Annotated in this window: 58 protein-coding genes; 23 read left to right on the top strand and 35 right to left on the bottom strand. The window is 59.7% G+C overall.

The annotated features are described in order from the left end of the window. The first annotated feature begins 31 nt into the window (after positions 1–31). Positions 32–241 carry a hypothetical protein gene (locus tag A7D21_RS24440; protein WP_053254441.1) on the top strand — a complete coding sequence of 70 codons (210 nt, stop codon included), beginning with the start codon at positions 32–34 and terminating at the stop codon, positions 239–241. A gap of 67 nt (positions 242–308) precedes the next feature. Here the strand turns inward: A7D21_RS24440 and A7D21_RS24435 are convergent, their stop codons facing one another. Next, positions 309–893 (bottom strand): YajG family lipoprotein, encoded by a 585-nt coding sequence (locus A7D21_RS24435; RefSeq protein WP_053254440.1) that lies wholly within the window; start codon positions 891–893, stop codon positions 309–311. 182 nt (positions 894–1,075) lie between these two features. Between A7D21_RS24435 and A7D21_RS24430 the strand changes: the two genes are divergently transcribed. After that, positions 1,076–1,309, top strand: coding sequence for a hypothetical protein (locus A7D21_RS24430; RefSeq protein ID WP_069552871.1), 234 nt, complete (start codon positions 1,076–1,078; stop codon positions 1,307–1,309). 726 nt (positions 1,310–2,035) lie between these two features. Further along, positions 2,036–3,544: a malate dehydrogenase (quinone) gene (gene mqo, locus A7D21_RS24425; protein WP_069552870.1), complete on the top strand. Its 1,509-nt coding sequence runs from the start codon at positions 2,036–2,038 to the stop codon at positions 3,542–3,544. 69 nt (positions 3,545–3,613) lie between these two features. Here the strand turns inward: mqo and A7D21_RS24420 are convergent, their stop codons facing one another. The 4 genes from A7D21_RS24420 to A7D21_RS24405 all read right to left on the bottom strand — a co-directional run bounded on the left by A7D21_RS24420 (position 3,614) and on the right by A7D21_RS24405 (position 5,659). Continuing rightward, the gene (locus A7D21_RS24420; RefSeq protein ID WP_053254437.1) at positions 3,614–3,901 is read right to left on the bottom strand and encodes a PA4642 family protein; all 288 of its coding nucleotides are present in this window, start codon (positions 3,899–3,901) and stop codon (positions 3,614–3,616) included. Between the two features lie 208 nt (positions 3,902–4,109). Next, positions 4,110–4,595 (bottom strand): hypothetical protein, encoded by a 486-nt coding sequence (locus A7D21_RS24415; RefSeq protein WP_053254436.1) that lies wholly within the window; start codon positions 4,593–4,595, stop codon positions 4,110–4,112. A 35-nt stretch (positions 4,596–4,630) separates the two neighbouring features. Next, positions 4,631–5,098: a WbuC family cupin fold metalloprotein gene (locus tag A7D21_RS24410; RefSeq protein WP_053254435.1), complete on the bottom strand. Its 468-nt coding sequence runs from the start codon at positions 5,096–5,098 to the stop codon at positions 4,631–4,633. Between the two features lie 3 nt (positions 5,099–5,101). Then, the gene (locus A7D21_RS24405) at positions 5,102–5,659 is read right to left on the bottom strand and encodes a hypoxanthine-guanine phosphoribosyltransferase (RefSeq protein WP_053254434.1); all 558 of its coding nucleotides are present in this window, start codon (positions 5,657–5,659) and stop codon (positions 5,102–5,104) included. A gap of 164 nt (positions 5,660–5,823) precedes the next feature. On the opposite strand from A7D21_RS24405, the gene upp reads away from it, so the two are divergent. Both upp and A7D21_RS24395 read left to right on the top strand, forming a co-directional pair. After that, positions 5,824–6,462 carry a uracil phosphoribosyltransferase gene (gene upp, locus A7D21_RS24400; RefSeq protein ID WP_017138223.1) on the top strand — a complete coding sequence of 213 codons (639 nt, stop codon included), beginning with the start codon at positions 5,824–5,826 and terminating at the stop codon, positions 6,460–6,462. Positions 6,463–6,464: 2 nt separating this feature from the next. Continuing rightward, a complete protein-coding gene (locus tag A7D21_RS24395; RefSeq protein ID WP_053254433.1) occupies positions 6,465–7,739 on the top strand; it encodes a uracil-xanthine permease family protein in 1,275 nt (424 codons plus the stop codon). A gap of 125 nt (positions 7,740–7,864) precedes the next feature. Here A7D21_RS24395 and hisC read toward each other — a convergent pair whose 3' ends face one another. From hisC to A7D21_RS24345, 10 genes are all read right to left on the bottom strand, one after another. After that, positions 7,865–8,917 carry a histidinol-phosphate transaminase gene (gene hisC, locus A7D21_RS24390; RefSeq protein WP_069552869.1) on the bottom strand — a complete coding sequence of 351 codons (1,053 nt, stop codon included), beginning with the start codon at positions 8,915–8,917 and terminating at the stop codon, positions 7,865–7,867. A 3-nt stretch (positions 8,918–8,920) separates the two neighbouring features. Then, the gene (gene hisD, locus A7D21_RS24385) at positions 8,921–10,240 is read right to left on the bottom strand and encodes a histidinol dehydrogenase (RefSeq protein WP_069552868.1); all 1,320 of its coding nucleotides are present in this window, start codon (positions 10,238–10,240) and stop codon (positions 8,921–8,923) included. Between the two features lie 378 nt (positions 10,241–10,618). After that, entirely contained in the window at positions 10,619–11,254 is a 636-nt protein-coding gene (hisG, locus tag A7D21_RS24380; protein ID WP_003188599.1) for an ATP phosphoribosyltransferase, read from the bottom strand. Positions 11,255–11,422: 168 nt separating this feature from the next. Continuing rightward, positions 11,423–12,688 carry a UDP-N-acetylglucosamine 1-carboxyvinyltransferase gene (murA, locus tag A7D21_RS24375; protein ID WP_069552867.1) on the bottom strand — a complete coding sequence of 422 codons (1,266 nt, stop codon included), beginning with the start codon at positions 12,686–12,688 and terminating at the stop codon, positions 11,423–11,425. Positions 12,689–12,711: 23 nt separating this feature from the next. Then, positions 12,712–12,951 (bottom strand): BolA family protein, encoded by a 240-nt coding sequence (locus A7D21_RS24370; RefSeq protein WP_069552866.1) that lies wholly within the window; start codon positions 12,949–12,951, stop codon positions 12,712–12,714. A gap of 114 nt (positions 12,952–13,065) precedes the next feature. Continuing rightward, complete coding sequence (locus A7D21_RS24365; protein ID WP_053254429.1) at positions 13,066–13,371, bottom strand: lipid asymmetry maintenance protein MlaB; 306 nt, start codon at positions 13,369–13,371, stop codon at positions 13,066–13,068. Then, positions 13,368–14,018 (bottom strand): phospholipid-binding protein MlaC, encoded by a 651-nt coding sequence (locus tag A7D21_RS24360; protein ID WP_053254428.1) that lies wholly within the window; start codon positions 14,016–14,018, stop codon positions 13,368–13,370. The genes A7D21_RS24365 and A7D21_RS24360 overlap by 4 nt, the downstream gene beginning before the upstream one ends. 11 nt (positions 14,019–14,029) lie before the next feature. After that, positions 14,030–14,497, bottom strand: coding sequence for an outer membrane lipid asymmetry maintenance protein MlaD (mlaD, locus tag A7D21_RS24355; protein WP_005784855.1), 468 nt, complete (start codon positions 14,495–14,497; stop codon positions 14,030–14,032). After that, positions 14,497–15,294 carry a lipid asymmetry maintenance ABC transporter permease subunit MlaE gene (gene mlaE, locus A7D21_RS24350; protein WP_053254427.1) on the bottom strand — a complete coding sequence of 266 codons (798 nt, stop codon included), beginning with the start codon at positions 15,292–15,294 and terminating at the stop codon, positions 14,497–14,499. Before mlaE ends, mlaD begins: the two co-directional genes overlap by 1 nt. Beyond that, entirely contained in the window at positions 15,294–16,103 is an 810-nt protein-coding gene (locus tag A7D21_RS24345; RefSeq protein WP_053254426.1) for an ATP-binding cassette domain-containing protein, read from the bottom strand. Before A7D21_RS24345 ends, mlaE begins: the two co-directional genes overlap by 1 nt. Positions 16,104–16,402: 299 nt before the next feature. On the opposite strand from A7D21_RS24345, the gene A7D21_RS24340 reads away from it, so the two are divergent. The 10 genes from A7D21_RS24340 to A7D21_RS24295 all read left to right on the top strand — a co-directional run bounded on the left by A7D21_RS24340 (position 16,403) and on the right by A7D21_RS24295 (position 23,455). Continuing rightward, positions 16,403–17,377 carry a KpsF/GutQ family sugar-phosphate isomerase gene (locus A7D21_RS24340; RefSeq protein WP_053254425.1) on the top strand — a complete coding sequence of 325 codons (975 nt, stop codon included), beginning with the start codon at positions 16,403–16,405 and terminating at the stop codon, positions 17,375–17,377. Then, positions 17,378–17,902, top strand: a complete 525-nt coding sequence (locus A7D21_RS24335) for an HAD family hydrolase (RefSeq protein WP_069552865.1) — start codon at positions 17,378–17,380, stop codon at positions 17,900–17,902. It abuts the gene before it with no gap. Between the two features lie 8 nt (positions 17,903–17,910). Beyond that, positions 17,911–18,483, top strand: a complete 573-nt coding sequence (lptC, locus tag A7D21_RS24330) for an LPS export ABC transporter periplasmic protein LptC (RefSeq protein ID WP_069552864.1) — start codon at positions 17,911–17,913, stop codon at positions 18,481–18,483. Continuing rightward, on the top strand, positions 18,470–19,045 hold the full coding sequence (gene lptA / locus A7D21_RS24325; protein WP_053254422.1) for a lipopolysaccharide transport periplasmic protein LptA: 576 nt from the start codon (positions 18,470–18,472) through the stop codon (positions 19,043–19,045). Before lptC ends, lptA begins: the two co-directional genes overlap by 14 nt. Next, positions 19,045–19,770 (top strand): LPS export ABC transporter ATP-binding protein, encoded by a 726-nt coding sequence (gene lptB, locus A7D21_RS24320; protein ID WP_053254421.1) that lies wholly within the window; start codon positions 19,045–19,047, stop codon positions 19,768–19,770. The genes lptA and lptB overlap by 1 nt, the downstream gene beginning before the upstream one ends. A gap of 184 nt (positions 19,771–19,954) precedes the next feature. Beyond that, the gene (locus tag A7D21_RS24315) at positions 19,955–21,448 is read left to right on the top strand and encodes an RNA polymerase factor sigma-54 (protein WP_053254420.1); all 1,494 of its coding nucleotides are present in this window, start codon (positions 19,955–19,957) and stop codon (positions 21,446–21,448) included. A gap of 75 nt (positions 21,449–21,523) precedes the next feature. Beyond that, the gene (gene hpf / locus A7D21_RS24310) at positions 21,524–21,829 is read left to right on the top strand and encodes a ribosome hibernation-promoting factor, HPF/YfiA family (RefSeq protein ID WP_017138237.1); all 306 of its coding nucleotides are present in this window, start codon (positions 21,524–21,526) and stop codon (positions 21,827–21,829) included. A 12-nt stretch (positions 21,830–21,841) separates the two neighbouring features. Continuing rightward, complete coding sequence (gene ptsN, locus A7D21_RS24305) at positions 21,842–22,306, top strand: PTS IIA-like nitrogen regulatory protein PtsN (protein ID WP_053254419.1); 465 nt, start codon at positions 21,842–21,844, stop codon at positions 22,304–22,306. A gap of 2 nt (positions 22,307–22,308) precedes the next feature. Then, complete coding sequence (rapZ, locus tag A7D21_RS24300) at positions 22,309–23,166, top strand: RNase adapter RapZ (RefSeq protein ID WP_053254418.1); 858 nt, start codon at positions 22,309–22,311, stop codon at positions 23,164–23,166. Positions 23,167–23,182: 16 nt separating this feature from the next. Then, the gene (locus A7D21_RS24295; protein ID WP_049709983.1) at positions 23,183–23,455 is read left to right on the top strand and encodes an HPr family phosphocarrier protein; all 273 of its coding nucleotides are present in this window, start codon (positions 23,183–23,185) and stop codon (positions 23,453–23,455) included. Positions 23,456–23,492: 37 nt separating this feature from the next. On the opposite strand, the gene A7D21_RS24290 is transcribed toward A7D21_RS24295, so the two are convergent. The 6 genes from A7D21_RS24290 to pmbA form a co-directional block, all read right to left on the bottom strand. Beyond that, on the bottom strand, positions 23,493–24,386 hold the full coding sequence (locus tag A7D21_RS24290) for a ZIP family metal transporter (RefSeq protein ID WP_053254417.1): 894 nt from the start codon (positions 24,384–24,386) through the stop codon (positions 23,493–23,495). A 31-nt stretch (positions 24,387–24,417) separates the two neighbouring features. Further along, entirely contained in the window at positions 24,418–25,029 is a 612-nt protein-coding gene (locus tag A7D21_RS24285) for a superoxide dismutase (RefSeq protein ID WP_053254416.1), read from the bottom strand. A gap of 1 nt (position 25,030) precedes the next feature. Beyond that, the gene (locus tag A7D21_RS24280; protein ID WP_053254415.1) at positions 25,031–25,459 is read right to left on the bottom strand and encodes a hypothetical protein; all 429 of its coding nucleotides are present in this window, start codon (positions 25,457–25,459) and stop codon (positions 25,031–25,033) included. Between the two features lie 27 nt (positions 25,460–25,486). After that, complete coding sequence (locus A7D21_RS24275; RefSeq protein ID WP_053254414.1) at positions 25,487–26,863, bottom strand: aspartate ammonia-lyase; 1,377 nt, start codon at positions 26,861–26,863, stop codon at positions 25,487–25,489. Further along, entirely contained in the window at positions 26,856–27,251 is a 396-nt protein-coding gene (locus A7D21_RS24270) for a FagA protein (RefSeq protein ID WP_069552863.1), read from the bottom strand. The genes A7D21_RS24275 and A7D21_RS24270 overlap by 8 nt, the downstream gene beginning before the upstream one ends. A gap of 148 nt (positions 27,252–27,399) precedes the next feature. Continuing rightward, positions 27,400–28,746, bottom strand: coding sequence for a metalloprotease PmbA (pmbA, locus tag A7D21_RS24265; protein ID WP_069552862.1), 1,347 nt, complete (start codon positions 28,744–28,746; stop codon positions 27,400–27,402). Positions 28,747–28,854: 108 nt separating this feature from the next. On the opposite strand from pmbA, the gene yjgA reads away from it, so the two are divergent. Beyond that, the gene (yjgA, locus tag A7D21_RS24260; protein WP_053254411.1) at positions 28,855–29,376 is read left to right on the top strand and encodes a ribosome biogenesis factor YjgA; all 522 of its coding nucleotides are present in this window, start codon (positions 28,855–28,857) and stop codon (positions 29,374–29,376) included. A 45-nt stretch (positions 29,377–29,421) separates the two neighbouring features. On the opposite strand, the gene tldD is transcribed toward yjgA, so the two are convergent. The 8 genes from tldD to mreB all read right to left on the bottom strand — a co-directional run bounded on the left by tldD (position 29,422) and on the right by mreB (position 40,656). Beyond that, positions 29,422–30,864 carry a metalloprotease TldD gene (tldD, locus tag A7D21_RS24255; RefSeq protein WP_064450712.1) on the bottom strand — a complete coding sequence of 481 codons (1,443 nt, stop codon included), beginning with the start codon at positions 30,862–30,864 and terminating at the stop codon, positions 29,422–29,424. Positions 30,865–30,880: 16 nt separating this feature from the next. After that, positions 30,881–31,729: a carbon-nitrogen hydrolase family protein gene (locus A7D21_RS24250; protein ID WP_069552861.1), complete on the bottom strand. Its 849-nt coding sequence runs from the start codon at positions 31,727–31,729 to the stop codon at positions 30,881–30,883. 48 nt (positions 31,730–31,777) lie between these two features. Continuing rightward, the gene (locus tag A7D21_RS24245) at positions 31,778–35,593 is read right to left on the bottom strand and encodes a YhdP family protein (protein ID WP_069552860.1); all 3,816 of its coding nucleotides are present in this window, start codon (positions 35,591–35,593) and stop codon (positions 31,778–31,780) included. Between the two features lie 76 nt (positions 35,594–35,669). Beyond that, complete coding sequence (rng, locus tag A7D21_RS24240) at positions 35,670–37,127, bottom strand: ribonuclease G (RefSeq protein WP_053254407.1); 1,458 nt, start codon at positions 37,125–37,127, stop codon at positions 35,670–35,672. 70 nt (positions 37,128–37,197) lie between these two features. Next, the gene (locus A7D21_RS24235; RefSeq protein ID WP_053254406.1) at positions 37,198–37,794 is read right to left on the bottom strand and encodes a nucleoside triphosphate pyrophosphatase; all 597 of its coding nucleotides are present in this window, start codon (positions 37,792–37,794) and stop codon (positions 37,198–37,200) included. 51 nt (positions 37,795–37,845) lie between these two features. After that, on the bottom strand, positions 37,846–38,334 hold the full coding sequence (gene mreD, locus A7D21_RS24230) for a rod shape-determining protein MreD (protein ID WP_017138250.1): 489 nt from the start codon (positions 38,332–38,334) through the stop codon (positions 37,846–37,848). Next, positions 38,334–39,479: a rod shape-determining protein MreC gene (gene mreC, locus A7D21_RS24225; protein ID WP_078827746.1), complete on the bottom strand. Its 1,146-nt coding sequence runs from the start codon at positions 39,477–39,479 to the stop codon at positions 38,334–38,336. Before mreC ends, mreD begins: the two co-directional genes overlap by 1 nt. A 139-nt stretch (positions 39,480–39,618) precedes the next feature. Further along, positions 39,619–40,656: a rod shape-determining protein MreB gene (gene mreB, locus A7D21_RS24220; protein ID WP_002555108.1), complete on the bottom strand. Its 1,038-nt coding sequence runs from the start codon at positions 40,654–40,656 to the stop codon at positions 39,619–39,621. A gap of 210 nt (positions 40,657–40,866) precedes the next feature. On the opposite strand from mreB, the gene gatC reads away from it, so the two are divergent. From gatC to A7D21_RS24190, 6 genes are all read left to right on the top strand, one after another. Next, positions 40,867–41,154: an Asp-tRNA(Asn)/Glu-tRNA(Gln) amidotransferase subunit GatC gene (gene gatC / locus A7D21_RS24215; RefSeq protein ID WP_053254404.1), complete on the top strand. Its 288-nt coding sequence runs from the start codon at positions 40,867–40,869 to the stop codon at positions 41,152–41,154. A gap of 16 nt (positions 41,155–41,170) precedes the next feature. After that, complete coding sequence (gene gatA, locus A7D21_RS24210; RefSeq protein WP_053254403.1) at positions 41,171–42,622, top strand: Asp-tRNA(Asn)/Glu-tRNA(Gln) amidotransferase subunit GatA; 1,452 nt, start codon at positions 41,171–41,173, stop codon at positions 42,620–42,622. Positions 42,623–42,632: 10 nt separating this feature from the next. Then, complete coding sequence (gene gatB, locus A7D21_RS24205) at positions 42,633–44,078, top strand: Asp-tRNA(Asn)/Glu-tRNA(Gln) amidotransferase subunit GatB (protein ID WP_053254402.1); 1,446 nt, start codon at positions 42,633–42,635, stop codon at positions 44,076–44,078. Positions 44,079–44,175: 97 nt separating this feature from the next. Next, complete coding sequence (locus A7D21_RS24200) at positions 44,176–44,547, top strand: septal ring lytic transglycosylase RlpA family protein (RefSeq protein ID WP_053255340.1); 372 nt, start codon at positions 44,176–44,178, stop codon at positions 44,545–44,547. A 56-nt stretch (positions 44,548–44,603) separates the two neighbouring features. Then, complete coding sequence (locus A7D21_RS24195; protein ID WP_083272230.1) at positions 44,604–45,650, top strand: calcium/sodium antiporter; 1,047 nt, start codon at positions 44,604–44,606, stop codon at positions 45,648–45,650. After that, positions 45,647–46,030 (top strand): carboxymuconolactone decarboxylase family protein, encoded by a 384-nt coding sequence (locus A7D21_RS24190; RefSeq protein WP_053254400.1) that lies wholly within the window; start codon positions 45,647–45,649, stop codon positions 46,028–46,030. Before A7D21_RS24195 ends, A7D21_RS24190 begins: the two co-directional genes overlap by 4 nt. Before the next feature lie 119 nt (positions 46,031–46,149). On the opposite strand, the gene A7D21_RS24185 is transcribed toward A7D21_RS24190, so the two are convergent. The 5 genes from A7D21_RS24185 to kdgD all read right to left on the bottom strand — a co-directional run bounded on the left by A7D21_RS24185 (position 46,150) and on the right by kdgD (position 52,706). Then, complete coding sequence (locus tag A7D21_RS24185) at positions 46,150–47,091, bottom strand: AEC family transporter (RefSeq protein ID WP_053254399.1); 942 nt, start codon at positions 47,089–47,091, stop codon at positions 46,150–46,152. A gap of 175 nt (positions 47,092–47,266) precedes the next feature. Beyond that, on the bottom strand, positions 47,267–48,820 hold the full coding sequence (gene garD / locus A7D21_RS24180; protein ID WP_069552859.1) for a galactarate dehydratase: 1,554 nt from the start codon (positions 48,818–48,820) through the stop codon (positions 47,267–47,269). An 11-nt stretch (positions 48,821–48,831) separates the two neighbouring features. After that, positions 48,832–50,196, bottom strand: coding sequence for an MFS transporter (locus A7D21_RS24175; protein ID WP_053254397.1), 1,365 nt, complete (start codon positions 50,194–50,196; stop codon positions 48,832–48,834). 98 nt (positions 50,197–50,294) lie between these two features. Then, positions 50,295–51,740: an aldehyde dehydrogenase family protein gene (locus A7D21_RS24170; RefSeq protein WP_053254396.1), complete on the bottom strand. Its 1,446-nt coding sequence runs from the start codon at positions 51,738–51,740 to the stop codon at positions 50,295–50,297. A gap of 54 nt (positions 51,741–51,794) precedes the next feature. Next, positions 51,795–52,706, bottom strand: a complete 912-nt coding sequence (gene kdgD, locus A7D21_RS24165) for a 5-dehydro-4-deoxyglucarate dehydratase (protein WP_053254395.1) — start codon at positions 52,704–52,706, stop codon at positions 51,795–51,797. 235 nt (positions 52,707–52,941) lie between these two features. Here kdgD and A7D21_RS24160 point away from each other — a divergent pair, with 235 nt between their 5' ends. Next, a complete protein-coding gene (locus A7D21_RS24160) occupies positions 52,942–54,099 on the top strand; it encodes a phospholipase (protein ID WP_069552858.1) in 1,158 nt (385 codons plus the stop codon). 163 nt (positions 54,100–54,262) lie between these two features. Here the strand turns inward: A7D21_RS24160 and A7D21_RS24155 are convergent, their stop codons facing one another. Then, positions 54,263–55,012 carry a FadR/GntR family transcriptional regulator gene (locus A7D21_RS24155; protein WP_053254393.1) on the bottom strand — a complete coding sequence of 250 codons (750 nt, stop codon included), beginning with the start codon at positions 55,010–55,012 and terminating at the stop codon, positions 54,263–54,265. Between the last annotated feature and the right edge of the window lie 106 nt (positions 55,013–55,118).

The following is a 55,118-nucleotide window of genomic DNA, read 5'->3' as shown; positions in this document are numbered from 1 at the left end:
TCTGTTGCCCTTCGACGCTTAGGAGCTTGTCATGCTGCACGCGCAAAACCAGGATCGGCTGTACCTGATCGCCCCAAACGAAGAGCAAGAAGCCCTGGTCGGCGGGTTGGCATTCAATGTCCAGGATCGCCACTGGCTGGTGTATTGCGCCCTCGGGGGGCACCAGCACGCCGACCTGCCGGAACTGGATCTGCTGACTGGCGTCAGTGTGTTGGACTTTTATGTCGAAACGGCTGCATGAAAGCGACAGGCGTAAAAAAACCGGGCTCATCGCTGAGCCCGGTTTTTTGTGAGGCGCTTGTCGGCGGTTACTGCGAGCTGAGCAATTGGCCGATGCTTGGGTCTTTAAACAAACGCGTCAACGCGTCGCTCAACACGTCGCTGACCAGCTTGGTGTTGGTTTCCTGGTTCGGCGACATCCCGAAGCGCTGATTCAGGGAAGCACCGTAGCGGCCACTGTAGCGACGTGTACCGGCACTGACGTCAGATTTGAACGTCGCGCCGATGGAGGCTTCAGTGACATACAGGCCTTCTTTAGGCGACTGGTATTTCAGCTCCGCCAAGGTGATGGTCAACTGAGGCGCGCCCGGCGAGTTGGCCGGGGTAAAGCCCAGCAGGCGCACAGCGGCTTCCGCCTGGGCTTGCAGCTTGGGCAGCACGTCCTGGCCGGTGACCGAAATAAGCGCAGTCTCCGGGTACAGGCCGCCACGGGAGCCCAGGGTAGGCGACGGACGACCATCCACGACACGCACCGATACCGGCTGGCCATGGCCTACAGGAGCCAGCTGCGCAGTGACTTTAGGTTGCGGGCTGAGTTGTTGCGGGCTGTTGGCGCAGCCAACCAGGGTCAAACTGGTCACAGTGATCAAACCGAACAACAGGCGTTGCAACATACTCATTTCTCCAGGACTAGGTGCAAACAGGCGGCCAGTATAACGGTGCACGTAGGTCACTCACCAGCCATCCTGAACGGCAGCTGAAGGCTTGCCGAAATTACAATTTCACATAATTTCGTCACTCCACTGTCATGGCACACTGGCAACCTTCAAGCATGTAACGTAACAGGTACAAAGCCATGCGCCTTCTCAAATCATTGTTCATGACACACCGCCGTCATCGCCACTATGCCTTGCTCGATGCCCACGGGCATTGCCTGGCGTTCAAGCAGTGCAGCCTGCCGCCTGTCGGCGAAGGCTGGGTGGAAGTTTCGGAGACGCATCTGGGCTGGATGCACCGCCCACTGCCGACGAACGCGCGGGTCAGCCCGCCAGTTGTGCACGCACAATCCCATCACGCGTTGGCCTCCTGACCGAGACACTAATAAAAGTCATAAAACACGCCCATTTCCTTGGCGTTCTTCGCTACAATCTCCCCCCGATTATAAGGACGTCTCCTGATCGGGCCTCGCAGCATCGTTAATGCCTCGGTATTAACCCCCAAATTGCCCACAGAGAGCCGCCCACACAGATCGAGTGAAGCTGGCGCGCTTGCTGTTTTCTTTGCAAACCACCCCTCTTTGCCGAATCTGCCAGAGCTGCCATTGCGCTCGGCCACTTGAGTTGTTTGCCCGTTTTGCCGCGTATCGGCAGAGGTTTGCGGGCCAGGTGCCAGGCTGAGGCAGCCCTTTTTTGAGGTTCACGTCTTCAAAAGAGCGTGAAAAAAACGGGTTTTCACAACTTCACAAGAGTGTGGCGAGCAAATGAATAGTTTGGCGTTTGTACAAGCACCATCAGCGTCTGGAACAGCCCAACCACACAGGACCGAGTACTCCTCAAACACCGGAGCTTGAGCCTGTCCGCTACGGATTGGTTGCACAAATCGCACGCGTTGACCATAAGTCGAATTGCCACAGGCGCCCATGAATGCGTTCATAGGCAGATTAGCCCGGCAGGAAGCGTGCGCTGAAGATGCAAAGAATTGCGAATCGGACATGGCGATCCTGGCCATGGGTAACCTGGGGCAACACGTGAACCGCCCCGTCACTCCTGGCAGCCATGCCGTCAATTTGGTGCTGCAGATTTTGGAGACGCGTTAAATGGCGCATAACGAAGCAGTCGACGTAGTACTGGTAGGGGCCGGCATCATGAGTGCCACCCTGGCCGTATTGCTCAAAGAGCTCGACCCCGGCCTCAAGCTGGAAGTCGTTGAGCTGATGGATTCGGGTGCCGCGGAGAGTTCCAACCCGTGGAACAACGCCGGTACCGGCCACGCCGGGCTGTGTGAGCTGAACTACACGCCGCAGGCAACCGACGGCTCTATCGATATCAAGAAAGCCGTGCACATCAACACCCAGTTCGAGGTGTCGAAGCAGTTCTGGGCGTACCTGACCAAAAAGGGCACCTTTGGCTCGTCCAAATCCTTTATCAGCCCAGTGCCGCACCTGAGCTTCGTGCAGGGTGAAAAAGGCGTGTCCTTCCTCAAGAAGCGCTTTGAAACCCTCAGCCAGCACCATGCGTTCTCGGACATGCACTACACCGAAGACCGCAATGAGATGGCCGAGTGGATGCCTTTGATGATGCCGGGCCGCCCGCTCGACGAAAAAATCGCTGCCACCCGCGTCATGAATGGCACCGACGTCAACTTCGGCGCCCTGACCAACCAGTTGCTCAGCCACCTGACCAGCTCGGCCGACGCCCAGGTCAAGTACTGCAAGCGCGTTACCGGCCTCAAGCGCAATGGCGCGGGCTGGACCGTCAGCATCAAGGACGTCAACAGCGGCAACAGCCGTGAAGTGGACGCCAAGTTTGTGTTCCTCGGCGCCGGCGGCGCAGCCCTGCCGCTGCTGCAAGCCTCGGGCATCGAAGAAAGCAAAGGCTTCGGGGGTTTCCCGGTCAGCGGTCAGTGGCTGCGTTGCGACAACCCGGACGTGGTCAAGCACCACCAGGCCAAGGTCTACAGTCAGGCCGCCGTGGGATCGCCACCGATGTCCGTGCCGCACCTGGACACCCGCGTGGTCGATGGCAAGAAATCCCTGCTGTTCGGACCCTACGCCGGTTTCACCACCAAGTTCCTCAAGCACGGCTCGTTCCTTGACCTGCCAATGTCGGTTCGCGCCGGCAACATCGGCCCAATGCTGGCCGTGGCCCGGGATAACATGGACCTGACCAAGTACCTGGTCAGCGAAGTCATGCAGTCCATGGAGCAACGCCTGGAGTCCTTGCGCCGTTTCTACCCTGAGGCGAAAGCCGAAGACTGGCGCCTGGAAGTGGCCGGCCAACGGGTGCAGATCATCAAGAAAGACCCGAAAAAAGGCGGCGTGCTGCAATTCGGCACCGAGCTGGTCGCCGCGAAAGACGGTTCGCTGGCAGCCCTGCTGGGCGCGTCCCCAGGTGCTTCGGTGACGGTCTCGATCATGCTCGACCTGATCGAGCGCTGCTTCCCGACCAAGGCTGCCGGTGAGTGGGCGGCCAAGCTGCACGAGATTTTCCCGGCGCGGGAAAAAGTGCTGGAGACGGACGCCGAGCTGTATCGCAAGATCAACACGCAAAACAACATCAGCCTGGAACTGGTTGAGCAAAGCAATGAGGCTGAAAGCTACGCTTGAGGCTTTAACGCCATAAAAAACGCCCCGCTCTCTGCATGAGAACGGGGCGTTTTTTTATGTCTCGGATAATCAGCCGCGAGCGTTGTCAATCAGCTCGATGTACTCGGCGCCGTGACGCTGATCCTTGATCAGGTCAACGAAGGTCTGGCCGTGTTCATCCTTGCCGTCGAGGTCCAGGCCTGCTTCCTTGAAAAAGCCCAGGAACCGCTCGAAGTCGTCGATACGCAGGCCACGGTAGGCCTTGATCAGTTTATGCAGGGACGGTGAAGTCGCATCGACCGGCTCGAAGTCCAGGAACAACTTGATCTGATCGTCGCCGATCTCGTCACCAATCACCTGTTTTTTATCTTTACGCATTACCGACTCCAGCCTGCAGACATTACACGGGAGAGGAAGTCTACCTTCCAGACACCCCCTTCGAAAACAACCAAGCACACCTGTGGGAGCTGGCTTGCCTGCGATAGTGTTGCATCAGTGACAGTTGGGCCAACTGGCTCACCGCTATCGCAGGCAAGCCAGCTCCCACATTGATTGCATTCACATGACTGAACGCGTGTCGGCTGAATCATTTAGCGCGAACAGCGCCGGTGTGCAGGTCCGCCCAGATATGCCCGTTGGCATAACTGAGGAACTGCACGTACACCGTGTCATTGCGCAGCAAGTCGACAATCACCCGGTACTGCGCCATCGGGTATGACAACGTCAGGGTTTTGCTGGTGTTATCGAACACTGGCTTTTTCAGGCTTTTGCTTTCGGCGTCAAAATTGAGCACCACCTGGCTGATGGTCGCGCCTTTGTTCAAGGACTTACCCTTGAGGCGGATCATCAACGGCGAGGTCACCGGGATGGGTTGCTGGGTGGATTGCCGCTGGTTACCCACCACCACTGCGTACTCGGTGACTTGCAGCAGTTGCTGCTGGTCGGGGGTGTCGGCGCGCAGGGTGAGGTCATCCGGCGGCAGGAACTGGCTGTGCAGCGGCGCGGGCGCCGCCGCCAGTGGCAGGCTGAGGGTCAACGCCAGGGCGGCGCAGGTGCGTATCAACAGGCTCATGGGCCGCTCCGTGGGAGATGGCCGAGCACTGTAGCTCAATCGAACTGGGCAAGCATCCAGCGTTGATACGCGGCGACACCGGCATCGCCTTCGCGGGGCGCCCAGTCAGCCGCCTCGCCCTCACCCAGCGCTCGATACGGCCCGGCCTTGCATTCGAACATCACCGTATCGGGTGCCAGCACCACCAAGCCATGGAAGACGCCCGGTGGCAGGTCAACACCCGCACATTCGCCGCCCGCCTGTAGCAGGCGCTTGGCGATCACCTCGCCGGTATCACTGAACACCAACAGGCCCAGGCAGCCCTTGAGCACCAGCAGGGTTTCCGCCTTGTCTGCGCTCAGGTGCCGATGAGGCGGCACATAAGTGTCAGGTTGCAAGCCGACGGCCAGGCGATGGCACGGCTCTTCCATCTGATGGAAGTTGTGGTGGTGCCGAGCACGGGGGCTGGCGGCCGCTTTCTCGGCCAATTCGGTGAATAGCGTTTGATCAAGAAAGCGGACCACGGATTACATCCCTTTAACGGCGAAGATCCCATTGGCGTTACGCCAGTAGCCTTTGTAGTCCATGCCGTAACCGAAAATGTAGCGGTCGATGCACGGCAGGCCGACGTAATCGGCTTTCAGGTCCGGGCGGGCCTTACGGTCGTGGTCTTTGTCGATCAGCACGGCAGTGTGCACTTTGCGTGCGCCGGCGTGTTTGCAGAAGTCGATGATTGCACCCAGGGTATGACCTTCATCGAGGATGTCGTCGATGATCAGCACGTCGCGATCAATGAACGAGACTTCCGGCTTAGCTTTCCAGAACAGGTCGCCGCCGGTGGTTTCGTTGCGATAACGGGTAGCGTGCAGGTAGGAAGCTTCCAGCGGAAATTGCAGGTGGGTGAGCAATTTACCGGCGAAGATCAGGCCGCCGTTCATCACACAGAACACCACCGGGTTGGTCTCGGCCATTTCGCGGGTGATGTGTGCGCCAACCTTGGCGATCGCTTCTTCGACTTGCGCTTCGGTGTACAGGCAGTCAGCCTCGCGCATGATTTGACGGATATGCTCGAGATCAGCGGACATGGCGCTCTCCAAGGGGGTGCTGTGGCAAGAAAAGCGGGCAAAGGTACGCATGTGAGGCGCAACGTTCAAGCCTTAATGGACTAACGTACTAGATGTCTATAGGACAACACCCTCGGATAGATTAATCTAGGCCGGTTTTTTTGCCCGCCGCCGGAGCCTTTCCCATGCCCACTCGCGAGATCCGCCACCCGCTGATCCGACACAAACTCGGCCTTATGCGCCGCGCCGACATTAGCACGAAGAACTTCCGTGAGCTTGCTCAGGAAGTCGGAGCGCTGCTCACTTACGAAGCAACCAAAGATTTGCCTCTGGAAACCTACGAGATCCCCGGTTGGGCCGGTCCCGTCCAGGTCGAGAAAATCGCCGGTAAGAAAATCACCGTAGTGCCGATCCTGCGCGCCGGTATCGGCATGCTCGAAGGCGTACTCAGCCTGATCCCGGGCGCCAAAGTCAGCGCCGTTGGCGTGGCTCGCAACGAAGAAACGTTGCAGGCCCACACCTACCTGGAAAAACTCGTACCGGAAATCAACGAGCGCCTGGCGATGATCATCGACCCGATGCTCGCCACCGGCAGTTCCATGGTTGCCACCATCGACTTGCTGAAAAAAGCCGGTTGCAAGGACATCCGCGCCATGGTGCTGGTCGCCGCTCCCGAAGGCATTGCCGCTGTCGAGAAGGCCCACCCGGACGTGCAGATTTATACCGCGTCCATTGACGAGCGCCTGAACGAACACGGCTACATCATCCCAGGCCTGGGCGATGCCGGTGATAAGATCTTCGGCACCAAGCAGAAGGACGCTTGAGCATGCAGGATGAATTCAACGACCCGCTTTGGCGCCAGATCCTGTCTGGCGCACAAATGCTCTTCGTAGCATTTGGCGCGCTGGTGTTGATGCCGCTGATCACAGGTCTTGATCCAAACGTCGCACTGTTTACCGCCGGCCTTGGCACCTTGCTGTTTCAGGTAGTCACAGGGCGGCAGGTGCCCGTCTTCCTGGCGTCGAGCTTTGCGTTCATCACCCCGATCATTCTCGCCAAAGGCCAGTTCGGCCTCGCGGCGACCATGGGCGGCGTGATGGCGGCCGGTTTCGTCTATACGTTCCTGGGGCTGGCCGTGAAGGTCAAAGGCACCGGTTTTATCGACCGCCTGCTACCGCCCGTGGTGATCGGCCCGGTGATTATTTCCATCGGCCTGGCCATGGCGCCGATTGCCGCCAACATGGCGATGGGTAAAGCCGGTGATGGCAGTGAGCTGATTCACTACCAGACGGCGATGCTGATTTCGATGCCGGCGCTGCTCACCACCCTGATCGTGGCGGTATTCGGCAAAGGCATTTTCCGCCTGGTGCCGATTATTTCCGGCGTGCTGGTCGGCTTTGCCATGTCGTTCTACTTTGGCGTGGTCGACACGGCGAAAATCGCTGCAGCGCCGTGGTTCGCCCTGCCCCACTTCACCGCGCCGGAGTTCAACTGGCAGGCGATCCTGTTTATCGTACCGGTGGCCCTGGCCCCGGCGATCGAACATATCGGTGGTGTGATTGCCGTGGGCAGCGTGACCGGTCGCGACTACCTGAAGAAGCCTGGCCTGCATCGCACCCTGCTCGGTGATGGCATTGCCACCACGGCTGCCGGGCTGTTTGGCGGCCCGCCGAACACCACGTACGCCGAAGTGACCGGCGCAGTGATGCTGACCAAGAACTACAACCCGAAGATCATGACCTGGGCAGCGGTGTTTGCCATCAGCCTGGCCTTTATCGGCAAGTTCGGCGCATTGCTGCAGAGCATCCCCGTGCCAGTGATGGGCGGCATTCTGTGCCTGCTGTTCGGCTCGATTGCCGCGGTAGGCATGAACACGCTGATCCGCCACAAGATCGACCTTGGGGAAGCGCGCAATCTGGTGATTGTGTCGGTGACCCTGGTGTTCGGGATTGGCGGGGTGCTGGTCGGCACCGGCACCGGCCCGGATGACTTCGGCCTCAAGGGCATTGCCCTGTGTGCGGTGGTGGCCATTGCACTCAACCTGCTGCTGCCAGGCAATGATGGCTGGAAGAACAAGAAGCCGGATGAGCCGTTGCTGTAACTAATACTGCAAAAACAATGTGGGAGGGGGCTTGCTCCCGATGACGGTAAATCAGTCAATTAGCTGTCGACTGACACTCCGCCATCGGGAACAAGCCCCCTCCCACATTTGCTTTTCAGCGGACGTTAAACCTCGCCAAGCCCATCAATCAGCGCCTGGTTCTGCTCTGGCGTACCAATACTGATCCGCAGGAACTGGGCAATCCGCTCCTGCTTGAAGTGCCGCACAATCACCCCTTGCTCACGCAACTTGGCTGCCAGGCCGGCGGCGTCGTGCCGTGGGTGACGGGCAAAGATGAAATTGGCCGCCGACGGCAATACTTCAAAGCCTTTCGCTTCCAGTTGCGCGACCAACTGGTGGCGGCTGTCGATCACCTGCCGACAGGTCGTCTCGAAGTAATCACGGTCCTCGAATGCCGCCGCCGCCCCGACAATCGCCAGCCGATCCAACGGGTAGGAGTTGAAGCTGTTCTTGACCCGCTCCAGCGCCTCGATCAGGTCCGGATGACCCACCGCCAGGCCCACGCGCAAACCGGCCAGTGAGCGCGATTTGGACAGGGTCTGGGTCACGAGCAGGTTCGGATAGCGATCCACCAGGCTGATGGCCGTCTCGCCGCCGAAGTCGATATAGGCTTCATCGACCACCACCACCGAATCCGGGCTGGCCTTGAGGATCTGCTCCACCGCGTCGAGTGCCAGCACGCAGCCCGTCGGCGCATTCGGGTTGGGGAAGATGATCCCGCCATTGGGTTTGGCGTAGTCGGTCACGCGAATCTGGAACTGCTCATCCAACGCGACCGGGTCAGACTGGATGCCGTAGAGGCCGCAGTAAACCGGATAAAAGCTGTAGCTGATATCCGGAAACAGCAGCGGCAAGTCGTGCTGGAACAAACCGTGAAAAATGTGCGCCAGGACTTCGTCGGAACCGTTACCGAGGAACACCTTGCCGGCGTCGATCCCGTAATACTTGGCCACTGCCTGCTTGAGCAGGTCGCTGTTGGGGTCCGGGTACAGGCGCAAGTTGTCGTTCAACTCCGCCTGCATGGCCGCCAACGCCTTGGGGGACGGGCCGTACGGGTTTTCATTGGTATTGAGCTTGACCAGCTTGGTCAGCTTCGGTTGCTCACCAGGAACGTAAGGCACGAGGTCCTTGACGAAAGGGCTCCAGAATTTGCTCATGTCTTAGTTCCCTTCTTCAAGGATGCGGTATTCGGCGCTGCGGGCGTGAGCGCTGAGGGATTCACCACGGGCCAGCACTGAGGCGGTCTTGCCCAGCTCGGATGCGCCGTGTGGCGAGCAGAAGATGATCGACGAACGCTTCTGGAAGTCATACACCCCCAGCGGCGACGAGAAGCGCGCAGTGCCGGAAGTCGGCAACACGTGGTTCGGGCCTGCACAGTAGTCGCCCAGGGCTTCGCTGGTGTGACGCCCCATGAAGATCGCACCGGCGTGGCGAATCGACGGCAGCCAGGCCTGTGGGTCGGCCACCGACAACTCCAGGTGCTCCGGCGCAATGCGGTTGGCCACTTCGATGGCCTGCTCCATGTCACGCACCAGGATCAGCGCGCCACGCCCATTGATCGACTTCTCGATGATCTCGGCGCGTTCCATGGTCGGCAGCAGCTTGTTAATGCTGGCGGCGACCTTGTCGAGGAACTCGGCGTCGGGGCTGACCAGGATCGCCTGCGCATCTTCATCGTGCTCGGCCTGGGAGAACAGGTCCATGGCGATCCAGTCCGGGTCGGTCTGGCCGTCACACACCACCAGGATTTCCGAAGGGCCTGCGATCATGTCGATACCGACCTGGCCAAATACGTGGCGCTTGGCGGTGGCCACATAGATGTTGCCGGGACCGACCACTTTGTCGACCTTCGGCACGCTTTCGGTGCCGTAGGCCAGCGCCGCAACGGCTTGAGCACCACCGATGGTGAACACGCGGTCAACCCCGGCGATGCAGGCTGCTGCCAGTACCAGCTCGTTGATCTCACCGCGCGGGGTCGGCACGACCATGACCACTTCGGTCACGCCCGCCACTTTGGCCGGGATTGCATTCATCAGTACCGACGACGGGTACGAGGCTTTACCGCCCGGTACGTACAGGCCGGCGCGATCCAGAGGCGTGACCTTTTGGCCCAGCACGGTGCCATCGGCCTCGGTGTAGCTCCAGGAATCCTGCTTCTGTTTTTCGTGGTAGCTGCGCACCCGCGCCGCCGCGACTTCCAATGCTTCGCGCTGGGGCAGCGTGATACGCGTCAGGGCCAGTTCAAGCCGCTCGCGGGGCAGGATCAGGTCCGACATCGACGCGACGTCGAGGCCGTCGAACTGGCGAGTGAAATCCACCAGCGCCGCATCACCGCGCTCGCGCACGGCCTTGATGATGTCGAGCACCCGCTGGTTGACCGAGTCGTCGGACACGCTTTCCCAGCTCAGCAGATGATCCAGATGATGGGCGAAATCCGGGTCGGCAGCGTTGAGTCGGGCAATTGCAGTGGACGTGGTCATAGCGAGGGCCTCAATAGAATTGGCAAAAACTCAGGCGCCCGAAGGTGCGCTGACGTTCAATAACGAAGCGCGTTGATACTGTGGTTAAGCCAGGCAAGGCGCGGGACGCTGGGAAGAGTTATTTCCTTACCAAGTCTCGCAACGCAGCATGGCGCAACCACAGTGCCAACTCGCAGGGCCTTACCTCAAACGGCAGACTGCTGCGCGTCGCTAATTATTGAAAAAGAATCTTCTACTAACATAAGTTGCCTTTTGGGGTAAGGCGCGATTCGTTATTGAACGTCAGCGCACCTTCCCAGCAGTCGTTTCCGCTTGGGCACCTGAGAACTCTGGCTATGAGGCGGATAGACGGGCGCGACCTGAGGCCGCGCAGGCGGGTCAACCGCGGTGTCGAGACTCCACTGCCTTGCGCAGGGTGTCGATCAACGCCTGGATACGGGCGTGTTGCATTTTCATTGAAGCTTTGTTGACGATCAGGCGAGAGCTGATGTCGGCAATGAAATCCTGAGGCTCTAGACCGTTGGCACGCAGCGTGTTGCCGGTGTCGACCACGTCGATAATCTTGTCGGCCAGGCCGATCAGCGGCGCCAGCTCCATCGAGCCGTAAAGCTTGATGATGTCGACCTGACGGCCTTGTTCCGCGTAATAGCGCTTGGCGACGTTGACGAACTTGGTCGCCACGCGCAGGCGGCCTTTGGGCTCGACGTCACCGACACGGCCGGCGGTCATCAGCTTGCACAGGGCAATACGCAGGTCCAGCGGCTCGTAAAGGCCCTGGCCACCGTACTCCATCAGCACGTCTTTGCCGGCGACACCGAGGTCGGCTGCGCCATGTTCAACGTAGGTCGGCACGTCGGTAGCCCGCACGATCAGCAGGCGAACGTCGTCCTGGGTCGTGGGGATGATCAGCTTGCGGCTCTTGTCCGGATTCTCGGTCGGCACGATGCCCGCTTCAGCCAGAAGCGGCAAAGTGTCGTCAAGGATGCGGCCCTTGGACAATGCGATGGTCAACATGGGAAACGTCAGTCCTTCATCAGGCTATTGCTGTCCGGTCGCAAACGGCGCCAGACACAGATCGAGGCCGTTACAGCCTCGATTTGAAACAAATTCGGCCGGGGTGCGCAAGCGTTAATACGCGTGCACACCCCGTGCGGGCGCATCCCTACGCCCGTGCAGCGGGAACTAGCCCGGTACGCGGCGGATCTTGGCGCCGAGCATCTGCAGTTTTTCTTCGATGCACTCGTAACCACGGTCTATGTGGTAGATGCGGTCGATGAGGGTGTCGCCGTCAGCGCACAACGCCGAGATCACCAGGCTGGCGGAAGCACGCAGGTCAGTTGCCATGACTGGCGCGCCCTTGAGCTTCTCGATGCCCGTGACGATGGCGGTGTTGCCTTCGACCTGGATCTTGGCGCCCATGCGATGCAGTTCATACACGTGCATGAAGCGGTTTTCGAAGATGGTCTCGATCACAGCACCGGTGCCTTCGGCAATTGCGTTCAAGGAAATGAACTGCGCCTGCATGTCGGTCGGGAACGCCGGGTACGGAGCGGTACGCACGTTGACCGCTTTGGGCCGCTTGCCGTGCATGTTCAGCTCGATCCAGTCTTCGCCGGTGGTGATTTCTGCACCGGCCTCACGCAGCTTTTCCAGGACCGCTTCAAGGATGGTCGGATCAGTGTCCTTGACCTTGACGCGACCACCGGTAACGGCAGCGGCCACCAGGTAAGTGCCGGTCTCGATGCGATCAGGCATCACTTTGTAGGTGGCCGGATGCAGGCGTTTAACACCGTCGATGGTGATGGTGTCGGTGCCGGCGCCAGAGATGTTGGCACCCATGGCGATCAGGAAGTTGGCCAGGTCGACCACTTCCGGCTCGCGCGCGGCGTTTTGCAGCACGCTGCGGCCGTTCGCCAGGGCGGCAGCCATCATAATGTTCTCGGTACCGGTCACGCTGACGGTATCAAAGAAGAAGTTGGCACCACGCAGGCCGCCTTCCGGCGCCTTGGCCTTGATGTAGCCGCCCTCAACGTCGATGGTTGCACCCATGGCTTCAAGGCCACGAATGTGCAGGTCGACCGGACGCGAGCCGATGGCGCAACCGCCAGGCAGTGCCACTTCAGCTTCACCGAAACGGGCAACCATCGGGCCCAGTACCAGGATCGACGCACGCATGGTTTTCACCAACTCGTACGGAGCGATCAGGGTCTTGATGGTGCGCGGGTCGATTTCGACGCTGAGTTTCTCGTCAATCACCGGCTCGATGCCCATGCGACCGAACAGCTCGATCATGGTGGTGATGTCGTGCAGGTGCGGCAGGTTGGCCACAGTCACCGGGCCGTCGCACAGCAGGGTCGCTGCCAAAATCGGCAAGGCGGAGTTTTTCGCACCGGAAATGCGGATCTCGCCATCAAGGCGGGCACCGCCGGTAATAATCAATTTATCCATAAGAATCTCGACGCCTTGGGGGCTCAGGTGCGCTCGGCCCAGGCCGCGCGGCTGAAAAAATTCATAGTGACCGCGTGGATGCTGCCATCGGTGATCCACGGGTTTAAATGGGCATAGATCTGCTGTTGACGCTTGACCGGGCTCAATGCCGCCAGTTCATCGCTAATCACGTTCAGCTGGAAATTGCAGCCTTCGCCTTCAACTTCTACGTTCGTTTCCGGCAGCTTTCCTTCAAGGAAGCTTTTAACTTCTAGGGCCTGCATGCTCAACCTCTATCGGCGCCCAGTGCGCACGGGTCGCACATCATACAAAAAAGCCCCGCGCCTGCGAACCCCGCATAGCAGGACTCTGACGGGGGGCTTCTTTAATAATGTGTATTAAGGATGCGCCAACAGCTCGGTCAGACCGGAAACCTGCGCAATTTCACGCATGTCGTCGGGCAAGGCACGGATACTGACCGGCTTACTGGCCGCTTCGGCATCACGAATGAAGCACAGCAGCAACGACAGGCCGACGCTGCTGGACTTGGTCACCGCCGAGCAATCAAGCACCAGCGCAGGTGCCGCGCTGGACTTGATCAGCGCCTGACCCTGCTTGCGCAGGTCAGGCCCGGAGCGGTAATCCAGCACGCCACTGAGGAACAACTCGCCGGCGTCGCCAAGACGAACAGCCGACTCGGTCATTGCGCAGGCTTCCCGGCAGCTTGTTTGTCGGTTTCTTCTTTGGCTTTGGCGACTTCACCGGCCCAACCATTAATGGTCTTGTCCAGGTTGTTGCCATTGCGCTGCATGGCGTCGGCGAACTGATCGCGGAACAGCTTGCCGATGTTGATACCGTTGATGATCACGTTACGCAGCTTCCACTCGCCGTTGACCTTCTCCAGCGTGTACTGCACAGGGTAGATGGCGCCGTTGTTGCCTTTGACGCTCATGTTAACGCTGGTGCGATCACCCGACTCATCCCCGGCTGGGGCGACGGTAATGCCTTGATTGTTGTACTCCAGCAGGGCGTTGCCGTAGAACTGGAACAGGCCCTTCTTGAAGTTTTCCTGGAATGTCTGCATTTGCGCAGGGGTAGCCTTGCGCGAATACTTGACCGTCATGATGCTGCGGGAAATGCCTTCGGCATCGACCACCGGGCCCACAATGGTATTCAGTGCTTCGTAAAACCTGGTCGGGTCTTGTTTGTACTGCTCTTTGTTGGCAGTCAGGTCAGCCAACATCTTGTTGGTCGTGTCCTGCACCAGATCGTGCGCAGAACCCGCCGCGTTGGCCATCAGCGGCAGCGCTGCAAGCAGCACCAGCAGGCCACGTCGCAAGGTAGAGATCATGAACAGGTTCCTCATTTGGCGTCTTTATTGACCGTATTGAGCAGGAATTTACCGATCAGGTCTTCAAGCACCAACGACGACTGTGTGTCGTGGATTGTCGAACCATCCTTGAGCAGGGCTGTTTCCCCGCCCACGCTGACACCGATGTACTTCTCGCCCAGCAGACCCGCAGTGAGAATAGATGCAGTCGAGTCAGTCGGCAGATTATCTACCTTCTTGTCGACTTGCATGGTCACTCGGCCGGTGAAGCTGTCGCGATCCAGATCGATTGCCGTGACCTTGCCGATGGTTACACCGGCCATGGTCACTTTAGCTCTGACAGTCAAACCGGCAATATTATCGAAGTACGCGTAAAGTTTATAAGTGTCGGCGGTGGGGCTGGCCGAAAGGCCGCTGACTCGCAGGGCCAGTAACAGTAAAGCCAGGATGCCAGCCAGCAAGAAAAGGCCGACACCGATTTCCACAGTGCGGTTTTGCATCAGAAATCTCCAAACATCAAGGCGGTCAAAATGAAGTCAAGGCCCAGTACTGCCAGCGAGGCGTACACAACGGTCTTGGTGGTGGCGCGACTGATCCCTTCTGAAGTGGGCTCACAGTCATAGCCTTGGAATACGGCGATCCAGGTCACTACAAAGGCGAAGACGATGCTCTTTATGATGCCGTTGAGCACGTCGCCACTGAAGGTCACGCTGTTTTGCATGTTGCCCCAGTAAGAGCCGTCATAGACGCCCAACCAGTCAACCGCCACCCACGAACCGCCCCAGATGCCCACCACGCTGAAAATCATCGCCAGCAGTGGCAGGGAAATGAAGCCGGCCCACAGGCGCGGCGCAACAATATACTTGAGCGGGTCCACGCCGATCATTTCCAGGCTGGACAACTGCTCGGTGGACTTCATGTTGCCGATTTCGGCAGTCAACGCGGAACCCGCGCGCCCGGCAAACAGCAAGGCGGTGACCACCGGGCCGAGTTCGCGCAACAGCGTCAGGGCGACCATCTGCCCCACAGCCTGCTCCGAACCGTAGCTGGAGAGGATGTTGAACCCCTGCAAAGCCAGCACCATGCCGATGAAAATCCCGGAAACCACGATGATGACCAGGGACATCACGCCCACCGAGTGCAGCTGCTTGAGCAGCAGGCCGAAGCCACCGCCAATCCCGCCGCGACCAAGCAATGCATGAAACAGGAAAATCGTCGAACGCCCCAGCACTTCGACCAAGTCGATACCGGAGCGACCGAAAAGGCGAACCTTCTCGATTAAAGATGTCTTGCGCATCAGCGCTTCCCCAGAAGATCTGAGCGGTAGTCCGCTGCCGGAAAATGAAAAGGCACCGGGCCATCGGGATCGCCGGTCATGAATTGGCGAATGCGCGGGTTGTCAGCGTTCATCAGCTCTTCAGGCGTGCCCTGCCCCAGCACCTGACCATCGCCGACTACATAAAGGTAGTCGGCAATGCTCGCGGTTTCGGCCAGGTCGTGCGACACCACGATACTGGTGATCCCCAACGCATCGTTGAGCAGGCGAATCAGGCGCACCAGCACGCCCATGGCGATCGGGTCCTGGCCCACGAACGGCTCGTCATACATGAGGATCTGCGGATCGAGGGCGATGGCTCGCGCCAGGGCGACACGACGCTTCATGCCGCCCGACAACTCGTCAGGCATCAGGTCGACGGCACCACGAAGGCCCACGGCCTGCAGTTTCAACAAGACAATGTCACGAATCATTTCATCTGACAGCTGGGTGTGCACCCGCAGCGGAAACGCCACGTTTTCGAACACGTCGAGGTCGGTGAACAGTGCGCCACTCTGGAACAGCACTCCCATGTGCTTGCGCGCATCGAACAGATCGCTGCGCGACAATGTCGGCAGGTTCTGACCGTTGACCCACACTTCGCCGGCGCTGGGACGCAATTGCATGCCCATCAGACGCAACAGTGTGGTCTTGCCGCAACCGGAAGGCCCCATGATGCCCGTGACCTTGCCGCGGGGAATGCGAATATCGACGTTATTGAAGATGCTGCGCGTCCCGCGCTTGAAGGTAAGGCCCTTCAGCTCGACCGCGTAGGCGTTATCGGCACTCATCTAATCTCCTTGGGATGCAGCCTTTCACTCAGACACCATGTATGCGACTTTCGTTTGCAACGTATGTGCAATAGTTAGCGCCATGGGTTGGGCGGACCGAACTGGCGGCGAACTATATCACTGCTGGTGCAGAGCCCCCAAGGCCGGAACAGCCCTCGTTCAGATTCGGGACAGGGAAAAAAACGCTGCCGAGCATGAAACTCAGGCACCTGCCGAATAAAGCCTGACGAACTAGCGTGAGGGAATTGATCATTACCGCTATAATCGCCGCCTTTTCGTCAGGCTATACGATTTAAGACATGAGCCAATCCAGCGAGCTTATTCAATCCGCACAACGCACCATCCGCCTCGAGCTTGAAGCCGTAGAAGGTTTGCTGGCCCATATCGACGCAGATTTCGTACGTGCATGCGAGATGATTCTGGCCAGCAAGGGCCGCGTTGTCGTGGTCGGCATGGGCAAATCCGGCCACGTCGGCAACAAGATCGCCGCCACCCTGGCAAGTACCGGGACCACGGCTTTTTTCGTGCACCCGGCCGAAGCCAGCCACGGCGACATGGGCATGATCACCAAGGATGACATCATCCTGGCACTGTCTAACTCCGGCACCACCAACGAAATCGTGACCCTGCTGCCGCTGATCAAGCGTCTGGGCATTAAAATGATCAGCCTCACCGGCAATCCGGAGTCGACGCTGGCCAAGGCTGCCGAAGTGAACCTGAATGTTCACGTTGCCCACGAGGCCTGCCCGTTGAACCTGGCACCGACCTCCTCCACCACCGCCGCGCTGGTCATGGGCGATGCCCTGGCCGTGGCCCTGCTGGAAGCGCGCGGCTTTACCGCTGAGGACTTCGCGTTTTCGCACCCGGGCGGCGCCCTGGGTCGTCGACTGCTGCTCAAAGTGGAAAACGTCATGCATTCGGGCGACGAGCTGCCTCACGTGCAGCGCGGCACCTTGCTGAAGGACGCGCTGATGGAAATGACCCGCAAAGGCCTGGGCATGACCGTGATCCTGGAGGCTGATGGGCGTTTGGCCGGGGTGTTCACCGACGGCGACCTGCGCCGCACCCTGGACCGCACGATCGATATCCACACCGCCACTATTGATGCGGTCATGACGCCACACGGCAAGACTGCACGCCCAGAGATGCTTGCCGCCGAAGCGCTGAAGATCATGGAAGACCACAAGATTGGCGCGCTGGTGGTGGTCAATAGCGACGACCGCCCGATTGGCGCCCTGAACATGCACGACTTGCTGCGTGCGGGAGTGATGTAAATGACCAGCGACCTGTTGCAACGCGGTAAAAACATCAAATTGGCGATTTTCGACGTTGATGGCGTGCTGACCGATGGCCGCCTGTACTTTCTCGAAGATGGCAGCGAATTCAAGACCTTCAACACACTCGACGGCCAGGGCATCAAAATGTTGATGGCCGCCGGTGTGCAAACAGCCATTATCAGTGGTCGAAAGACACCGGTTGTGGAACGCCGCGCACAAAACTTGGGGATTCCTTACCTGTATCAGGGCCGCGAGGATAAACTGGTGGTTCTGGACGAGCTTCTTGGCCAACTCAACCTAAGCTATGAGCAGGTTGCCTATCTGGGTGACGATCTGCCTGACCTGCCGGTTATTCGCCGGGTGGGCCTGGGCATGGCCGTCGCCAATGCGGCGGCTTTTGTTCGCGAACACGCCCATGGCATCACGACCGCACGTGGCGGTGAGGGTGCCGCCCGCGAGTTCTGCGAATTGATCCTGCGTGCCCAGGGCAGTCTTGAAGCGGCCCACGCCGCCTACCTATAGAGCGTTTTATGCTGAGCAAAAAGATTCGCAACTTCCTGCTATTCGGGGTCATCGCCGCGCTGTTCCTGGCGGTGGGCTACTGGAATATCAGCCCGGAGCGCTTTCTCGACAAGCCTGTAGTGGCCGTCGACGACAGCGCTATCGCCTATTACGCTCTCAACGCCCATACCATACAGTTCCTGCCTGATGGCAAGGTTCAGTACGAAATGACCGCCGATAAAGTTGAGAACCTCAAGGCTACGGACGTCAGCCTGCTGACCAATCCCGACCTGAATCTCTACAAGGGCACCGACTACCCGTGGCACGTCACCAGCAAGCGTGGCGAAGTCAACTCGGACGGTACCCAGGTAGAACTGATCGACTCGGTACGTGTTGCACGTACTGACGAGAAGAAGCGCGACACCATTATTACCAGTAGTCGCATGACCGTTTTCCCACAACAGCAATATGCGCAGACCGAGCAAGACGTTAGAATCGACGGCGCTGGCGGTGTATCGACTGGCAAGGGAATGAAAGCGTATTTGAAAGAAAGCAGGATACACCTGCTATCGAACGTAAGAGGACAGTATGAGGCTCGTTAAAACCCTCCCTATTTTGCTCGGTCTGGGCGCAGCACTGGGAAGCGTGAGCGCCTGGGCTCTGCCGAACGATAGCCAGCAACCGATCCACATTCAGGCTGACGACGCTCAGCTGGATGACAAGCAAGGTGTTGCGACCTATACGGGCGCCGTGATCATCACCCAAGGCTCGATGAAAATCACCGGCAACACGGTGACGCTCACGCGTACGCCGGGTGGCGACATTGACGTGGTGACCTCGGTGGGCAACCTGGCTTACTTCGAACAGAAGCAGGCGGCTACGGACCCAGCCCCGATCAAGGGCTATGGCAGGACCATCCAGTACCACGCCCAGCAGAATCGCATCATCCTGATCGACCAGGCCAGGGTTGTCAGCAGCGATGGCAACACCACAGACGGTGAAAAAATCACCTATGACACGGTGAAGCAGATCGCCCAGGCCGGTCGTGCCACTGGCGCGAAGATCGGCACTCCGAAGCCGCGCATCGACATGGTTATCCAGCCGAAGCAGAAAGAAGGCGCCGCCCAGCCTGCGCCCAACCCCGCTGCGAAGAAGGCGAACTAATGGCAACCCTGAAAGCCCAGCATCTGGCCAAAGCTTATAAAAGCCGTCAGGTCGTACGCGACGTCAGTTTATCGATCGACAGCGGCCAGATCGTTGGCTTGCTTGGCCCCAACGGCGCCGGCAAGACCACGTGCTTCTATATGATTGTCGGCCTGGTCCAGGCGGATCAGGGCCGTGTCTTGATCGACGACCTGGACGTCAGCAACCAGCCGATGCACGGTCGTGCACGCGCAGGTATCGGCTATCTTCCCCAGGAAGCGTCGATCTTCCGCAAATTGTCGGTAGCAGACAACATCATGGCGATCCTCGAGACCCGCAAGGAACTCGACCGTGACGGCCGCCGCAAAGAGCTGGAAAGCCTGCTGCAGGAATTCCATATCAACCACATCCGCGACAACCTCGGCATGAGCTTGTCCGGTGGTGAACGTCGTCGTGTGGAAATCGCCCGCGCCCTGGCCACCGCGCCGAAATTCATCCTGCTGGATGAACCCTTCGCCGGTGTCGACCCGATCTCGGTCGGCGATATCAAGCAGATCATCCATCACCTCAAGGCCAAGGGTATCGGTGTATTGATCACCGACCACAACGTCCGTGAGACCCTCGATATCTGTGAAACGGCTTATATCGTCAACGATGGCCAGCTGATCGCCGAAGGCGACTCCGCCACCATCCTGGCCAACGAACTGGTCAAGGAAGTGTACCTGGGCCACGAGTTCCGCCTGTAAGCACTGTGGTGTCTGGCCGTTCGCCAAAGCGCGCGGGAGTCAATAAAAACCTCTGGTTTTTTATTGTTACCGCGCTCTAGGCAAAGCCCCCGACATCAGGCATATAATTTGCTTATGTTTGGCGCTCACGCGCCCTGTCGTGGATGGCGCATTGCGCCGGCGAATAAGGTGTTAAGCCCCTGCCATGAAACCATCGCTAGTCCTGAGAATGGGCCAGCAGCTGACGATGACACCGCAGCTGCAACAGGCCATCCGCCTGCTCCAATTGTCGACCCTGGACCTGCAACAGGAAATCCAGGAGGCCCTGGAGTCCAATCCGATGCTCGAACGCCAGGAAGAAGGCGACGACTTCGATAATGCAGACCCGCTGGCCGACAACATCGAGCAAAAACCCAACTCCGACGTGCAGGAACCTTCCTATCAGGAAACCGCCCCTACGGTGGACAACCTTGAGGAAGGCGAATGGAACGAACGCATTCCCAACGAGCTTCCGGTGGACACCGCCTGGGAAGACGTTTACCAGACCAGCGCCAGCAGCCTGCCCAGCAATGATGATGACGAGTGGGACTTCACCACCCGCACCTCCGTCGGCGAAAGCCTGCAGAGCCATTTGCTGTGGCAATTGAACCTGGCGCCGATGTCCGACACCGATCGCCTGATCGCCGTGACCCTGATCGACTGCATCAATAACCAGGGTTACCTCGACGAGACGCTCGAAGAGATCCTTGAGGCTTTCGATCCGGAACTGGACATCGAACTGGACGAAATCGAAGCCGTCCTGCACCGCATCCAGCAGTTCGAGCCCGCCGGCATCGGCGCCCGCACACTGAGCGAGTGCCTGTTGCTGCAACTGCGCCAGCTGCCCGCCAAGACCCTGTGGCTCGCCGAAGCCCAGCGCCTGGTCACCGACTACATCGACCTGCTGGGCAGCCGCGACTACAGCCAGTTGATGCGCCGCATGAAGCTCAAGGAAGACGACCTGCGCCAGGTCATCGAGCTGGTACAGAGCCTTAACCCCCGCCCGGGCTCGCAGATCGAGTCCAGCGAAGCCGAATACGTCGTTCCCGATGTAATCGTGCGCAAAGACAACGAGCGTTGGCTGGTGGAACTGAACCAGGAGTCGGTGCCTCGCCTGCGCGTCAACCCGCAATACGCAGGTTTTGTGCGCCGTGCCGACACCAGTGCCGATAACACCTTCATGCGCAATCAGTTGCAGGAAGCGCGCTGGTTCATCAAGAGCCTGCAAAGCCGCAACGAAACCCTGATGAAAGTGGCCACTCAGATCGTCGAGCACCAGCGCGGCTTCCTCGAATATGGTGACGAGGCCATGAAACCCTTGGTCCTGCACGATATCGCTGAGGCGGTTGGCATGCATGAATCGACGATTTCCCGGGTAACCACGCAGAAATTCATGCATACCCCACGGGGTATTTATGAGCTGAAATACTTTTTCTCCAGCCACGTAAGTACCTCCGAAGGCGGCGAATGCTCGTCCACGGCGATCCGCGCGATCATTAAAAAACTGGTTGCCGCGGAAAATCAGAAAAAGCCGTTGAGTGACAGCAAGATCGCTGGTTTACTGGAGGCACAAGGCATTCAGGTCGCCCGTCGAACCGTCGCCAAGTACCGCGAGTCCCTCGGGATCGCGCCTTCCAGCGAGCGTAAGCGTTTGATGTGACGGGCGGGCCATAGCGTTCCAGTGGCAGGCGCTTTTGCCTGTCGCTTTATGCACTGGCAACGAAGGAGAAGCTGTATGCAAGTCAACATCAGTGGACACCATGTAGAAGTCACCCCTCCATTGCGCGAATATGTCGAGCAGAAGCTGAAACGACTCGAGGGTCATTTCGACAAGATCACCAATGTGCAGGTCATCATGAAGGTCGATAAGCTTCAGCAGAAAATTGAAGCGACCTTGCAGATACCCGGTGGCGAAGTGGTCGCCAATGCCGAGCATGAAGACATGTATGCATCGATCGATGCCTTGACTGACAAGCTTGACCGCCAACTTAAAAAGCATAAGGAAAAGCAGCAGAGCCTTCTTCAAGGCACTGGCCGCTAACACTCCCCACCCATGATTCGACTTGAAACCATCCTGACCCCCGGCCGTTCCCAGGTGAACGTGCCGGGCGGCAGCAAAAAGAAAACCCTCGAAACAATTGCCAATCTGATCGGCCGTGAAGTGCCCGACCTGGATACGCAAGCTGTCTTTGAGGCTCTGATCGCCCGTGAAAAGCTAGGTTCTACTGGCTTTGGCAACGGCATCGCGATTCCTCACTGCCGCCTGCAAGGCTGTGAGTCTCCAGTCAGTGCCCTGCTGCACCTAGACGCCCCCATCGATTTCGACGCCATCGACGGCGCCCCGGTTGACCTGCTCTTCGTGCTGCTGGTCCCGCAAGCCGCCACCGATGCGCACCTGGAACTGCTCCGGCAGATCGCCAGCATGCTCGACCGCAAGGAAGTACGCGACAAACTGCGCAGCGCCGACAGCAACGAGGCGCTCTATCAGGTTGTCCTGGATGAACAAAACGGGCAGTAATCATGCGTTTGATCATCGTCAGCGGCCGCTCCGGCTCGGGTAAAAGCACCGCCCTCAACGTCCTTGAGGACAACGGTTTTTATTGCATCGACAACCTGCCCGCCGGTTTGCTGCCGGAGTTGGCGGAACGTGCATTGATCCACACCGAGCTGGCGCAGCCCCTGGTTGCCGTCTCGATTGACGCCCGCAACCTGCCCAGCCATCTTCAGCGCTTTCCGCAATTGCTTGAGGAAGTACGCGCCAAGCATATCAATTGCGATGTGCTGTACCTGGACGCCGATGAGGAGACACTGCTCAAGCGTTTTTCCGAAACCCGTCGCCGCCACCCCCTCAGCAGCCCTCACCGCTCGCTGGCCGAAGCCATCGAGGACGAGACCACGCTGCTGGGACCGATCATCGATCTGGCCGACCTCAAGATCAACACCACCGGCCTGAACCTGTATCAATTGCGGGATGCCATCAAGCTGCGCTTGCTGAACCAGCCAGAGCCTGGCACCGCATTTCTGGTCGAGTCGTTTGGCTTCAAGCGTGGGATGCCGGTGGATGCCGATCTGGTGTTTGATGTGCGCTGCCTGCCCAATCCTTACTGGAAGCCGGAACTGCGTGATCAGTCCGGCCTTGATCAGCCGGTGGCCGAGTACTTGGCTGCGCAACCGGATGTCGAGGAGATGTTCCAGGACATCTCCAGCTACCTGCTCAAATGGTTACCGCGCTTTGCGGCAAGCAACCGGGCTTATGTCACCATTGCCATCGGCTGCACCGGCGGCCACCATCGCTCGGTGTACCTGACCGAGCGCCTGGGCCAGGTGCTGCAACAAACCCTCAAGAACGTCCAGGTTCGCCACCGCGACCTTAGCTGAAAGGAACACCCCCGCGATGCCCGCTCTGGAAATTGAAATCATCAACAAGCTGGGTTTGCATGCCCGAGCCTCCGCCAAATTCGTCGGCGTCGCCGGGCAGTTCCCCTGCCAGATCCGCGCAGGGCGAACGCCGGAATCCATGGTAGACGGTAAAAGCATCATGGCCATGATGATGCTGGCCGCCGGCAAGGGCACCAAGATTCATTTGAAGACGGAAGGCGAACAAGAGCAGGAAGCGATGGACGCGCTGGTAAAGCTGATCAATAACTTCTTTGATGAGGGCGAGTAAACTCACCCTTTACGGCGGGTGTGAGGCTGCAATGGCCTCACCCTAAAGCAGTATCCATCACCATCATCAAACAGAACCCGATGCACAAGCCCAGGCTGGCAAGCTTTTCGTGACCATGACGGCGCGACTCGGGGATAACTTCGTGAGTCACCACCAGCAACATCGCCCCCGCCGCCAACGCGAGCCCTAACGGCAACAAAACCTCCGCCAGGCTCACCAGCCATGCACACAGCACGGCAAACACCGGCTCGACCAAGCCCGACGCGGCACCGATCAAGAACGCCTTGACTCGCGACATGCCCGCCCCGGCCAAGACCAGCGCGATCACCAAACCTTCCGGCACGTCCTGCAGGGCAATCCCCATGGCCAAGCTGTCGGCATCCGGCATTCCGCCACCGGCCGAAACACCTACCGCCATGCCTTCCGGAATGTTGTGGGCAATGATGGCAAACACAAATAGCCAGATACGCGGGGGAATCACCGGTTGACCCGGCGTGCCCACCCGCATCTCCGGGCTGGCGCCCGATACCTTGCGGTCGACCAGGTAAAGACCGAATGCCCCGAGCATAATCCCGAAGCTGATCAAACCACTGGCGCCCCAACGCGAAAGCCCAAGGCCTTGCGCGGCAGCAATGCCCGGCACGATCAGCGAAAAAGCCGTCGCCGCCAGCATTACCCCGGCCCCAAAGCCCAGCAAGGTATCACTCAGTGCCACCGGCATCCGGCGAATCACCAACACCGGCACCGCACCCAGCGCCGTGCCGAGCGCGCAGATCGCGCCGCCCTGCAAGGCACGCAAGATACGCGGCTCAAGGTCCAACCAGCTCAGCCCTTGCGCCACCAGCAATGCAGTCCCTGCCAACAGCAGCAGCGAGCCAAACGCATAACGAAACATTCGCCCGCTGCTGATCGCCAGCGTTTCAGTGCCCATAGTCGGCCTTAGATCTTGTTATAGATAAATGTCAGGCCACGGCGGCCTGGTAGCGTGCGGCGACTTCCGGCCAATGGATGACGCTGTAGAAGGCGTTGATGTATTCCGGGCGACGGTTCTGGTAGCGCAGGTAGTAAGCGTGTTCCCACACGTCCAGGCCGAGGATCGGCGTGTTGCCGCTCATCAGCGGGCTGTCCTGGTTGCCACTGCTTTCCACCACCAGGGTCTTTTGCGGGGTAACGCTCAACCAGGCCCAGCCGCTGCCGAAACGCGTCAATGCAGCCTTGGTAAAGGCCTCCTTGAAACTGTCGAAGCCGCCCAACTGTTCATCGATGGCTTTGCCCAGCACGCCTTCGGGTTTACCTCCGCCTTTTGGCGACATCACCGCCCAGAATAGCGAGTGGTTAGCATGCCCCCCGCCTTGGTTGATCACGGCGGCGCGCAGTTTTTCCGGTAGTTGCTGCACGCTTGAAACCAGCTTCTCAACCGGCCAGCCCGAGAATTCAGTGCCCTCGACTGCAGCATTCAAGTTATTGATATAGGTCTGATGGTGTTTGGTGTAGTGGATTTCCATGGTCTGCGCATCGATGTGCGGTTCCAGGGCGTCATAGGCGTAGGGCAAAGCAGGCAAGGTGTAAGTCATATCAATGTGCGCCGTAGTGTGGAGTGATCGGTTGCACCGCAGTGCCGCCAAGCAGGCGATGGGTACGCGGGTATTCGCCGTGATCGCTGATGAAGTTCAACAGTTCGACATAGGTCTTGCTGCTCTGGCGCAGCGCCGCCTCGCGCAATTGCGGGCTCAGGCGCGGGTCCTGCAGGGTCTGCAACAGCCGCTGGTGAATGGCACAAAGGTATTCCGCGCTTTCCTCCGGCTGGTTCAGACGCAGGTGCAGGTCCGCCAGGTTGTGATGGGAAATGACGCAAGCCGCCACTGCTTCGTCGGCATCCGCCCAGCGCTCGAACAGCACTTGAGCCAAGGCCAGGGCTTGCAAATAGGCCTCACGAGCATCGACCAGCTCGCCCGCCATAAAGCAACGATTGGCCCGTTCGATCGTGCGTTTCCAATGCTCCATGGTGAACCTCCAAAGCAGAGTCGGTGATTACACGCCGCCGGCCGTGAGTTTTTCCGGATCCAACAGGATTTCCAGTTGGCTACGTGGCAAGTCGGTGTGCTCGAGGGCGACATCAATCACCGGGCGGCCTTGCTGATAAGCCTTCTTGGCAATTTCAGCGGCTTTTTGGTAACCAATGATCGGGTTAAGTGCAGTGACCAGAATCGGGTTACGCGACAGCGCTTCCTTGAGCTTGGCTTCGTTGACCTTGAAGCTGGCGATCGCCTTATCAGCCAACAGCCGGCTGGCGTTGGCCAGCAACTCAAGGCTGCTGAGCAGGTTCTGGGCGATGATCGGCAACATCACGTTCAGTTCGAAGTTGCCGGACTGGCCGGCGACGGTAATGACCGTGTCATTGCCGATAACTTGGGCGGCGACCATGGCGGTCGCTTCCGGGATCACCGGGTTGACCTTTCCCGGCATGATCGAAGAGCCTGGCTGCAGGCCTTCCAGTTCGATTTCACCGAGCCCGGCCAATGGGCCGGAGTTCATCCAACGCAAGTCGTTGGCGATTTTCATCAGCGACACGGCGGTGGCTTTCAGTTGGCCGGAGACGGCGACGGCGGTGTCCTGGGAACCGATCAACGCGAACAGGTTTTTGCCTGGCGTGAATTTCACGCCGGTGAGGCTGCTCAGGTGTTGGCTGAAGCGGGCCGCAAATTCCGGGTGTGCGTTGATCCCGGTGCCGACCGCCGTGCCGCCCTGGGCCAACGCCTGCAAGCTCGGCAGCAGGTCCTGCAAGTGAGCGATATTGGCCTTGAGCTGTTGCGCCCAGCCATTGAGCACCTGGCTCATGCGCACGGGCATCGCGTCCATCAAGTGCGTACGGCCGGTCTTGATGAACGGGTGGACTTGTTCGGCCTTGTGTTCGATCACCTGAACCAGGTGCAGCAGGGCCGGCAGGGTGTGTTCGTGCAAGACCAGCGCTGCGCTGACGTGAATGGTGGTCGGAATGATGTCATTGCTGCTTTGGCCGCAATTCACGTGGTCGTTGGGGTTGATCGGCTCGCCCAGCAAGCGGCTGGCCAGGGTCGCAAGCACTTCGTTGGCATTCATGTTGGAGCTGGTGCCGGAGCCGGTCTGGAAGATATCCACCGGGAAGTGCGGCATGAAATCGCCTTCAAGTAAGCCTTGGGCAGCGTCGACAATGGCCTTGCCCTGCCCTTCGCTGATTTGCTTGAGGTCGACGTTAGCCTTGGCTGCGGCGGCTTTGGCCAGGATCAGTGCGCGAATGAATTGCGCCGGCATGCGTTGGCTGCTGATCGGGAAATTATTCACCGCGCGCTGGGTTTGCGCACCATACAAGGCCTCGGCAGGCACTTGCAGTTCGCCCATGCTGTCGCGTTCGATACGGGTATTACTCATCGGAAGATCCTTGCACCAGGTCGGAGTGAGAAATAGACGGCAGCAATTCGCAGGTTGCCAATTGCCAGGCAAAGGTCTGCCAGCGCTTGAGGCGGCAGGCGCAGTGGGAAAGATTTTCCAGGTCGCGCAATGGACGCCACGCCTGGTCCAGGCACAGGGATCGCCAGTGCCAGGGCAAGGCGATGTCGCTGGCGGTGTCGATCAGCAGGCGGAATGACGTTTCAGCAATCGTCCATGGGTGGGTCGCGGTGCAGCACGCCAGGTATCGGCCCTCATTGAGGTAATGTTCAATCAGGCGAGGTTCATTGGGATCGAGGCCGCAGCGAATCTGACGACTCATCCAGCGCCAGCTCTCAAGGTACGGATCCTCATGCAGGACAGAACTCATGATCCACACTCATTCGATAATGAGATTTATTATTAATTGATATTAAGAATCAAAACAAGAGCAGCAGGTTAATCCGCTCATGGCTCAGCCATAAAAAAAGGCGCGCCATCGAGAAGATGGCGCGCCTTTTCGTTAAGCGTCGGAGGGGTTAGCTGCCGGCGACGGTCATCCGTTCGATCAGTACAGAACCCGTGCGAATGTTGCTGCGCAGTTCCAGGTCATTACCCACCGCGACGATCTGCTTGAACATATCGCGCATATTGCCGGCAATGGTGACTTCCTGAACGGCGAATTGAATTTCACCGTTTTCCACCCAGAAACCTGCCGCGCCGCGTGAATAATCACCGGTAACCATATTCAGGCCACTGCCCATCAATTCGGTGACCAGCAAGCCGCGGCCCATACGACGCAACAGCGCCGCCTGATCTTCGTCGCCATGGGTGACGAACAGGTTGTGCACGCCACCGGAGTTGGCAGTGCTTGGCAGGCCAAGCTTGCGGCCGGCGTACGTGCCCAGTACGTAGGACACCAGCTCGCCCTTCTCGACAAATGGCTTGGCATAAGTGGCCAGGCCATCACCGTCGAACGCTGAACTGCCCATGGCACGCATCAGGTGCGGACGTTCATCGATGGTCAACCACTCAGGAAACAGTTTCTGGCCAATAGCGCCTTCAAGAAACGAAGACTTGCGGTACAGATTACCGCCGGAAATCGCGCCCAGGAAACTGCCGAACAAACCACCGGCCAGTTCCGCCGCAAACAGCACAGGGACTTCGCAAGTCGGTACCGGACGGGCGCCCAGGCGGCTTGCTGCACGTTGCGCGGCGCGCTGGCCGATGCTGACCGGGTCGGCCAACAATTCGCCCTGGCGACTGACGTCATACCAATAGTCGCGCTGCATCTGGCCATTGGCTTCAGCGATCATCACACAGCTCAAGCTATGGCGAGTCGAGGCATAACCGCCGATAAAACCATGGCTATTGCCATAGACGCGACAGCCTTGATGTGTGCTCAGCGTGGTGCCGTCGGCGTTTTTGATGCGGGCATCGGCATCAAAGGCCGCCGCTTCGCAAGTCAGCGCCAGTTCGATTGCCCGTTCGGGTGTGATATCCCAAGCGTGAAAAAGATCGAAGTCCTTTAAATCCTTGGCCATCAGCGCTTTATCTGCCAGGCCCGAGCATTCATCTTCGGAGGTGTGCTTGGCAATGGCCAACGCCGCCGCGACGGTCTCGCGAATCGCTTCCGGCCCACTGGCCGAGGTACTGGCCGACCCTTTGCGCTGCCCCACATACAATGTGATGCCAAACCCCTGGTCGCGGTTGAACTCCACGGTTTCCACTTCCCGCTGGCGTACCGACGTCGACAGCCCCTGCTCCAGCGACACCGCCACTTCACAGGCACTGGCCCCCTGGCGCTTGGCCTCGGCAAGGATCTGCTCGACTTGTTCCTGCAGTGCCGGTAACGCTTGCGGACCGACGCTTTGGGCTGCACTCATGGTTTTCTCCACTCAAATTCTGCTTTCGGTTAAGGCCATCGAGCGACCGGGCCGGACAAGCGGCCCCCGACTGGTTATCATGGCGGCGTTTCTTTGCGGACTGCCACCATGGTTGATTCTTACGACGACTCCCTCGATGGGGAGAAAAGCAAAACCCAGGTCAAACGCGAGCTGCATGCTCTGGTTGACCTCGGCGAGCGCCTTACAACGCTCAAGCCGGACTTGATTGCAAAACTGCCACTGACCGACGAAATGCGCCGGGCTCTGGCGGATGCACCTAAGCACACCGCGAATATCGCGCGTAAACGGCACATCATGTTTATCGGCAAACTGATGCGCGATCAGGACACTGACGCCATTCTGACCTTGCTCGATCAACTGGATGCCTCCACTCGCCAGTACAACGAACGCTTCCATAACCTGGAACGTTGGCGTGACCGCCTGATCTCGGGCGATGACGCGGTGCTGGAGAAATTCGTAGTGGACTATCCGGACGCGGACCGCCAGCAACTGCGCTCCCTGATCCGTCAGGCCCAGCACGAAGTGGCGCAAAACAAGGCTCCGGCCACCAGCCGTAAAATTTTCAAGTACATCCGTGAGCTGGACGAGACTCAACGCGGCCTGCGTTGATCCTCTTCCCCGGGTGGCGGTCCTCGCCACCCGAAGCTCCGGCACTTACGAGCCCGTGCCACCCACGGTGATCGCATCAATCTTCAAGGTAGGCTGACCAACGCCGACCGGCACTGACTGCCCATCCTTGCCGCACGTGCCCACGCCGCTGTCCAGCGAAAGGTCGTTACCGACCATCGACACCTTGCTCATGGCTTCCGGCCCGTTACCAATCAACGTCGCCCCTTTGACCGGCGCGGTAATCTTGCCGTCTTCGATCAGGTACGCCTCGCTGGTGGAGAACACAAACTTACCGCTGGTGATATCCACCTGGCCGCCGCCGAGGTTGGCGCAGTAGATCCCGCGTTTTACCGAGGCAATGATTTCTGCCGGGTCGCTTTCGCCACCGAGCATGTAGGTGTTGGTCATGCGTGGCATCGGCAAGTGCGCGTAAGACTCGCGACGGCCGTTACCGGTGCGGGCCACTCCCATCAGGCGGGCGTTGAGTTTGTCTTGCATGTAGCCCTTGAGCACGCCGTTTTCAATCAGCGTGGTGCACTCGGTCGGCGTACCTTCGTCGTCGACGCTCAGCGAGCCACGGCGACCGGCCAGGGTGCCGTCATCGACAATGGTGCACAGCTTGGAGGCGACCATCTCGCCCATGCGCCCACTGTAGGCCGAACTGCCCTTGCGGTTGAAGTCGCCTTCCAGGCCGTGCCCTACGGCTTCATGGAGCAACACACCGGACCAGCCCGAGCCCAACACCACCGGCAATGTACCGGCTGGCGCGGGAATGGCTTCCAGGTTGACCAATGCCTGACGCAGCGCTTCACGGGCATAGCCCATGGCACGGTCTTCAGCGAGGAAATAGCGGTAGTCGGTACGCCCACCACCACCATGACCGCCACGCTCGCGGCGACCGTTCTGCTCGACGATCACGCTGACATTGAAACGCACCAGCGGCCGTACATCCGCCGCCAGGCCGCCGTCGGTGGACGCCACAAGGATGCGCTCCCACACACCGGCCATGCTCACGGTCACTTGTTGGATACGCGGGTCGAGGGCACGGGTGGCCGCGTCGATACGCTTGAGCAAGTCGACCTTCTCCGCACGGCTGATCACTTCCAGGGGGTTATCCGGCGCGTACAACTGGGCCACGTCCTGGGTGCTGAACGCCTGCACCGTGCCGTTCTGGCCGGCACGGGAAATCGAGCGCGCAGCACGGGCAGCGAGGCCAAGGGCTTCAAGGGTAATAGCGTTGCTGTAGGCAAAGCCGGTCTTTTCACCGGATTGCGCGCGCACACCGACGCCTTGGTCAAGGTTGAAACTGCCTTCCTTGACGATGCCGTCTTCGAGAGCCCACGACTCGGAAATCTGGCCCTGGAAATACAGATCGGCCGCGTCGATGCCCGGCCCGGCCAGATCACCGAGCACGGTTTGCAAACTTTCGATGGTCACGCCACCGGGTGCCAGGAGGTGTTCACTGACTGAGGACAACAACTCGCTCATAGGTTTGGCCTTAAATTCATCGTTCCGAAGCAGGCCGCTGCGCGCCCTGCGAGAAAAAGCGCCGATGGTTGACCACCGGCATGCGCGCCCGTATCGACGCCTGTTCACTGCTGTCGCGTTCGGCCAGCAACACCGCCTCGCCTTGATCCTGCTGCGCCAGCACTCGCCCCCAAGGGTCGACAATTGCCGCGTGGCCAAAGGTTTCCCGTGGGCCTGGGTGCACACCGCCTTGAGCGGCCGCCAGCAGGTAGCACTGGGTTTCAATGGCGCGCGCACGGATCAGCACATCCCAATGCGCGGCACCGGTCACCGCCGTAAAGGCCGAAGGCGCGGTAATCAATTCAGCTCCCGCCGCGCGCAATTCGCTGTACAGCTCCGGGAACCGCAAGTCATAACACACCGTCAGGCCCAAGCGGCCCACCGGTGTATCCGCCACCACCACATTGCTCCCGAAAGCATAGTCGTCGGATTCACGATAACGCCCTCGCGCATCTGCTACGTCCACATCGAACAGGTGCAGCTTGTCGTAACGGGCGACGATTTCACCCCGATCATCGATCAGCAACGAACAGGCGTTGGACTTGGCGTCAGGTTGGTCCTTGGGCGGCAGCGGCAACGTGCCGGCCACTATCCATAAGGTGAGGTCGCGGGCAGTCTGTTTCAACCATGGCAGGATCGGGCCGTCGCCCAACGCTTCAGCGCGGCCGATATCGGCCACATCACGACGCCCCATGGCCGCGAAGTTCTCAGGCAGAACTGCCAGCTTCGCACCACCTGCCGCCGCTTGCTCCAGCAGGCGTCGGGCCTGTGCCAGGTTGACCAGCACATCACTCTGGCTGACCATTTGAATTACCGCAAAGGACATAGGCCGACACTCCGTAAAAGGCATGCGGCCATGCTACTCCACAGCCTCTCAGTTTGGCTTTTCAAATGGCTTGTCGAAGGTGATTTTTGGATCCTTCCAAGGACCTTCCACTTTGTATTGCACACTGGCGAAGCGCGAAACACGATCACCGATCAGCTTGTCGATCAGGAACAATGCGCCACCAATGGCCGGCGCCCCCACAATCAGCGCGGCAATCGGCAGGTTATTGGTGACCGGCAATGTGACCAGCAATTTGGCGTCGACACGGTCAGCCACCAAATCCAGGGTGCCATTGAGCTCCAGGTTGGTAGAAGGCCCCGTCATGGTGATCGGCTCACGGGTCACAAACACACCATCACTGGCGGCCAGCAAACCTTTGACCCGGTCATAACTCAAGCCTTTGCCGAGCAAGTCGGAAAAGTCCAGGCGCAAACGGCGGCCAATGGAGTTGAAGTTCAGCAACCCAAACACCCGCAGGGCCTGGGCGCCACCTTCCACTTCAACGAACTGACCCTTGCGGAACGCGGCATCCAGGCTACCGGAGAAACGCTTGGGCCCGACCCACGCCGGCGAACCCGGCCAACGACCATCCACGTCCAGGTGGAAGTCATCGCTGGTTACCGTCGGCGCAAAGCCCCAGCCCTTGAGCACATCGGCGATGTTCTTGCCATCCAGGCGGCCCCTGTACCAACTGCTGCTCGCACCGGGCGCACCCTCCCAGCCACCGGCGCCTTTGAGCTGCATTCCCTTGAGGCCCAAGTCCAGGTTGTTGAAGGCCAGGCCTTTGGCGGTCGGTCGAATCTTCAGCGACCAGGCGCCCACCAGGTCAGGCCCCTGGAACAGTTGGTTGATAGCAATATCGAGTGCCGGAATCTCTTTGGGATCAATATCCGCCAATGGATCCGGCGCATTTTCGTCCGCCTGAACGGTGGGGTCTACGGCCGGTAATTTCACATACTGCAGATTGATCGCAATGGGCGCGCCTTTGGCGTCCGGCAAATTTACCGTGCCTTTGGCCTGCTGACTGTCAAGCTGCAAACCCCAGGCTGTCGGCTTGCGGTCAAGCTGCAAGTTGACTTGGTCAAACTGAGTACCAAAGCCGGTCAGCTTGCCCACCTTAAAGTCCGCACCACTGAGCAGTTGCTTGGCGCTCCCGCCGGGGTCATTACCTGCGTAGCGGTCGACCAGTTTTTTCCACGGGTCGATGTCCAGCTCAGAAAGCACACCGCGAATCCGCAAGCCTTTGGCAGCAGGCAGCACGGCATCACCATTGCCGAGGAACAGCTCCCCGCGGCCGTCATTGAATTTGTCCGCAGGCGCAGCAAAGGTAAAACTCGCCAGCTCGCCGTAACTGAACCAGTAACGCCGCTCGGCGCCCTGCAAGGTCATGCGGAACACACTGTCGCGGCCTTGGCTGGCGGGCATGCCAAAAGGCGCCGGCAGGTCCACCGCCACGCCTTTCATAGTGGAGCTGACCATCAGTTGGCTGTCCGCGCCGTCCAGGGTCACTTGTAATTGGTAAGGGATATCACCGGACACCGGCAACGGCTGGCTGATTTTCAACCAGTCCGTCAGCCGCTTGACCGTGACCTGGCCCTTGGCAATGACCCGCGTACTAAGACTACCTGGCTTGCCGTCGGCGAGGATCTGCGCAGTGATGGGGCGATCGAACGCCTTGGCCGAGATGTTCTGGCCGCTCAGGCCCTTGGCGCTGTCGAAGCGGAAATCGCCCTTGAGCTGGGTCAGGTCCAGAGTCGGCTCCGCCAATTGCAGGCGGGCCTTGTCAGTCTGAAAGTCCACGACAATAGTGGGCTCGGTGCCCTTGGCCAAAGGAATGTCCAGATCCAGCTTGCCTTGCAGGTCACCCTCGCCTTTCCAACCGGCGAAGGTCGAGCCAGTGCCTATCGGCGCGTCCTGAAGGATTTTCAGGCCATCGCCCAAACCACCCGCAAACCCTCCGGTGATCAGCAGATGGCTGTCCTTGCCGGCCGGCGCGTGTGGGATGTTGACATAGACGTCCTTGACCTTGGTGTCGAGCAACTGGCCCTTGCTGGCCAGGATACGCACACCGCTCTCCTCGACAAACACTTCGCCATTCACTTTGCTCACATGCGGCCAACCCGGCTGGAATGCCAGTTCGGCGTCATGCACCTTGAAGAACAGGCTGATATTGCGCGCAGCGGGCAGCGCGTCGTGGTTCAACGACCCCTGGTACTGGAAGAAACCTTGATCCACCGCACCTTTGAGAATCGCCGTGCGCAACCATTCATCCAGCGAAGGGCTCAATACCGCCGGCAGATATTTGGAGGTGAAGCGCCCATCGCCATCGACCATGCCGACCCGCAGGTCCATATAGTCTTCTTGGGCATGGTCGAAATGCAGGCGAATCAAGAAGTCTGCGGCGACCTTGCCCTCTTCGCCCAGCACCTTGATATACGGGGCGATCAGGGTGAAGCCTTCTTTATCCAGCGTCCATGTCAGGCGCGCGTTGGCCTGCATGTACTGCCAGGGCTTGGCGAAGATCGGGTACAAGTGCAGGGAAAAGTCCTTGCTGTCCATGCGCAACTCGCCATGGCCAAGGTCACCGCTGATGCTGCCGGACACGTTACGTGCGGCCGGCGCGCCGAAGTACGCATCAAAGCCGATGCGCTCAAGGTTGGCGGCGAAGCTGACTTTCTGATCGGTCGTGTCCTGCGGGCGGAAGTCCACCAGCACATTGCGCAACAGGCCTGTGGCTTTCAGGTGCTCGATGGTGGTGGCAAACCCTTCCGGCAACGGCGCCAGGGCATTCAGTAACGGCGTAATCGGGGTCAGGTCCAACCGATCGGCCTGAAGCTTCCAGGTTTCCTGTGCTTTTTCGGTGGCCAGGCTTTGCTGCAATTGCAGTTGCGACTCCCAACGGGTCTCGCCGATGTTCATCGCCAGCGAATCGAACAGCACCTTCAGGCCGCTATCACTGCGTTGCAGGTAAGCGTTGAGGGCGAGGTTTTCGATATGTACCGGCTTACGGTCCGCGTAGCTGCCCTTCACCTGAGGTGAATTGAGGCGCACCACAGCGCTTTGCACGGTGCCCTTGGCCCACGTCAGCCAGAACTCCCCGCCCGCCTTCAATTGCGTGAGTTTCCATTGCTGGGTCAGCTTGGCCGGAATCCATTTGGCCCAGTCGCTTTGAGGCAGGCTGAGGTAGGCCTCGACTTCGCCCTCTTTCCATTGGCTTGCACGAATTTGGCTACGCAGGCTCAAGGCAAGCGGCTGGCCGTCGGGCAGGGTCAAGCGAGCGTCCAGACGTTGGCGCGCCTCACCGCTGTGCAGGCTCAGGCCCACGTAGGTCAGGGTCAGCGGCGCCTCGCCGAACGGTTGCAGGGTGACCTGGCTGTCCAGCAACGACACACGCTTGACGATCTGCATGCGTGTCAGCAACTGCTCCGGGTCCAACGGCTGGTCGTCCTGCACCGGCAGACCTTGAAGTGCCCAGTGGCCGTCCTTGTCTTCCTTGACGCTCAACTGCAACCCGCTGACTTCCAGATGAGCAATACGCACTTCACGGGCCATGAGGCTGGCCCAGATATCCGGCACCACTTCGACCTGATCCAGGCGCAAGGCGCTGTTGCCTTCACCGACCATCACGTCATGGGCCAGCAATACTGGCGCAAAGCCGCTCCAGCGCCCTTCCAGGCTGCCGATTTGCAGGGGCACATCCACCGCAGCCTGAGCCTTGGCTTCGATTTCGGCGCGATATTCGGCCACCAGCGGGACCAACTCACGACCCAGGCTCACGTACACCGCCGCCAATACCAGCAGTAAGGCGCACACGCCCAGGCTCCAACGGGTCAAAGCGGCAAAAAAGCGTTTCAGACGCTCCATGTCAGGCGACCCTCAAGGCAATTAGCGGACGGAAGATCAAGGTCTGCCGGTCTCGAAGAAAGAAAGCGATTGCGGATCAGAGCAGCACCACGTCGTATTGTTCCTGGGAATACATGGTTTCGACCTGAAAGCGAATCGTGCGTCCGATAAACCCCTCCAGTTCAGCAACGTTGCCCGACTCCTCATCCAGCAAGCGATCGACCACTTTCTGGTTGGCAAGCACTCTGTAACCCTCGGCCTGGTAAGCACGCGCCTCCCGTAAGATTTCCCGGAAGATCTCGTAGCAAACCGTTTCCGGGGTCTTCAACTTGCCGCGCCCCTGGCAACTGCTGCAAGGTTCGCACAGCACTTGCTCAAGGCTTTCGCGGGTGCGTTTGCGGGTCATCTGCACCAGGCCCAGTTCGGTAATACCGATGATATTGGTCTTGGCGTGATCGCGCTCAAGCTGCTTCTCGAGCGTGCGCAGCACTTGGCGCTGGTGTTCTTCGTCTTCCATGTCGATGAAGTCGATGATGATGATGCCGCCCAGGTTGCGCAGGCGCATCTGACGCGCGATAGCGGTGGCTGCTTCGAGGTTGGTCTTGAAAATGGTTTCTTCAAGGTTGCGATGGCCGACAAATGCGCCGGTGTTGACGTCGATGGTGGTCATGGCTTCCGCCGGGTCCACCACCAGATAGCCGCCGGACTTGAGCGGTACTTTGCGCTCCAGGGCTTTCTGGATTTCGTCTTCAACGCCATACAGGTCGAAGATCGGCCGCTCACCAGGATAGTGCTCCAGGCGGTCGGCAATTTCCGGCATCAGCTCGGCAACAAACTGCGTGGTGCGCTGGAAGGTTTCCCGCGAGTCGATGCGAATTTTCTCAATCTTCGGGCTGACCAGGTCACGCAGCGTGCGCAGGGCCAGGCCCAGGTCTTCATAGATGACGCTCGGCGCACCGATGGTTTTGATCTGTGCTCCGATCTGGTCCCACAAACGCCGCAGGTAGCGGATGTCCATCAGGATTTCATCGGCGCCGGCGCCTTCTGCGGCGGTGCGCAAGATAAAACCACCGGCTTCCTTGATGCCTTCGGCGGCCACGCAGTCGCTGACCACCTTTTTCAGGCGTTCGCGCTCGGCTTCATCTTCGATTTTCAAGGAAATGCCGACGTGGGCAGTCCGCGGCATGTACACCAGATAACGCGACGGAATTGACAGTTGTGTCGTCAAGCGAGCGCCTTTGGAGCCGATAGGGTCCTTGGTGACTTGCACCACCAGGCTCTGTCCTTCATGCACCAACGCGCTGATGCTCTCGACCGCAGGGCCTTCGCGCAGGGAAATTTCCGAAGCGTGAATAAAAGCGGCACGGTCCAGGCCGATGTCAACGAACGCCGCCTGCATCCCCGGCAACACGCGCACAACCTTGCCTTTATAGATGTTGCCAACGATCCCGCGCTTCTGTGTGCGCTCGACGTGCACTTCTTGCAGAACACCGTTTTCTACCACCGCCACGCGCGATTCCATCGGCGTGATATTGATCAGAATCTCTTCACTCATGGCTGGGTCTCGTTCAGGCGTTTTCACAATAGTGACCGATCGCTTAAGGCTTGGCGCGCAAGTAAGGCGTTCAGCGCGCGGTAAGGTTTTGCCAACAGGGTATGCCGAATTGGCCAAGCAGTTGCGCGGTTTCGCACACCGGCAGGCCTACCACAGCGGAATAGCTGCCATTGAGTCCGGCGACGAACACCGACCCCAGCCCTTGGATAGCATAGCCGCCGGCTTTGTCCTGTGGCTCACCACTGTGCCAGTAGGTTGTAGCCTCCTCGACACAAATCCCACGAAACCGTACGCGACTGCTTACACACCGAGTTTCGCAGCGCTGGCCGTCAGTGACGGCAATGGCGGTGAGCACTTCATGTTCTCGATCGGAAAGAGCCAGCAACATCGCCAGGGCATCCGCTTGATCCACGGGCTTGCCCAAGATCTGACCATCAACGATGACGGCAGTGTCGGCCCCCAGCACACAGACGCCGGAGGGTTGTTCAAGCGCAGAAAAACCCGCCGTCGCCTTACCCCGAGCAAGGCGCTCGACGTAGGCAACGGCGGATTCGTTTGTAAGAGGAGTTTCATCAATAGCGGCGCTGACCACGGTGAATGGCACACCGATCTGGGTCAGCAGTTCACGCCGCCTTGGGGAGCCCGAGGCCAGATAAAGCGAATTCATTCCAGACTCTCCCTGTAGGGTTCGATAACCAGGCAGAGCCTCGCAATCCATTCAATTGATTTTATAGCGACGACGTAATCCACGCAGACCGAAACTGACCCAAGGCCACAGCAGCGCACTGACCAGGGCTGGCAACACCAACGCGAGGGTTGGCTGACGGTTACCGGTCAAGGCGCTGAGCCACAGTTGCACCAACTGCGCCAGGCCGAAGATCACCAGGATCACCAGGCACTGCTGCCACATCGGGAACATCCGCAGTCGCTGTTGCAGTGACAGTACCAGGAACGTAATCAGGGTCAGGATCAATGCGTTCTGGCCCAGCAAGGTGCCATAGAGCACGTCTTCCGCCAAGCCCAGGCACATCGCCGTGACCATCCCGACTTTATGCGGCAGGGTCAGCGACCAGAAGGCAAGCAACAACGCGAGCCAGAGCGGTCGCAGGATTTCCATGAATTGCGGCAGCGGCGAAACGCTTAACAGCAAGCCGATGGCGAAGGTCAGCCAGACGATCCAGCCATTGCGCGAATGAGTACCGGCCATTATTCCTCCCTCTGCCGCGTGGTTGCCGGGGCCGCGGCCGGTGAACGGGTTGCCGGGGCCACAGCGGCAGGCGGTTTAGCCGCCGGGGTGGTGGCAGCGGGCGCCGACACAGGCGGTTTGGTTGCAACCGGCTTGGCCGCACGCGCGCTGTGAACTGCTGGCTTGGCCGGCGTTGCCACAGGTGCTGCCGGGGTGGCTGCGGGCGCAGGCGGCCCCACGAACGCTGGTTTTGGCACCGTGGCAGGAATGACCGGCGCAGTGCCGTTCTGCTTGTCTTCTGCTTCCTGGGCCTGGGCGGCGTCGTTGACGCGCTCTTCCGGGGTACGGTTGTCGCTGAAGACCAACAGCAGGTAGCGGCTGCGGTTCAGGGCGGCAGTCGGTACGGCGCGGACGATCGCAAATGGCTGGCCGGAATCGTGGATCACTTCCTTGACCGTCGCGACCGGGTAACCCGCCGGGAAACGCTGACCCAGGCCGGAGCTGACCAGCAGGTCGCCTTCCTTGATGTCGGCAGTGTCTGCCACATGCCGCAATTCAAGGCGCTCCGGGTTACCTGTGCCGCTGGCAATCGCACGCAAGCCATTACGGTTGACCTGTACGGGAATGCTGTGGGTTGTGTCCGTGAGCAGCAATACCCGTGAGGTGTAAGGCATCAGTTCAACCACCTGGCCCATCAGGCCACGGGCGTCGAGCACCGGCTGACCGAGGACCACACCGTCGCGCTCACCCTTATTGATGATGATGCGATGGGTAAACGGGTTGGGGTCCATGCCGATCAACTCGGCGACCTCGACCTTTTCGTTCACCAGTGCGGACGAATTGAGCAACTCGCGCAGCCGAACGTTCTGCTCGGTGAGGGCCGCCAGCTTTTGCATGCGCCCCTGCAGCAGCAGGTTTTCAGTCTTGAGTTTTTCGTTCTCGGCGACCAGCTCGGTGCGGCTGCCGAATTGGCTGGCCACGCCCTGGTAGAGACGTTGCGGCAGGTCGGTGATCCAGTAAGTCTGCATCAACACCAGCGACATCTGGCTACGCACGGGCTTGAGCAGTGCAAAGCGGGCATCGACCACCATCAGCGCGACCGAAAGCACGACCAGCACCAATAAGCGCACGCCCAATGAGGGGCCTTTGGCGAAAAGCGGTTTAATAAGCCGCTCCTCCCAGGCAAATGTTCTCTTTATTCATACGGCATCAAACCGGCCTGGATGCAGATTGAAGAAGATAAACGCCAACAGGCAGCACTGCAAAGTGCTGCCTGCGGGCGAAGCATGAACCACCCAAGCAATCTTATTCGCTGGAGAGCAGGTCCATGGTGTGTTTATCCATCATTTCCAGTGCACGGCCACCGCCACGAGCGACGCAGGTCAGCGGGTCTTCGGCAACAATCACCGGCAGACCGGTTTCCTGGGCCAGCAGCTTGTCGAGGTCACGCAGCAAAGCGCCACCACCGGTCAGCACCAGGCCACGCTCGGCGATGTCGGAAGCCAGTTCCGGCGGCGATTGCTCCAGGGCGCTCTTCACAGCCTGAACGATAGTGGCCAGGGACTCTTGCAGAGCTTCCAGCACTTCATTGGAGTTCAGGGTGAAGGCACGTGGAACGCCTTCGGCCAGGTTGCGACCGCGAACATCGACTTCGCGAACTTCGCCGCCCGGGTAAGCGGTGCCGATTTCCTGCTTGATGCGCTCAGCAGTGGATTCACCGATCAGGCTGCCGTAGTTACGGCGTACATAAGTGATGATCGCTTCGTCGAAGCGGTCGCCGCCTACGCGCACGGATTCGGCATACACCACACCGTTCAGGGAAATCAGGGCGATTTCAGTGGTACCACCACCGATATCGACCACCATCGAACCGCGCGCTTCCTCAACCGGCAAACCGGCGCCGATAGCGGCAGCCATGGGTTCTTCGATCAGGAACACTTCGCGAGCACCGGCACCAAGGGCCGATTCACGGATGGCACGACGCTCCACCTGGGTGGACTTGCACGGAACGCAGATCAGCACACGAGGGCTGGGCTGCAGAAAACTGTTTTCGTGAACTTTGTTGATGAAGTACTGCAGCATCTTCTCGCAGACGCTGAAGTCGGCGATCACGCCGTCTTTCATCGGACGAATGGCAGCGATATTGCCTGGTGTTCGGCCGAGCATGCGCTTGGCCTCGGTGCCAACGGCAACGACACTTTTCTGATTACCATGGGTCCGAATGGCCACAACCGATGGCTCATTCAGAACGATACCGCGCTCGCGCACGTAAATAAGGGTGTTGGCAGTGCCCAGGTCAATGGAAAGATCGCTGGAAAACATGCCACGCAGTTTCTTGAACATGGGGAAAGGACCCTAGGCAACGCGTGGGTAAAAAAGTGCGGCAAACTCTAACAACGACAGGGATTTTGGGCAAGGCGCCAATGTGCTAAATTGGCCGACTTTCTGTGCACCAACCCCCACAATCGCGGCCTTATGACCGTAGAAATGCGGTAGTGTTCCGACAATCTAACACACGGACGCCCTCCGTTCTGTTTTCCACTGGAGAATCCCATGGCGCTTGAACGCTCCGACGTGGAAAAAATCGCTCATCTGGCCTCGCTTGGCCTGAATGAAGCCGATCTTCCACAGACCACCGCAGCCTTGAACAGCATTCTCGGGCTTGCTGACCAAATGCAGGCCGTCAATACCGACGGCATCGAGCCCCTGGCTCACCCACTGGAAGCCAGCCAGCGCCTGCGTGCAGACGTTGTGACCGAGCGAAATAATCGCGAGGCCTACCAGTCCATCGCGCCAGCGGTCGAAAACGGCCTGTATCTGGTTCCGAAAGTCATCGACTAAAGGGAAAGAGCCTGCAATGCATCACATGACTCTGGCCGAGATCGCCCGCGGTCTCGCCGATAAAAAGTTTTCTTCCGAAGAGCTGACCAAGACCCTGCTTGCGCGCATCGCCGAGCTCGACCCCAAGGTCAACAGCTTCATCAGCCTCACCGAAGAGCTGGCCTTGAGCCAGGCCAAGGCCGCCGACGTGCGTCGCGCCAACGGTGAAAATGGCGCGCTGCTGGGCGCACCGATCGCCCACAAAGACTTGTTCTGCACCCAGGGCATTCGCACCAGCTGCGGCTCGAAGATGCTCGACAACTTCAAGGCGCCCTACGACGCCACCGTGGTGTCCAAGCTGGCTACCGCCGGGGCCGTGACCCTGGGCAAGACCAACATGGACGAATTCGCCATGGGTTCGGCCAACGAGTCGAGCTACTACGGCGCGGTGAAAAACCCGTGGAACCTGGAACACGTGCCCGGCGGTTCGTCGGGTGGTTCAGCTGCCGCCGTTGCCGCGCGCTTTCTGCCGGCCGCCACGGCAACCGACACCGGCGGCTCGATCCGTCAGCCTGCCGCGTTTACCAACCTCACCGGCCTTAAACCGACCTACGGTCGTGTTTCCCGCTGGGGCATGATCGCCTACGCCTCCAGCCTGGATCAGGGCGGCCCGTTGGCACGCACTGCCGAAGACTGCGCAATATTGTTACAAGGTATGGCCGGGTTCGATAAACAGGACTCCACCAGCATCGATGAGCCAGTGCCGGACTACAGCGCCAGCCTGAATACGTCGATCAAAGGCCTGCGTATCGGCGTGCCGAAAGAGTATTTCAGCGCCGGCCTCGACCCGCGCATCGCCGAACTAGTGCACAACAGTGTCAAGGAGCTGGAAAAGCTCGGCGCGGTGATCAAGGAAGTCAGCCTGCCGAACAACCAGCACGCGATTCCTGCGTACTACGTGATCGCGCCTGCTGAAGCCTCCTCCAACCTGTCGCGTTTCGACGGCGTACGTTTCGGCTACCGCTGTGAAAACCCGAAAGACCTGACCGACCTGTACAAACGCTCCCGGGGCGAAGGCTTCGGTGCCGAAGTACAACGCCGCATCATGGTCGGTGCCTACGCACTGTCGGCCGGCTACTACGACGCGTACTACCTCAAGGCGCAAAAAATCCGTCGCCTGATCAAGAACGACTTCATGGCCGCTTTTGAAGAAGTTGATGTGATCCTCGGCCCAACCACGCCGAACCCGGCCTGGAAGATTGGCGCCAAGACCGGCGACCCAATCGCCGAGTACCTGGAAGACCTGTACACCATCACCGCTAACCTCGCGGGCTTGCCGGGCTTGTCCATGCCTGCCGGTTTCGTCGATGGCCTGCCGGTCGGCGTGCAATTGCTCGCCCCGTATTTCCAGGAAGGCCGCTTGCTCAATGTGGCGCACCAGTACCAGTTGAACACTGACTGGCACACTCGCACCCCTACCGGCTTCTGAGGAGCACACTATGCAATGGGAAGTTGTGATCGGGCTGGAGATTCATACCCAGCTCGCCACCCAATCGAAGATTTTCTCCGGTAGCGCCACCACGTTCGGCGCAGAGCCCAACACCCAGGCCAGCCTGGTCGACCTGGGCATGCCCGGCGTACTGCCGGTGCTGAACCAGGAAGCGGTGCGCATGGCGGTGATGTTCGGCCTGGCGATTGACGCCGAGATCGGCCAGCACAACGTGTTCGCGCGCAAGAACTACTTCTACCCGGACCTGCCCAAGGGCTACCAGATCAGCCAGATGGAGCTGCCGATCGTCGGCAAGGGCCACCTGGACATCCCGCTGGAAGACGGCACCATCAAGCGTGTTGGCGTGACCCGCGCGCACCTGGAAGAAGATGCCGGCAAGAGCCTGCACGAAGAATTCCCAGGGGCCACCGGCATCGACCTGAACCGTGCCGGCACGCCGTTGCTGGAAATCGTCTCCGAGCCGGACATGCGCAGCGCCAAGGAAGCCGTGGCCTACGTCAAGACCATCCACGCGCTGGTGCGTTATCTGGGCATCTGCGACGGCAACATGGCCGAAGGCTCGCTGCGTTGCGACTGTAACGTGTCGATCCGTCCAAAAGGCCAGGTCGAGTTCGGCACCCGCTGCGAGATCAAGAACGTCAACTCATTCCGCTTCATCGAGAAGGCGATCAACAGTGAAGTGCGTCGCCAGATCGAGCTGATCGAAGACGGCGGCAAGGTAATCCAGCAAACCCGCCTGTACGATCCGAACAAAGATGAAACCCGCGCCATGCGCAGCAAAGAGGAAGCCAACGACTACCGTTACTTCCCCGACCCGGACCTGTTGCCGGTGGTCCTTGAGGATTCGTTCCTCAATGACATCCGTGCCACCCTGCCGGAATTGCCGCAGCAAAAACGCGAGCGCTTCCAAGAGCAGTTCGGCCTGTCGGTCTACGACGCCAGCGTGTTGGCGTCCAGCCGAGAGCAAGCCAACTACTTCGAAAAAGTCGTGAGCATTGCTGGCGACGCCAAACTGGCGGCCAACTGGGTCATGGTTGAGCTGGGCAGCCTGTTGAACAAGCAGGGCCTGGAAATCGACGAAGCACCGGTTACCGCCGAGCAACTGGGCGGCATGCTGCTGCGCATCAAGGACAACACCATCTCCGGCAAAATCGCCAAGACCGTGTTCGAAGCGATGGCGAGCGGCGAAGGCAGCGCCGACGACATCATCGACAAGCGCGGCCTTAAGCAAGTCACCGACAGCGGCGCGATCTCGGCCGTACTCGATGAGATGCTCGCCGCCAATGCTGAGCAAGTTGAACAATACCGTGCGGCAGACGAAGCCAAGCGCGGCAAGATGTTCGGCTTCTTTGTCGGCCAGGCGATGAAAGCCTCCAAAGGCAAAGCCAACCCGCAACAGGTGAACGAACTGCTCAAAAGCAAGCTCGAAGGCTGATAACGATGAAGGGTCCGAATGGGATTTCATGCCCAACTCGGACCCGTGTGGGAGCGGGCTTGCCCGCTCCCACATTTGATACGGGGCAGCATTGATGATGAAGCGTCTACTCGGCCTACTGGCCCTGTTCTCCCTGCTGGCCGGTTGCGCCAGCGGCCTCATCGACCCCAACGGCTACGACGAAACCGGCACCGCTTCGTATTACGGCGCCAAGCACCATGGCAACCGAACCGCCAGCGGTGAACCTTTCAACCAGAACGCCCTGACCGCCGCTCATCGGCGCCTGCCTTTCGGCACCCGGGTCAAGGTGACCAATCTCGACAACAACAAATCCGTGGTACTGCGCATCAATGATCGCGGCCCGCATACTCGTGGCCGCCTGATTGATGTTTCACGCAAGGCTGCCGGACAGCTCGGTATGCTGGGCAGCGGAACCGCACGGGTTCGCGTGCAAGCGCTGAGCAACTGACAGGAGCCCTGGCCATTTTCGGACTAACCGCCCTTTCGCCCTTCAGCCTGCTCGAATTGATCAGCGGCCTGGTGTTGCTGATTATCGGCGCCGAAATCCTGGTGCGCGCCGCCGTGCGCCTGGCGGCCAGCCTCAAGGTACGGCCGCTGATCATCGGTTTGAGCATCGTCGCCTTCGGCAGCAGTGCGCCGCAGATGACCGTCAGTTTGCAAGCCACCCTGGCCGGCAATACCGACATCGCGGTGGGCAGCGTGATCGGCAGCAGCATCTTCAATATCCTCGTCACCCTGGGCCTGTCCGCGCTGATCATCCCCCTGCGGGTATCACGGCAACTGGTGCGCCTGGACATTCCGGTGATGATTTTCGCTGCCCTGCTGGTGTTTACCCTCTCGGCCAATGAAGAGCTGACGCCCGTTGACGGCCTGTTACTGCTCGCGGCCCTGATGGCTTACCTCGGCGTGCTGCACTACCAAACCCGCCATTCCCGCCGCCCGCGCACATTGGACACCGTCGCCAGGGCGCCCTGGCTGAGCAGCGTATTGCTGATACTGGGCGGGCTGTTGATTCTGGTGCTGGCCGGGCATCTGCTGCTGGGCGCGGCCGTGGATGTGGCGAGCGACCTGGGCCTCTCGGAGCGCATCATCGGCCTGACGCTCATCGGTGTCAGCACCTCGCTGCCATGCCTGGCCACCTCGCTGATTGCCGCCCTGCGCGGCCAGCGCGAGATCGCCGTGGGCAATGTGATCGGCAGCAGCCTGTTCAATCTGTTGGGCGTGCTGGGGTTTACCGCCGTGGTGGCGCCCTCTCCACTGTCGGTGTCGCCCAACGCCCTGGACTTCGACCTGCCGGTGATGCTCGGCGTGGTGGTGCTGTGCCTGCCGGTGTTCTACACCGGCTATCGCGTCACGCGCGCCGAAGGCCTGGTGTTTCTGGGTCTGTACCTGGTGTACGGGCTGCACGTGGTGTCGTTCACGTTCGGCACGCCCCTGGCCACCAAGCTTGAACACTTGATGCTGTATTACATCCTGCCGGCGCTGGTGGTTTTTCTGATACTCAGCACGCTGCGAGCCTGGCGCCGCCAACACAAGAGGGAATCGCAATGACCGATCAGAAAAAGCCCGGGGTTGAAATGCGTCGTCAGGTAATGGGCGATGTGTTCGTCGATCGCGCCCTGGGCAATGCCACCGAGTTCACCCAGCCGCTGCAGGATTTCGTCAACGAACATGCCTGGGGCAGCGTGTGGAACCGCGAAGGTCTGCCATTGAAGACGCGCAGCCTGATCACCCTCGCCGCCCTCACGGCGCTCAAATGCCCGCAAGAGCTTAAGGGCCACGTACGTGGCGCGCTGAACAATGGCTGCACGGTGGAGGAGATTCGCGAAGCACTCCTGCATTGCGCGGTGTATGCGGGCGTGCCAGCGGCGATTGACGCGTTTCGCGCGGCGCAGGAAGTGATTGAGGCGTATCAGGCAGATCAGCAGTGACGGTCAGATAGCTTTCGCGAGCAAGCCTACTGCCACATTTGACTGCATTCTCAGGTTGGAACACGGCCAAATGTGGCAGCGGGCTTGCTCGCGAATGGCCCTCAGACACACCGCAACGTTTAGATCCAGCCCCCCGCCTGCAACACGAAAATTCCGATATTGGTGGTCACCGCCGCCATCAGCGTGGTGATCACAATAATCGCCGCCGCCAGTTCATGATTACCCTCGGCCGCCCTGGCCATGACGAAACTCGCCGCCGCAGTCGGCGCGCCGAAATATAAAAACAGAATCCCCAGTTCCGGCCCGCGAAAGCCCAGCAACCAGGCGCCAAGCGTCGCCGCCAGCGGCAGGCCGATCATCTTCACCAGGCTGGCACTCAAGGCCATGCTCCCGCTTTTCCGCAGGGCCGCCAGCGACAGGGTGCCGCCGATGCAGATCAGTGCCAGCGGCAGGGTCATGTCCGCCAGGTACTGGCCGGACGACTCCAGCCAGCCAGGCAAGCCGATCTTGAAAATAGCGAACGGCGCAGCCGCAATCACGCTGATGATCAGCGGGTTGGCCACCACACTTTTGAAGATGCTCCAGGGGTCGGACTTGATCACCGGGCTGTACACCGCCAGCACGATGGTCGACAGCGTGTTGTAGAACAGAATCACCAGTGCCGCGAGGATCGCGCCAAGGGAAATGCCGTAGTCACCGTACATGCTGGCCGCCAGCGCCAGGCCGATCACGCCGTTATTGCCGCGAAACGCGCCCTGGGTGTAGATGCCACGGTCTTCACGCGGGCAACGCAAGATCGCCCAGCCCCAGGCCAGGGCAAAGCTCAGCAGTGTGGCGACGGCAAAGTAGATCAGCAAACCTGGCTTGAGCGCCGAGTGCAGGTCGGCATGCAGGATGCCCAGGAACAACAGCGCCGGCATGGTGACGTTGAATACCAGGGACGAGGCGGTGTGGATAAAGTTGTCGTTGATCCAGTTGATGCGCTTGAGCAGCACACCGAGGAACAGCATGGCAAACACCGGCGCGGTGATGGTGAGGGTGGTGAGGAAGATTGCCAGCATGCCGGGGAGAACCTTGGTGAGCGTCATCAGAGGGCCAATGATAAGCCATGCGGCCGTGCGGCGTCTGGTAGGCCACCTTCGCGCGCGACCCCACTTCCACCCTTGGCTGCATTCTCATGCTGGAATTCGGCCAAAGGTGGGAGCGGACTTGCTCGCGAGTTCAGGCGACTCGGTCTCAGGTAATGGGCGCAGGGTTGAACAACGTAATGTCGTTATGCAGCTTGTGCTGCTCGGCCCACGTCTGCTTCTTGCCGCTGGCCACGTCCAGGTAGAAGTGGAACAACTCCCATCCCAACTCCTCGATCGTCGCACGCCCGGTGGCAATGCGCCCGGCGTCAATATCGATCAGGTCCGGCCAGCGCTGCGCCAATTCCGTACGCGTCGAAACCTTCACCACGGGTGCCATCGCCAGCCCGTAAGGCGTACCACGCCCGGTGGTGAACACATGCAGGTTCATCCCGGCCGCCAGTTGCAAGGTGCCGCACACAAAGTCACTGGCCGGCGTCGCGCAAAAAATCAGGCCCTTGCCGTTGAACCGCTCGCCCGGGCCGAGCACGCCATTGATCGCGCTGCTGCCGGATTTGACGATGGAGCCCAAGGACTTCTCGACGATATTCGACAAGCCACCCTTTTTGTTGCCCGGCGTGGTGTTGGCACTGCGGTCCGCCTCGCCCTTGGCCAGGTAACGGTCGTACCAGTCCATTTCTCTTACAAGCGCCTGGGCAACTTCTTTGCTTTCAGCACGGGACGTCAGCAGATATATCGCATCACGCACTTCAGTCACTTCGGAAAACATCACGGTCGCCCCGGCCCGCAGCAGCAGATCCGAGGCATACCCCAACGCCGGGTTGGCAGTGATGCCGGAAAACGCATCGCTGCCACCACATTGCATGCCCAGGATCAGTTCCGACGCAGGCACGGTTTCACGGCGGCGCTGGTCGAGTTTTTTCAAACGGACCTCGGCCAGCGCCATGATCTGCTCGATCATCTCGGTAAAGCCGTGGCTGGAATCCTGCAGCCGATACAGCCAGGGCTCGCTAAGGTCGACCGAGCTGTCGTTGTCGTGCATCACCTGCCCGGCCTGCAATTTCTCGCAGCCCAGGCTGATGACCAAAGCCTCGCCCCCCAGGTTCGGATTACGCGCCAGGTTGCGCACAGTGCGGATCGGGATATACGCATCCGTTGCGGTGATCGCCACGCCGCAGCCGTAACTGTGGGTCAGCGCCACCACGTCATCGACGTTCGGGTAATTGGGCAGCAATTCGTCCTTGATACGCTTGACCGCATGGTCCAGCACGCCGGTAACGCACTGCACGGTGGTGGTGATACCGAGAATATTGCGTGTGCCCACGGTGCCGTCGGCGTTGCGATAGCCCTCGAAGGTAAAGCCTTCCAATGGCGCCTGGGTGTCAGGCACTTCAGTGGACAGCGGCAAGCTGTCCAGCGGTGGCGCGGTGGGCATGCGCAGTTGGTCTTCCTGCACCCAACTGCCCCGCGGAATCGGCGCCAGGGCGTAACCGATGGTCTGGCCATAGCGAATAATCTGACCGCCCTCAGGGATATCTTCCAGCGTCACCTTGTGGCTCTGCGGGATGAAATCCACAGTCACCAGGCCGTCCGGAAACTCGGTCCCGGCCGGTACGCCCTGGTCGTTGACCACGATCACCACGTTGTCACGCTCGTGCAAACGGATCGAGCGCGGCGAGTCGGCATGTTCAATCAACTGCATTACATCGCCCCTCAAGAGTGCGCTTCGGTGAATTTAGTCAGTTCAGGCCCTTTGCTGGGTGGCTCTTTGAGCACCACACGCTTGATCGGGCCGACAATCACCAGGTAACTGAACACCGCCACCAAGGCGTTGGCGCCGACGAACACCAGCGCCCACTTGAACGAGCCGGTGGTGCTGATGATGTAGCCGATCACGATAGGCGTACTGATCGACGCCAGGTTGCCAAACATGTTGAACAAGCCGCCACTGAGGCCGGCGATTTGTTTCGGCGAGGTGTCGGACACCACCGCCCAACCCAGTGCGCCAACGCCCTTGCCGAAGAAGGCCAACGCCATAAAACCCACGACCATCCACTCGATGTCGACATAGTTGCAGGCCACGATGCTGCTGGAAATCAGCAACCCACCGATGATCGGCGCCTTGCGCGCAAACGTCAGCGAATGGCCCTTGCGCAGCAGGTAGTCGGAGATCACGCCGCCCAGCACCCCACCGATAAAACCACAAATCGCTGGCAGCGAAGCAATGAAACCGGCCTTCAGAATGGTCATACCGCGGTCCTGCACCAGGTACACCGGAAACCAGGTCAGGAAGAAGTACGTGATGCCATTGATGCAGTATTGGCCGAGGTACACGCCAAGCATCATGCGGTTGGTCAGCAACTGGCGGATGTAATCCCACTTTGGGCCGTCAGTTTTCTTACCCTTGCCCTTGTCCTGGTCCATATCGACCATCGCACCGTTCTCAGCAATATGCTTGAGCTCAGCCTCGTTGATCATCGGATGCTGGCGCGGGCTGTGGATAATTTTCAGCCAGACCAACGAGAACAGGATGCCGATACCGCCCATCACGATAAACACATGCTGCCAGCCGAAGGTGTAGACGATCCAACCCATCAACGGTGCAAACAGCACCGTGGCGAAGTATTGCGCCGAGTTGAAGATCGCCGATGCAGTGCCGCGCTCAGCCGTAGGAAACCACGCCGCAACAATACGGGCATTTCCGGGAAACGAGGGTGCTTCAGCCAGGCCCACCAGAAAGCGCAACATGAACAGCGCGACGATGGCAGTCGAGACACCGAACTCACCGACATAACCTTGCAGCACGGTGAACAGCGACCAGGTGAAGATGCTCAGGGCATAGATTTTTTTCGAACCGAACCGGTCCAGCAACCAGCCACCGGGGATTTGCCCGGCGACGTAGGCCCAACCGAATGCGGAGAAGATGTAACCGAGGGTGACCGCGTCGATACCGAGGTCTTTTTGCAGGCTGGAGCCGGCGATGGCGATAGTAGCCCGGTCGGCGTAGTTGATCGTGGTCACCAGGAACAGCATGAGCAGGATCAAATAGCGGACGTGGGTCGGCTTGGTCGCTTGCATGAAGAGGTACTCCCACTAATTATTTTTTTTGCGGGTCATTGTCTTGTTGTGTGTGAGCACCGCTTCATGAAGAAGCCGGTGCCCACGGGCGTTGCGTGTTACGAACCGATGTAGCTGGTTTTCACCACGGTGTAGAACTCTTGCGCATAGCGACCTTGCTCACGCGAACCATAGGATGAACCCTTACGCCCACCGAACGGCACGTGGTAGTCCACACCGGCGGTCGGCAGGTTGACCATCACCATCCCGGCCTGGGAGTGGCGCTTGAAGTGGTTGGCGTACTTCAGCGAGGTGGTGGCAATCCCCGCCGACAAACCGAACTCGGTGTCATTGGCCATGGCCAGCGCCGCTTCGTAATCCGCCACGCGCACCACGTTGGCCACGGGGCCAAAGATCTCTTCGCGGCTGATCCGCATGGCGGCTTCGCTGTCGGCAAACAGCGTCGGCGCCAGGTAGTAACCCTCGGTGTCGCAGGTGACCAGGCCGCCACCGCTGACCAGCCGCGCACCTTCGCTTTGGCCGATGTCGATGTATTTCATGTCCTGATCCAGCTGAGCCTGGGAGACCACCGGGCCAATGTCGGTGCCGCTTTTCAGCGCGTGGCCGACCTTGATCGACTGCATGCGCTCGGCCATGGCCGCGACGAACTGGTCGTGGATACCCGCAGTGACAATCAAGCGGCTTGAGGCGGTGCAACGCTGGCCGGTTGAGTAGAACGCGCTCTGTACCGACAGCTCGACGGCCTGCTTGAGGTCGGCGTCATCGAGGATGATCTGCGGGTTTTTACCGCCCATTTCCAACTGCACTTTGGCCTGGCGCGACACACAGCTGACGGCGATCTGACGCCCCACGCCGACCGAACCGGTAAAGCTGATGCCGTCGACTTTCGGGCTGTTGACCAATACATCGCCGACCACACGGCCACTGCCCATCACCAGGTTGAACACACCGGCGGGGAAGCCGGCGCGGGAGATGATTTCGGCCAGGGCCCAGGCGCAACCCGGCACCAGTTCCGCCGGTTTGATCACTACGCAGTTGCCGTAGGCCAGGGCTGGGGCGATTTTCCAGGCGGGAATCGCAATCGGGAAGTTCCACGGGGTAATCAAGCCGACCACACCGAGGGCTTCGCGGGTCACTTCAACGTTGACGCCCGGGCGCACCGACGGCACGTAGTCACCGGACAGGCGCAGGCATTCACCGGCGAAAAACTTGAAGATGTTACCGGCGCGCGTCACTTCGCCAATGGCTTCGGGCAGGGTCTTGCCCTCTTCCCGAGCCAGCAGGGTGCCGAGTTCTTCACGGCGGGCGAGGATTTCGCTGCCGACTTTGTCGAGGGCGTCGTGGCGCGCCTGGATGCCGGAAGTCGACCAGGCCGGAAAGGCGGCACGGGCGGCGTCGATGGCGGCGTTGACTTGAGCGACGTCAGCCTTGGCGTATTCGCCGATGACATCGGACAACTCCGACGGGTTGATGTTGGTGCAGTAGTCGGAACCGGCCACCCACTCGCCGTTGATGTAGTTTTCAAAACGTTTGGCTTGGGACACAAATCTTCTCCTGACGCAAAAGGCCGCTGATTGCTCAGCGGCCTTGTAGATAAGTTACTGCGGACCTTGCTTGTCGATCAGCGCGGCCAGGGCTTCGTACTCTTCCGGCAGCAGGTCGGTAAGCGGCGTGCGCACCGGGCCTGCGTCGTAGCCGGCGATTTTCGCACCCGCCTTGACGATGCTCACGGCATAGCCGGCTTTACGGTTACGGATATCGAGGTAAGGCAGGAAGAAGTTGTCGATGATCTTGGCGACGGTGGCGTGATCGTCCTTGGCAATCGCGTGGTAGAAGTCCATCGCGGTTTTCGGGATGAAGTTGAACACCGCCGAGGAGTACACCGGCACGCCCAGGGCCTTGTAGGCAGCAGCGTAAACCTCTGCAGTTGGCAGGCCGCCGAGGTAGCTGAAACGGTCGCCAAGGCGACGACGAATCGACACCATCAACTCGATATCACCCAGGCCGTCCTTGTAGCCGATCAGGTTCGGGCAGCGTTCAGCCAGGCGTTCCAGCAATGGCGCGGTCAGGCGGCAGACGTTGCGGTTGTAAACCACCACGCCAATTTTGACCGACTTGCACACTGCTTCCACGTGGGCGGCAACGCCGTCCTGGCTGGCTTCGGTCAAATAGTGTGGCAACAGCAACAAGCCCTTGGCGCCAAGGCGTTCGGCTTCTTGGGCGTACTCGATAGCCTGGCGAGTCGCACCGCCAACACCGGCGAGGATTGGCACGCTGGTGGCACAGGTATCAACGGCGGTCTTCACCACTTGGGAATATTCACTCGCGGCGAGGGAGAAAAACTCACCGGTGCCGCCGGCGGCGAATAAGGCAGTAGCGCCGTAAGGGGCCAGCCACTCCAGACGCTTGATGTAGCCCGCCGGGTGAAAATCACCCTGCGCATTGAAATCGGTCACGGGGAAAGACAGCAGACCGTGGGAGAGGATGGACTTCAGTTCTTGTGGATTCATTATTCGAACACCCTGGGCAAAGACTTTCTGTCGAAAGGTTGTTGTTGGTTTTGATGATGTCGTACGTCATCGTACAACTATAAAAGGATTCGTCAACTGCAATTCATCGGCGATGGCTGCAGCGTCGCGTTTAAACCTGTGTTCTTGACGTAGGAAATTATTCCTCTATGCTTCAAACAACTGTATATACATACAGTTATTAAGGAAGATTCCTACGACATAGCAAGGAGCTAACATGTCAGGTCTTGAACTAGCAGCACCGGAAAAGAAACCACCTACCCTGCGCTTCGAAGGGGGTGAACACACCGCTATCGGCGATGACACCCTGTTGCGATTCGCCAAGAACGCGCCCGCGATTCCCGCGCGGCAAGTCGAACTGCACCTGCCCAATGGCCTGGCCCTGACCTACGGCCAAGTGATCGCGCTGGGCGGAGACTTCTATGGCATTCCTGGCCAGCCGATCAGCGACGGCGCGTCCGCAGCGGATCGCGTGCAACGCTTCACCGCGGCTTTTAACTCATTGGCGGTGCTGCCGGCCTCGCGAGAGGAAGCACAGAAGATCCTCGCGGTGATGCAAAAGGAGATCAACGCAGTCAATCAGGCGATCAAGGACGGCAAACAACCCCACGAAGCCTATGACGCATTGGGCGATACGCTGTCTGAGGAGTGGAACCGAATCACCGGCGGCGGCAGTGCGGTTTCGGCCCTCCTCCCGCTGGGTCGCTACCTGAAACTAGCAGCCGACAACGCTGACCATTTTGGCGAGTGGGCATTGTCCGCGTACCTGGCCGGCCACACAGCGGCACTGCAACAGGCGGTCGTGGCCCATCAGACCGGCACCGACCAGGCCCTGGAATTGGCCTATGCGATGAACAGCTTTGCTGATCACTTTTTGACTGACCTGTTTTCCGCCGGCCACCTGCGGGTGCCGCGCAAACAATTGGCGGCGGTGGTCACGCCAGGAGAACTGGGTTCGCTGATCAGCCGCTTCATGCACGATGAAGACAGCAAGTTCGGGCTCAAGGTGCGCAATGCCCTGGGCGATCAATGGCATGCCTATGGTGACAAGCGTTATTTCGATGCCATCGACGCGGACAATCGGACGATGGTCAAACGCGCGGTGCAGGCGTCCGCCGATGAGATCTTCGAGACCTTCATCAGCGGCATCGCGCCCTCTCCGGCCGTCTTCAAGGCACCGCTGCATGTGCCGGACTTGAATGCCGCGCAGAACCCGGCGAACAACTTCTCGCCGCTGTTCAAGATGGAAGGAGACAAGGTGTTGCGCCGCAAGGACGTGAATGACCTGAACGAGAAGCACTGGACCAATGACTGGTGGGGTTGGAGCACTTACCTGCTGCTCAAGGACTACAAGCCCAACCAGCCGGCTAATTAAGTCGACGCAAAACTCCAGGCCAAGGAGATCTAAATGTGGGGGCGGGCTTGCTTGCGAAGGCGTTCTTTCAGTTGATGCATGTGCAGACTGGCACACCGCATTCGCGAGCAAGCCCGCTCCCACACGTGGATCGATTTATTTCCGACACCACTCGGTTGCCCGGTTAACCGCGCTGCGCCTCCGCCTCTTCATGGGCATGGCGCAGCCGCTCGCGGCTGTTGGTCAGGTGCAAGCGCATGGCCGCCCGTGCCGCGTCCGAATCCTGGCGGGCAATCGCCTCATAAATTTCTTCGTGTTCGCGGCTCAGGCGGCCCATGTAGTGCTGCTGGTCATCATGGGCCAGACGCGCCGAATTCAGGCGCGTGCGCGGAATGATGCTGGTGCCCAGGTGGGTCATGATGTCGGTGAAGTAGCGGTTGCCGGTGGACAGCGCAATTTCCAGGTGGAACGCAAAATCCGATGCCACCGCATCGCCTGCGTGGGCCGCGCTTTCATTCAGGGCGTCGAGTGCCGCACGCATGGCCGCCAGTTGTGCATCGCTGCGACGCAATGCAGCAAGGCCGGCAGACTCCACTTCCAGGCTGATACGCAACTCCAGAATCGCCAGCACATCACGCAAGGTCACCACCGTGGCCGGATCAATCCGGAAGCCGCTGGGGCTTGGCGTGTCCAACACAAAGGTGCCGATACCGTGACGGGTTTCCACCTGCCCCGCCGCCTGCAAACGTGAGATGGCTTCACGCACGACCGTGCGGCTGACGCCATGGGCCTCCATGATTGCCGACTCAGTGGGCAACTTATCGCCGCGTTTGAGTTGGCCGTCGCGGATTTGCTCGGACAACACCGTGACCAATTCCTGGGCAAGGCTGCGGCGCTTGCGGGGAAGACGAGGAGCGGTGTTGGCGTTTTCCATGATGAACCATCTTTCTCGGCGAACTAGAGCCCGCATCATAGCCCATGGCGGTTGTACGATCACCGTTCTGTCACGACTTTCATCCACATCCTGCGCGCAAAAAAAT

The sequence above is a fragment of the Pseudomonas sp. AP19 genome (genome assembly GCF_001728855.1).
Taxonomy (GTDB): domain Bacteria; phylum Pseudomonadota; class Gammaproteobacteria; order Pseudomonadales; family Pseudomonadaceae; genus Aquipseudomonas; species Aquipseudomonas fluorescens.
The sequence above is the reverse complement of the archived record's forward strand: the minus strand, read 5'-3'. Positions and strand labels throughout refer to the sequence as shown.

Bases quoted from the DNA above. Each gene is read 5' to 3' on its own strand.
- mreD (WP_017138250.1), bottom strand. From the start codon at position 38,334: ATGGCCGGTACTCATTCGCGCAATGGCTGGATCGTCTGGCTGACCTTC.
- A7D21_RS24245 (WP_069552860.1), bottom strand. From the start codon at position 35,593: ATGGAGCGTCTGAAACGCTTTTTTGCCGCTTTGACCCGTTGGAGCCTG.
- A7D21_RS24200 (WP_053255340.1), top strand. From the start codon at position 44,176: ATGAAGCGTCTACTCGGCCTACTGGCCCTGTTCTCCCTGCTGGCCGGT.
- A7D21_RS24160 (WP_069552858.1), top strand. From the start codon at position 52,942: ATGTCAGGTCTTGAACTAGCAGCACCGGAAAAGAAACCACCTACCCTG.
- A7D21_RS24155 (WP_053254393.1), bottom strand. From the start codon at position 55,012: ATGGAAAACGCCAACACCGCTCCTCGTCTTCCCCGCAAGCGCCGCAGC.
- ptsN (WP_053254419.1), top strand. From the start codon at position 21,842: ATGATTCGACTTGAAACCATCCTGACCCCCGGCCGTTCCCAGGTGAAC.
- A7D21_RS24315 (WP_053254420.1), top strand. From the start codon at position 19,955: ATGAAACCATCGCTAGTCCTGAGAATGGGCCAGCAGCTGACGATGACA.
- hisD (WP_069552868.1), bottom strand. From the start codon at position 10,240: ATGACCACGTCCACTGCAATTGCCCGACTCAACGCTGCCGACCCGGAT.
- A7D21_RS24270 (WP_069552863.1), bottom strand. From the start codon at position 27,251: ATGAGTTCTGTCCTGCATGAGGATCCGTACCTTGAGAGCTGGCGCTGG.
- gatB (WP_053254402.1), top strand. From the start codon at position 42,633: ATGCAATGGGAAGTTGTGATCGGGCTGGAGATTCATACCCAGCTCGCC.
- murA (WP_069552867.1), bottom strand. From the start codon at position 12,688: ATGGATAAATTGATTATTACCGGCGGTGCCCGCCTTGATGGCGAGATC.
- A7D21_RS24430 (WP_069552871.1), top strand. From the start codon at position 1,076: ATGCGCCTTCTCAAATCATTGTTCATGACACACCGCCGTCATCGCCAC.
- hisC (WP_069552869.1), bottom strand. From the start codon at position 8,917: ATGAGCAAATTCTGGAGCCCTTTCGTCAAGGACCTCGTGCCTTACGTT.
- A7D21_RS24285 (WP_053254416.1), bottom strand. From the start codon at position 25,029: ATGACTTACACCTTGCCTGCTTTGCCCTACGCCTATGACGCCCTGGAA.
- gatC (WP_053254404.1), top strand. From the start codon at position 40,867: ATGGCGCTTGAACGCTCCGACGTGGAAAAAATCGCTCATCTGGCCTCG.
- A7D21_RS24340 (WP_053254425.1), top strand. From the start codon at position 16,403: ATGAGCCAATCCAGCGAGCTTATTCAATCCGCACAACGCACCATCCGC.
- A7D21_RS24435 (WP_053254440.1), bottom strand. From the start codon at position 893: ATGTTGCAACGCCTGTTGTTCGGTTTGATCACTGTGACCAGTTTGACC.
- mlaE (WP_053254427.1), bottom strand. From the start codon at position 15,294: ATGCGCAAGACATCTTTAATCGAGAAGGTTCGCCTTTTCGGTCGCTCC.
- hpf (WP_017138237.1), top strand. From the start codon at position 21,524: ATGCAAGTCAACATCAGTGGACACCATGTAGAAGTCACCCCTCCATTG.
- gatA (WP_053254403.1), top strand. From the start codon at position 41,171: ATGCATCACATGACTCTGGCCGAGATCGCCCGCGGTCTCGCCGATAAA.
- mqo (WP_069552870.1), top strand. From the start codon at position 2,036: ATGGCGCATAACGAAGCAGTCGACGTAGTACTGGTAGGGGCCGGCATC.
- A7D21_RS24280 (WP_053254415.1), bottom strand. From the start codon at position 25,459: ATGGAGCATTGGAAACGCACGATCGAACGGGCCAATCGTTGCTTTATG.
- A7D21_RS24335 (WP_069552865.1), top strand. From the start codon at position 17,378: ATGACCAGCGACCTGTTGCAACGCGGTAAAAACATCAAATTGGCGATT.
- A7D21_RS24360 (WP_053254428.1), bottom strand. From the start codon at position 14,018: ATGATCTCTACCTTGCGACGTGGCCTGCTGGTGCTGCTTGCAGCGCTG.
- yjgA (WP_053254411.1), top strand. From the start codon at position 28,855: ATGGTTGATTCTTACGACGACTCCCTCGATGGGGAGAAAAGCAAAACC.
- A7D21_RS24250 (WP_069552861.1), bottom strand. From the start codon at position 31,729: ATGTCCTTTGCGGTAATTCAAATGGTCAGCCAGAGTGATGTGCTGGTC.
- A7D21_RS24290 (WP_053254417.1), bottom strand. From the start codon at position 24,386: ATGGGCACTGAAACGCTGGCGATCAGCAGCGGGCGAATGTTTCGTTAT.
- A7D21_RS24415 (WP_053254436.1), bottom strand. From the start codon at position 4,595: ATGAGCCTGTTGATACGCACCTGCGCCGCCCTGGCGTTGACCCTCAGC.
- A7D21_RS24175 (WP_053254397.1), bottom strand. From the start codon at position 50,196: ATGCAAGCGACCAAGCCGACCCACGTCCGCTATTTGATCCTGCTCATG.
- A7D21_RS24395 (WP_053254433.1), top strand. From the start codon at position 6,465: ATGCAGGATGAATTCAACGACCCGCTTTGGCGCCAGATCCTGTCTGGC.
- A7D21_RS24185 (WP_053254399.1), bottom strand. From the start codon at position 47,091: ATGCTGGCAATCTTCCTCACCACCCTCACCATCACCGCGCCGGTGTTT.
- A7D21_RS24295 (WP_049709983.1), top strand. From the start codon at position 23,183: ATGCCCGCTCTGGAAATTGAAATCATCAACAAGCTGGGTTTGCATGCC.
- lptA (WP_053254422.1), top strand. From the start codon at position 18,470: ATGAGGCTCGTTAAAACCCTCCCTATTTTGCTCGGTCTGGGCGCAGCA.
- A7D21_RS24370 (WP_069552866.1), bottom strand. From the start codon at position 12,951: ATGCAGGCCCTAGAAGTTAAAAGCTTCCTTGAAGGAAAGCTGCCGGAA.
- A7D21_RS24405 (WP_053254434.1), bottom strand. From the start codon at position 5,659: ATGTCCGCTGATCTCGAGCATATCCGTCAAATCATGCGCGAGGCTGAC.
- rng (WP_053254407.1), bottom strand. From the start codon at position 37,127: ATGAGTGAAGAGATTCTGATCAATATCACGCCGATGGAATCGCGCGTG.
- A7D21_RS24190 (WP_053254400.1), top strand. From the start codon at position 45,647: ATGACCGATCAGAAAAAGCCCGGGGTTGAAATGCGTCGTCAGGTAATG.
- A7D21_RS24235 (WP_053254406.1), bottom strand. From the start codon at position 37,794: ATGAATTCGCTTTATCTGGCCTCGGGCTCCCCAAGGCGGCGTGAACTG.
- A7D21_RS24275 (WP_053254414.1), bottom strand. From the start codon at position 26,863: ATGAGTAATACCCGTATCGAACGCGACAGCATGGGCGAACTGCAAGTG.
- upp (WP_017138223.1), top strand. From the start codon at position 5,824: ATGCCCACTCGCGAGATCCGCCACCCGCTGATCCGACACAAACTCGGC.
- mreB (WP_002555108.1), bottom strand. From the start codon at position 40,656: ATGTTCAAGAAACTGCGTGGCATGTTTTCCAGCGATCTTTCCATTGAC.
- garD (WP_069552859.1), bottom strand. From the start codon at position 48,820: ATGCAGTTGATTGAACATGCCGACTCGCCGCGCTCGATCCGTTTGCAC.
- A7D21_RS24440 (WP_053254441.1), top strand. From the start codon at position 32: ATGCTGCACGCGCAAAACCAGGATCGGCTGTACCTGATCGCCCCAAAC.
- A7D21_RS24365 (WP_053254429.1), bottom strand. From the start codon at position 13,371: ATGACCGAGTCGGCTGTTCGTCTTGGCGACGCCGGCGAGTTGTTCCTC.
- hisG (WP_003188599.1), bottom strand. From the start codon at position 11,254: ATGTTGACCATCGCATTGTCCAAGGGCCGCATCCTTGACGACACTTTG.
- lptB (WP_053254421.1), top strand. From the start codon at position 19,045: ATGGCAACCCTGAAAGCCCAGCATCTGGCCAAAGCTTATAAAAGCCGT.
- rapZ (WP_053254418.1), top strand. From the start codon at position 22,309: ATGCGTTTGATCATCGTCAGCGGCCGCTCCGGCTCGGGTAAAAGCACC.
- pmbA (WP_069552862.1), bottom strand. From the start codon at position 28,746: ATGAGTGCAGCCCAAAGCGTCGGTCCGCAAGCGTTACCGGCACTGCAG.
- tldD (WP_064450712.1), bottom strand. From the start codon at position 30,864: ATGAGCGAGTTGTTGTCCTCAGTCAGTGAACACCTCCTGGCACCCGGT.
- A7D21_RS24345 (WP_053254426.1), bottom strand. From the start codon at position 16,103: ATGAGTGCCGATAACGCCTACGCGGTCGAGCTGAAGGGCCTTACCTTC.
- lptC (WP_069552864.1), top strand. From the start codon at position 17,911: ATGCTGAGCAAAAAGATTCGCAACTTCCTGCTATTCGGGGTCATCGCC.
- kdgD (WP_053254395.1), bottom strand. From the start codon at position 52,706: ATGAATCCACAAGAACTGAAGTCCATCCTCTCCCACGGTCTGCTGTCT.
- A7D21_RS24420 (WP_053254437.1), bottom strand. From the start codon at position 3,901: ATGCGTAAAGATAAAAAACAGGTGATTGGTGACGAGATCGGCGACGAT.
- mlaD (WP_005784855.1), bottom strand. From the start codon at position 14,497: ATGCAAAACCGCACTGTGGAAATCGGTGTCGGCCTTTTCTTGCTGGCT.